This is a genomic window from Candidatus Afararchaeum irisae (assembly GCA_034190545.1).
GTDB lineage: Archaea > Halobacteriota > Halobacteria > Halobacteriales > Afararchaeaceae > Afararchaeum > Afararchaeum irisae.
Genome location: JAXIOF010000027.1, coordinates 1 through 53,808, shown reverse-complemented (window position 1 = coordinate 53,808; position 53,808 = coordinate 1). Strand labels below are relative to the sequence as shown.

The following is a 53,808-nucleotide window of genomic DNA, read 5'->3' as shown; positions in this document are numbered from 1 at the left end:
CAGGGCGCGAAACTCCGCTACGACAACCAGACTGATACCTACTATCTCCACGTCTTCGTCAAGAAGGAACGCGACGAGTCGTCGGGAGAAGCCGAGAACCAATCAACCGTTCTCGGCGTAGACCGGAACGTGGACGGGTATCTCGCAGTCACTAGCACAGGCGCGTTCATCGGGAACGCCGACCTGCTGAATCATAAACGCCGCGAGTACGAACGCCGCCGCGCCCGTCTCCAACAGCAAGGCACACGAAGCGCACACCTCACTATCCAGTCCATCGGTGACACCTTCTCCAACTGGTCAGAGGACTTCTTGCACCAAGCATCGAAGGAACTGGTCAAAGAGGCTGTTTCTCAGAACTGCACGACCATTGTGTTCGAGGACTTAGAGAACATCCGTGAACGCATCTCGAACTCCTCGAAGTTCCAACAGTGGGCGTTCAACGAACTGAAACGCCAGACGACGTACAAAGCCCGTAGCGAAGGAATCGCCGTCGAGTCAGTCCATCCAGCCTACACCAGTCAACGGTGTTCTGAGACGGGGTGTGGCTTCACGCACGAAGACAACCGTGACGGTGACGACTTTGCCTGTCAGAAGTGCGGCAAAGAGCTACATAGCGACTACAACGCGGCGCGAAACATTGCAGACAAATACATCCAGAACCGGCGCAAGTCTGGTTCTGGAGGGGCAACCTATCACCTCGCCCTCAAGTCGGGGACGTTGAACGGGAATGGCGAGTACTCGCCTTCCACGGTCTAGTGGATAGACCGGGAGTTGTGAAATCTCTGATTTCACAATCCACAAGATCGAAGATCTTGTGAAGTTCACCGACAAACCTCGGCGTGAACGCCGAGGTAGGTGATACGCCAGCCATACCGCAATCCTTAAACAGCTAATCGACATACGGATATGTAGCGGGATGGGATAGCCAGGAGATTCCGGCGGGCTCATAACCCGCAGATCGGTAGTTCAAATCTACCTCCCGCTACTTTTCTGAGTGGAGCGAAGAAAATAGCCGACCAAGGACTTGTACCAAGGAATGACTGATGATCGGATATACGAGTAGCTCAAGCCTCGCTCTGGTAGAAGAGGACGACTATCGCTATCCCGATGAAGAAGTCGGAGAGGAACGCGAAAGCACCTATGTTGGGCTCGGGATGGAGTCCGAGAAGTATCTGGATGAGAGGGTTGGAGGTAAACGCATAGAGGAGGAGCGAGATGCTCAGGATTATGAGACTCCTCGTGTACTTATTCGGGAGGTCACGGTAGATTCTGACGTACGACCTCGCGAGAACGAGGAGAAGGAGAAGATTGAACGTGGTTATGAATATCTTAATCTGGACGAGGAGGACTATGAAGTCAGGGACGTATCTCATCTTCTCGTCGGGAGCGAGTATTCCGGGCACGGCGAACCCGATCACGAGAGCCACGGTGACCGAGACTATTACTACCCCAGCAGTCTTGGTAAGAGGGGTGAATGTCCTGCCGCCTCCGGGGTCGCCCGTCTCCTCCGGATCATTGTCATCGTGGTTCTCAGCGTCCGTAGCTTCGTCGTCAGTCATCCTGATCACCTACATCTACATCTACATCTACGTTTTCGAGGTCAGCCTGACGAGCCACCTCGTCGAGTATGTCTAGGTTCTGTCTCATCCTGTCGGTCAGAAAGTACATCTTGCCGTAGTTGCCCCCTTGAGTAGTCAGTATGTCGTTTTCCTCAAGCATCTCAAGATGGTGCTGTACCGTCTTGTAGTCAAGGTCGAGTTCGTTCGACAGCTGGTTGGTGTTCATCGGCTGGTCGTGTAAGGCACGTATGATGCGCAGACGGTTCCTACCTCCCCGCGACCCGCCGATAATCCACCACAACAGCTGGCGCATCCTTTACTACTCGTGTCGGAAGAGACCATATAAATTCCGGTCATTCATAGTTACACAGAAATCAGATCTGGTCGAAAGCACGTATGAACCTGTCAGTGAGTCTGTCGCTCAGAGACGGCGAGACCTCCTCTAGAAGCTCGTGGGTTCTCTCGGGATGTGACAGACTCAGACCGACGCCGCCGCCTATCTCCCTGTTCTTCTCGACTATGTCTCTCTCGACGAGACTGTCGAGGTGCCACTCGAGCGTGCTCCTCGCTATACCGAGTTCGTCTGTTATTTCGACCGGATTCGCGTTGGGCTCCTCCTCGATTATTACGAAGAGTATGTCACGCACCGTCTCACGTCTGAGGAAGGCGAGCGTCTCCCTCTCCCAGCCGTCGTACGTCTCGGGGTAGTAATGCGTGTATCCCCTTATCGAGTCCTCGATAACGTCGTCGTCGTCACGTAGACTTCTGAGATGGTGCTGTACCTGACCCGGAGCGAGGTCAAGAGACCGGACTATCTGGCTGAAGTAGACACCCGGGTTCTCGGCTATGTGGCTCTGTATACTGGAACGTGTCGAGGTCATCGTACGGTACGACGTCTCGGGTATAAAATACTCTTTTCCGAGATACCTACCAACTCGACCCTAAGTTAGACCCAAATTCATACTCAAGGACAGAAATAATTAGAGACTGAATACAGACCTGTCTGAGAAAATTGGATACTGTATCCGAATTAGCATCGGTATCTCTCTTTCAGACCGATTCCGTATTCAGGTTCTTCTGTCCTTGAGTATCAGGTCGAAAAAGATATATCCCTATTCGAGGCTTTCGAGTGCGTCTACGACTACGTCGGTGTACCTAGAAGTGCCGTCGCCGTAGATCTCACGAGCCATCTCTTTCTCTTCTCCGTCGCCCTCTATCCTGTCTAGAGTCCTCTCGGCGGTCTCGCCTATCCATCTGTCACGTGTCACGGCGTCGACGACGTTGATCGACTCGGGGCGTATCGAGGTTATAACGTCCCGAGAACTCTCGTTTTCGTCTGCAGGCGAACCTTCAGATTCACCAGCGTCTGTCTCACTGTCTTCGTCGTCGGGCTCGTAGGTGTTGGGCTTGCCCACGACGGCGACGTACTCGGGAGGCTCTATCTCACGCAGGGCGTCGACTGCCTCGGGCTGGTACTGTCCCGCGTAGACGAGGAAGGTTCCGGTGGGATCGACGACCCTCGCTCTCCAGTACTCCGAGTCCTCTCCTATGTCTTCCTTCTCTGTGAGAGTACCCACGACGAAGACACGGTTCGCCTTCTCGCCCGTCGGAAGCAGGAGGTAGGTCGGCGCACGGTCGTCGTCGCTCTCCTTGAACGTGTGGGAGGCGTCGCCGAACTCACGTGCGAATACGCGGCGTGCGACCTCACGTCTTATCTCTGTCTCACTCATCCGAACCACCTCCTACTGACCGCGCCCTTATAAGGAGTGCGTCGGTATCTGTCTCGTCTTCGAGCTTCTCGGCGTCGTTAGCGAGGAGGTATCTTCCTATCTCGTTTCCGCTGACCCTGAAGTACCGTCCGACGAGCATCTCATGTATGTCGTCGGTCACAACGCTCGTGTCGAGTTTGTCCATCGCCTTCTGTTTCGCCTCTTCCATCGTGATTCCTGTCAGGTCTTCGGTCATCTCTCTGTCGAATATGACGTCGTGAACTTCTTTTCCGTCGTCTATGACTCCCTTGACACGTAGGTCGAACTCACCGTCGACCTCTCCGTGTTCTGCACACCGTCCGTTCTGGAGGACACGCGTACAGCCCTCGACGGGGCATCTCTTTATGAGACCACTTCCCGACTGTATGTCGACGAGAGCACCCTTGACCTCGGTCTCGGCTGTGCCGACCTCTATCTCGTCGTCGATCTCTTCTATCTCTGTCGACGAGTTGAGCTTGACGCTCATACGTCCTTGGTACTCGTCGGTCACGACGTTTTCGAGCCTATATGTCTCGCCCTCGTCTAACTCGGGAAGGTCGCTCTTCGCCCACGCCGTGAACTTGATCGTGCCGGTCTCGTCACCAATCAGACCCACCTGTCCTACCGAGTCGCTCGTGGGTTCCCAGAGGTCGACGACCTCGACCTCGACTGTGATCCAGTCCTCGGGCTCGTCGATCTCTGTTATCCTGGTCACCTCGGCTGTCTGAGACTGGGTCTCCGTCTCTCCGTCGGAGTATCTGCTTATGACGCTCCGACGTGCCTCGTCCTCGGGGACTTGGTACTCGTTTATGAGGCTGTCGAGACTCTCCTCTATCTCGTCAACCGACACGTCTCCTGAAAATCTGTCGTGTAGTTCCTCAGCAATCTGTCTGACTTCCATGGTTTTCTCCAGACCTCCTGATTGTTTTTCGGTTTGGGAGGCAGTCGGTCTAGGATCTCCGACTAAATAAAGTTTCCTAGCCCTGACTACCACGCCTCGTCGTATATCGCCTTCGCGTCGTCCTTGGTGACTTCGACGGGGTTGTGGTTCCACGCCCCCTTGAGCCAGGTCTTCGCCTCCGAGACCATATCGTCTATCTCGTCCTTCGAGACGTCGAAGTCGTCTATCCTCCTGTCGAGACCTATCTCAGCCCTTAGCTCCTCAACCGCTTCGGCTGCCTTGAGGGCGTCCTTCCTTCCGCCGCCGTCGATGTCCTTTCCGAGTATACGTGCTATCTCGGCGTACCTCTGTCTCGTCCTGTCGTCGCCGTTCTCGACGTTGTAACGTATCACCGCGGGAGTGATCGTGGCGAGTGCCTGACCGTGGGCAACATCGGGGTCGTGTCCGCTTATCGAGTGGGCGAGTGCGTGGTTGAGAACAGTGCCGTTCGACGCGAGAGCCTCTCCGGCGAGCGTGTCGGCGAGTGCCATCTCGTCCCTCGCCTCCTCGGTCGGGTTATTTACCGCGGCTACGAGTGAGTTAGCGACCTTCTCCATAGCCTCTATGCTGTACAGGTCGGAGATCGGATGCTCGCCTCCCGCCACGTATCCCTCGCTCGCGTGTGCGAAGACATCGAAGCCACTCGCGGCTGTGACCTCGGGGGGTAGGTGATCCATTATCTCGGGGTCGACTATCGCGTTGTCGGGAGCCATGTCGGTGTGTCCGAAGGCGGGCTTCGCGTTTATCTCGTCGTTGGCAAGGACTGCGCCCGTGTTGACGTGGCTTCCGGTTCCGCTAGTCGTGGTTATAGCCACGAGAGGCAGGTTATACTCTTCTATCCTCGTCTCTCCAGAGACGTACTCCCAGAGATCCTCGTCGGGCGAGTCCCAGTTAGACAGGGCGACGTTGACTCCCTTCGCGGTGTCCATCACGCTTCCGCCTCCGAGTGCGACTATGACGTCTATGTCGTCGTCCCAGACCGACCGAGCACATTTCTCGGCGTCGCGAACCTCGGGATTGGGACGTATGTCGTTGAAACTGTGGACGACCTCTACGCCGTTCTCCTCAAGGCTGTCGTAAAGCTCCTCGAGGAAGCCGAGACGTTCCATAGCCGACTTCCCCGTGACGACGAGTGCCCTCTCGCCGTGTTTCGACGCCAGCTTTCCCGCCCAAGACCTCTCTCCTCTTCCGAAAGACACCTTGACCTTCGGATGTCTGTAGTAGAAGCTCATGATTGTGTGTTAACTTAACCGAGTATAAATCTCCCCATCTCGCCGGCAGAGATAAGGAGTAGAAGGCGTACTAGAGGAGGGATGGAAGACTCTGACCCTGACCCCGACTCTTTTGACCCCTCGTCACCCGAGGAGCGCGAGATAGGAGCCGAGGCAGCCGAGGAGTCCTCCGAGTTCTTCGGACTCATGGGACATTTCTACAGGGGAGAGCTGGGAAGAGCGACTGCTTGGAGATCACGTCTCGACAGGACGACCAACTGGGCTGTCGTCGTGACAGCGACCCTACTGACCTGGGGGTTTTCGAGTCCCGACAACCCGCATTATGTCCTCCTCGGAGGCGTGGTAGCCGTCTTGGTCTTCCTCGTAGTCGAGGCACGCCGTTACAGAACCTACGACGTCTGGCGGTCACGTGTCAGGATGCTTGAGGAGAACGTCTTCGCGAACGCCATAGACCCCGAGGGCGTCGAGAACGAGAGATGGAGAACTCTTCTGAGCGACGACCTGAGGGAGCCCGCGGCGAAGATACCCTTCGTCGAGGCTCTCTCACGGCGTCTCAGACGTGTCTACCTCCCTATTCTAACACTCTTAGTCGGATCGTGGGCTCTCAGGGTCACCGCCTTCACACCAGAGAACGTCTCTGCTTTAGAATCAGCCTCCGTCTCTCGTGTTCCCGGAACAGCCGTAGTCCTCGGAGTCCTCGGTGTCTACTCCGCAGCCGTGGCACTCGCGCTCTGGCCCATGCCCCGACACGCCAAGGGGAAGATACGTGACAGCAGAGATGCCGACGACTGGAGGGACTGACTTGGTTAAAAGGTGATTAAAAGGTGGTTACAAGTGTAGGGAAAAACGTATGGATAGGGGTGACACCGGCTCAGCTTAGGTATGGTGGGGGAAATGGGGGGAACTGACCGGTGCTACTACAGACATAGTAGTACGTGTATAAAGTCTTTTTGGAAGCTACTGCTACTCGGGATCGATCCTCGGTATGAGTAGGTTGTCTATCCTAAGGACACCTACGTCGGAGTCAGAGTCAGAGCCAGAGTCAGATATCTCCCAGCCGTGTGTCTCACAGACCTGTCTCACGACTGCGAGACCCGAACCCCCTGAGCCCGAGCTATAACCCGGCTCCCATGCTCCTGAGGGAATAGAAGACGGGAGTCCCGGGTCACGGATAACGAGGCTGCCGTCGGTTATCTCGACAGAGACGTCGCTTCTGTCTTCCCTGTCGGCGAACCGGAAGACTGAGACGAAGAGATGTTTGAGAAGTCTTCTGTCGGCGAGTATGTCGGTGGCTTCGTCTTCCCTACCTCCGTCGGCTGAGACCTCCGCTTCCGTCTCCGTCGACTCTCCCTTGACCTCGGAGAATCCCTCTTCGAGAGCCTCCACCGGGTCGACCCTTTCGAGGCTAGGCTTCGTATTTATAAGTGAAAGGAACTGTTCTATCTCCCCCGTCAGCCCCCTCATTCTGTTAAATGACTCGTCGAATGTAATGTCCGAATTTGACAATATTAAACACCCTGTTTCCGTAGTATATGGGTGCCTATATATTAATATTTACATAGGGGTTGTTCGGACGTGTATTAAGCCGAATTTATGTGGAAATTCAGAAAATAAGACCGACTTAGCTTCCGCGTTCGACTTCGAAGCCGTCGTCGATCCAGCCGTTTATTCCTCCGTCGAGGTTGACGACCTCGTCGAAGTCTCCGTCGACTAGCTGTCTGCACGCTCTCATGCTTCTCGACCCGCTTCTGCAGTAGACGAGTAGGCTGTCGGCGTCTATCTTGTCTACCATTCCGTCGATTATCTTGACGGGAACCAGACGGTCTGTTCCGGGTATCCTCTTTTCCTCGTGTTCGTCGGGGTTCCTGACGTCGAGCACGAAGTAGTCGTCGGATTCGACGAGTTCCTTAGCCTCGTCGGCTGACGCCTGGGGGATGTCCTGTTGTCTCTGTGTAGCTCCCTCGGTGTCCTCGACACGTTTCATATTACGGATGTAGTACTACACAGATATAAGGGTTACTACATCTGTAGAGTGGTGGTCGAAAATGGTCTCCGTCAGTGGCGGAAACACCTGAATCCTGTGAGAGCCATCGCTATGCCGTGTTCGTCACAAGCCTCTATGACCTCGTCGTCGTTGACCGATCCGCCGGGCTGAATTATGGCTTCGACCCCCGCGTCGGCGGCTTCGTCTATGTTGTCACGGAACGGGAAGAAGGCGTCGCTCGCTAAGACCGATCCCTCGACGGGCTTCTCCGCCTTGTCGCGTGCTATCCTGACCGAGTCGACACGTGACATCTGACCCGCGCCTACGCCTACTGTCTCGCTCACGCCGTCGTGGGTGTCAGCTAGGACTATCGCGTTCGACTTGACGTGTTTGACGACCGTGTATCCGAAGAGCATCGCGTCTATCTCCTCCTCGGTCGGCTCCCTCTGAGTCGGAATCTCAAGGTCTCCCCTCGTTACGACCCTGTCGTCCCTGTCCTGTACGAGGACGCCACCCTCGACCTTCTTTATGTCGAGGTCATCGCGTTCGCCCCCGAGATCGCCGACTTCGAGTATACGCAGACTCTCTTTTGTCCTGAGTTCGTCCAGGGCATCGTCGGTGTACGACGGTGCTACTACGACCTCCTTGAAGGAGTCTGTTACCGCTTCGGCTGTGTCGGCGTCACACTCCCTGTTGAGTGCAACTATTCCGCCGAAGGCACTCATCTCGTCGGTCGCGAGAGCCCTGTCGTACGCCTCCGAGACCGTGTCAGCGACTGCGGTTCCACAAGGGTTGGTATGCTTGACGACGACCGCCGCGGGTCTGTCGAACTCACGTACGAGCGAGAGCGCGGCGTCTGTGTCGTTCATGTTGTTGTACGACATCTCCTTACCGCCGAGCTGTCTTGCGTTTCCGATGCTCGCGCCCTCGAAGCTCTCGTCACGGTAGAAGGCGGCGTCCTGATGGGGATTCTCCCCGTACCTCAGGTCTGACTCCTTCTCCCACGACTTGAGCATCGTGTCTCCGAAGCCCGACTCCGAATCCGACTCGTTGGGACGCACGACCTTTCCGTCCTCGAACTCGACTTCGTCGAAGAGACGTACAGCCCTCGGATACGCACGTCTCTCAGCGTCTTCGAGACGTCTCCTGAGACTCTCGGGGTCGTCGTCGGGACGTACGCGGACAGGCTCCTGTGTCAGAATCTGACCCTCGCCGATCTCGTCGGTCACGAAATGAACCGTGACACCGGTGACCTCGACTCCGGCTTCGAGGGCGTCCTTCCACGGCTGTGTCGTGTTGAAGGCGGGTAGGAGAGAAGGATGTGAGCTGAGTATCTGTCCCTCGTACCTCTGGGTGAAGTAGGGTGAGAGTATCGGCATGTAGCCGCCGAGCGCGATTACGTCGGCGTCCCAGCCGTCGATCACATCGGCTATACGTCTCTCGTGTTCCTCCTTCGAGTCGCCGTCTTTCGGAACCGCCTCTGCCTCTATTCCTCTCTCACGTGCTGTTTCGAGAGCCTCGACTTCGCCGTCACCGACGACCCCCGCGAGCTCTGCGTCGAGAGTCCCTGACTCTATACGGTCAAGTAGGTCGAAGAGGGCGTCGCCTTCGCCTGACGTAAGACCGGCTATAACTGTCATGTTGGTTGTTGCGCCACAGGCTTAATTATACTGTCGCATCGCCTCCGGTAGGCACTCGACGACGTCGGTCGCCACGAGACCGTTTCCCTCGTCTTCGTACGCGAGGTCTCCCGCCCTGCCGTTGACGAAGCCTCCTATTCCCGCGGCGTCTAGGCTGTCTAACTCAGAAAGAAGGAAGCCACATACACCCGCGAGGACGTCTCCGGTACCTCCGACTGTCATCCCCGGGTTTCCTGTACGTGAGACACGTGTGGTCTCACCGTCGGAGACTACGTCGTAACGCCCCTTGAGGAGAACCGTAATACCCTCCTTGTCAGCGAATCTCTCGACGACGTCCTTTCTCTTCTCCCACGAATCCGGTACATCGACCCCGAGTGACGACAGCTCTCCGGCGTGGGGGGTGGCTATGACTTCTTTCCCCGACGTCTCTACTTGACTCAGTGACCGTATAGCGTCGGCGTCGACGACCGCTGACTCTACCTCTCGGAGTATCTCGGCGGCTGCTTCGACAGTCTCGTCGGCGTCACCCAGACCCGGTCCGACTACGACGGTGTCGTGTCCGTCTGCGAGTTGGGAGACGTACTCGACGTTTTCGGGACTCAGCCTCTCGCCGTCTAACTCACGTACTATGAGGTTGGGCGAGTACGACTGTACAGTCTCGGCGACTGACTCGGGAGCCGCGACAGTCACCCAGTCGCAGCCCGCTCTCAGAGCCGCGGTCGCTGTGAGAGTAGGCGCGCCGGTGTAGGGACCTCCTCCGACGACGAGTACTTTTCCGTTGTCACCCTTGTGGCTGTCAGGGTCACGTCCGAGTAACTGGAGGTCTCCTTCTCCGACGAACTCCTCGGCGGCGTCGGGTATGCCTATGTCGACTACGTCGACGTTGGCGTCGATCTCGGTATGTGCGGGCTTGAAGTCGTGGAAGGTAACTACGGTGTCGGCTTCGACCCTCTCGCTCCCCTTTCCCGTGTCGGGGTCGACACCTGTCGGGATATCGACACTCACGATCTCGGAGTCTGAGGAGTTGATAGCCTCGACCGCAGTAGACACGGGTTCACGCAGACCGCCTGAGACACCTGTTCCGAGAACACCGTCGAGAACCACGTCGGCGTCTACATCGGGAACCTGAGACGAGTCTCTGACCTCCTCGACATCCACGCCGCTCCCGACGAGCGCCTCGTAGTTGTCGCGCGCAGTCTCGGTGTGTATACCCGACGACCTACCCAGAAGGTAGACCTTCGGGTCGTACTCCTGTAGGAAACGAGCCGCGACGAATGCGTCGCCTCCGTTGTTTCCTTTTCCTGCGAAGACGGTGATCTCCTTCTCGGGGTTCCCCATCGTGACCCTCTCGACAGCGCGTGCGACTCCGGCTCCGGCGTTCTCCATCAGCTTATCCGCTGAGACGCCGAGGTACTCGGCGTTAGCGTCGACGACTGACATCCTTTCCGAGGTTATCATGTCCAATCCAACCATCTTGACGACGAAAAACCTGTTCCTGTTCCTGTTCGTATTCCTTTCCATCGACAAACCAAAAAGCGATTACACACCGTCGACCTCTTGTACCTATGGCTAACCTCGAGACGGCGAAGACGATAGCCGACTACCAGTTCGGCAGGAAAGCGGGAGACATCCTCTTCTCCGACGACTCCGAGTTCACGACGTCGAAGAGCGGACGTATACGCCAGGTCAAGGAAGGCGGTGAGAGGATAGCGACTCTCAAGAACGACGGAAAGTTCACACTCAGCTTCGAGGGTGCCCAGAGACTCCACGAGGCTTTCGAACCGCCGAAGCTACGTGTCAGATTCGGAGACGAGAGCATTCCGTACCTCGAAGACGGCAGAAACGGATTCGCGAAGTTCGTGACCGACGTCGACGACGAGATAAGGGCGCGCGATGAAGTTCTGGTCACAGGACCCGACGATGAACTCGTGACCACGGGACGCGCCGAGCTCTCGGCGGTCGAGATGCGTGACTTCGACAGCGGTGTCGCTGTTCTGGTTAGGTCTTGACCTCTCATCCGTGGACACTATTAATAAATACACAGTGTAAACTTCTCGTATGGAAACGCGAACGGAGACACTGTCGTCGCTCTTCAAAGACGGTCTCTTCGACATTCCCTCTTATCAGAGAAGCTACTCGTGGGAGAGATCTCAGTTAGAGGATCTGATCGACGACCTGCGTTATCTCCCCGATGACTCCACGCATTTCTTCGGAAATGTCATACTCGACAGACACGACGATCAGTATAAAACTGACAGGGGTCGTCGCCTGAACAGGTACGATGTCGTCGACGGTCAACAACGTCTCACGACGGCACTCATACTTCTCGACGTAGCGACACGGTACGACGATGTAGTCGCAGAGACCGTCGAAAAGGACAGACTCATATTCCCGGTTGACAGACGACCCCGTCTCATGCCACAGGATCAAGATAAGGAGTTCTTCCGTGACAGTCTCTTTGGGAGTTCGAGTTTAGAGCCCGAGACACCGTCACAGAAACGTCTGGAGCGTGCTCGCGATTTCTTCGAGTCGGAGTTCGAGGGTCTTCCGGAGGACGTTACTGTCAAGGATCTTTCGGAGAGGCTAAGGTACGACTGCACCCTCAACGTCGTCGAGATAGACGAAGCCTCAGAAGCCGCGTCTGTCTTCGAGAGCTTAAACGACCGGGGAAAGCCCCTCTCCTCTCTCGACAAGACGAAGAGCTTCCTGATGTATATGGACGACCGTTCGGGAGATGATGGTGGGTTGGAAGAGAGGATAAGACAGAGATTCGGAAGTATCTACCACGAACTCTTCGTACTGACGAATGGACACGACAGAGTCAGCGAGTTTACCGAGGACAGCGTACAGCGTTTCCACTGGGGGATCTACGACGGGTATGATCCCGACGAGTACTTCTCCAGTCTTGACAGTCTCAAGTCACGTCTCAGGGAGAAGTACCGCAGTGGAGAACACGACGCAGTACAGGACGAAATTGACGAGTATACTCGTAACCTGCGTGAAGCGTCTTCCGCATTTGCTTCTCTCTTCCGTCCTTCACAGCGTCCCGGAGGTGTTGAGACCCGGCTCATACTGAAGGACAAAAGAACGTGAATATGAATTTTTCCTATAAGTCGGATACCGGGAATAACACGGGTACGTATCCGACGTTTTCCGAGAAGACTGTATTCAATCTTTATTTATTTTTGTCTTCCAGTATCAGACGTCTTCTCGCGCTCGGTCGGGTCGCTAACGTGCTTCCGGTTCTGATGGCATCCCAGATGAGGTTCGGAGATGATGATCCCGAAAAGATGGCGGAGATCGTTCGAGCGTGTGAAACTCTCGTCTTTCGTATGTACGCTGTCGACGGCAGGCGGTCAGACACAGGACGCGGAAAGCTCGTTAGTCTCGCACACTCGGTCTATTCAGATGACTCGTACCCGTATGAAAATGTGATCGACCGTCTTAGATCCATCACTCGAAGATACGTCGACGACGATAGGTTTGAGCGTCAACTCCGTGATCCCGAGTTCTACGAAACCATGTCTAGCAGGGACATCAAGTATCTCTTCTACCATTACGGACGCAGTCTCGACATAGACTGGGGCGAGAACCCAAAGCGCGATCTCCAGACCATCCTCTCGGCTGACTTTGAGGTCGAACATATTCTCGCCCGCAACCTAAGCCGTGAGGATATACCTGAGAGTCTGAGAGACGACTTCGAGGACAACATACACCGGCTTGGGAATCTCACAGTCGCAAGCAGATACTGGAACAGTTCCTACGGTGACCTGCCCTTCGAGAAGAAAAAGACTTCCTCGGAAGATGGAGAGAAGGCATATGCCTCGTCAACCCTGAGAGTCCAACAGGTACTCACGGAGTACGGTAGCTTCGGACGCGAGGAAATCGAAGAAAGAGAAGACAGAGTAGTAAATTACGCTCTCGAAGAATGGAGTATAGACCCCAAAGGAGGTCTGAGAGACGCAGACGAGGGACGTGAATTACCCGACGGTTTCTTCAAGGATCTATCTGACCTACAGGAAGCCTTCTTACGTGTCCTCCTCGAAGAAGACGGCTGGAGCCTGAATGAGGAGATACGCCAGAGGATAGAGCAAAAACACGGTCTTCGCGTGTCGGATCGAGGACAGGCTCTCGCAGGTATTACATCCGGATTTACACGTAAGTACGGCAACGACTTCACGTGGAGAGAGTTGCTCGATTACCGACATCCTGACGATCAGTTTGAGTTCCGTCTGAGCCCCAACTCGGGATACATAGAAGAGCTAAGAGAGAAACTCCTCTAAAGTTAAACTAATCCTCCAACCAGACCAGAACCCTTATCGGGGAATTTTACGTATAGAGTTGTGATGCGCCGATAGCTCAGTTTGGACAGAGCGGCTGGCTTCGGACCAGCAGGTTCGCGGGTTCAAATCCTGCTCGGCGCGTATTGGAGTTAAAAGAAAGGAGCGGCGAGTCAGTCGAGCTTTGCTCGACCATACTCGGCGCGAACGAGCTTTTAGCGAGTGAGGGGCGACAGATTTGAACCAGGGAGTGTAGTGACCGTGGTTCAAATCCTGCTCGGCGCGTAAGCGAACCAAGTGAGTGAACCCACGATCCCATTTTGACAAATCACCGATACGAGTTCTCCAGAACACCGACTGTCTCTATACTGACGTCGCCGTACTCCATTATGTCGCCGCCGTACTCGGTCTGAAGCTTCTCCACCTCGGATTTTTCGGAGAAGCCTATGAGGTCGCGAGACATCGCTCCCTTGATGTCGGAGCCGACGAGGTAGGTTAGCTCGGTCGCGTCGGCGAAGGTCTCGGGCTCGAAATGTGCGGTAATATACGTGTCGTCGCCCTCTTCGTAGAGTTCGTAGTCGACCGACGAGTAATCCGTCGTGTAGAAAGCCGTCGAGTTCCATCCCCTGTTCTCGTGGTTGTACTCGTACTTGAACGCCTCCCAGTTCGAACAGAAACGAGCGGGGTTGTCCTTCGGCGGTGGACCGTCGGGCTTGTGATCCTTGTAGAATATCTGGGCAATAGGACCGGGATGCATCGGTATCACCATGCCACAGAGCTCGCAGATATGGTCTCTACTTTCGAGTGATATCGGATCGGGAGCCTCTGCGGTGCCGCCTAAGCCGAGACAGCCCGCCGTCGCCGCGGTCGCCGTGGCACCTACGCTCAGGAGAAAACGGCGTCGACTCTGATTCGACGAGGTGAGATCGGAAGTCCTACTGTGACCGTGAACACGGCTGTGGTCATGGTCGCTGTCGTCGCACATTCTTGTTCGAGAGTAGCACTACACGGATAAAAGGCGTCTGGTGTGACCGTCGAAAACGAAAAGCCTACTTCCCCCAGAAAGGATCGATCTGTCTCTTCTCTTCGAGGTACTCGTCGAGTATCTCCTGTTCGGAGTCTTCGAGGGCGTCGTACATCTCCTGTTCGAGAGCCTTCGCGTGTTTCTCGGGAATCTCGGCGTAGAGGACGTCCTCCTCGTCTATCTGTCTTCCAACGGTTGGACCGTCGATAGCCACCGAGACTCTCTCGCCCTCGTCGGCGGAGTCGACGTCGTCACCCTGTCTCTGTATTCCCTTGACGTTTCCGACCCTGTCGCCGTCCTTCGCCACCGGAATATTTTTCTCGAGATGCCCACCGAGTATCTCGACACCCACGACGGCGGGGTCTGACTGTCTGAAGACGTGGTCTGGGAGTATACGGAACTTCGAGGGACGCACGACGGATTCGAGCATCTTCTCGGTACGTTCGGACTCGATCCCCTCGACCCAGTCCTCGTACTCCTCTATGAGACGGTAGATGACCTTCCCCTCGAATATCTTGACGAGCGAGTTCTGAGCGTACTCACGCGCCTCGTCGAGCACGTCTATGTTGAACGCGAGTATAGCCCTGTGCTTCCTCTCGTCTGCGGTCTCAGCGTCTATGACGTCTCTCTTAGTGACAGAGCCCTCGTCTGCCTTGTGTATCTTGATCTCCTCCTCCGAGAGTGCCTTTCCGAGAGCCTCGACAGAGCCGAGAGTGTCGGCTTTGATAGTCACGCCTTCCTTACCCGTCTCGATCTCGGCGGACTCCATCTCCTCACGCACTTCCTCGGCGACCTCGTCGGCTGTCTCGTCGTCTCCCACGACACGTATGGGCGCTCCTGCCATCGCGTCGTCGAGGTCGGGTGCTGCGACCTTTATTCCGTCTGCGGCTGTTACCTGATCGACCTGTTCGAACCCCGCGTCCTCCCTCATCTCGGCGAGTGGCTTCGGACGCAGTAGAGCACGTATCTCCGTCGTGATCGGGTCACGTTTGCCGCCGACGACTATCTCGTCTCCGACGTTCACGACGCCGTCGTAGAGTATTATGTCGACGGTCGTCCCGAAGCCTCTCTCCTCCTTTATCTCGACGACGGTTCCGACTCCGGGACCCTCGGCGTGGAGTTCGAGGTTCTCCTTGAGGTAGGTCTGTGCGAGTCCGACGAGAACCATAAAGAGGTCGCCGATCCCCTCCCCCGTGAGCGCGCTTATGGGTACGATTCCTATGTTGCTCCTGAAGTTGTCTATCCTGTCGTATCTGTCGGCGTGGAATCCCTCCTCGTGGAGGTCGCCTATGATCTCGTAGAGAGCGTTGTCGAGTCTCTGCTGTACCTTCTCCGACTGGTTCTGGTAGGTCTTCTGGAACGGCACGTCCTCCTCCGACTCCCATCCCGGGAGCATGTCTATCTTGTTGGCTGCGAGGACGAACGGAGTCTCGTACTGCGACAGAATCCGTAGGGCTTCGAGTGTCTGAGGCTGGAAGCCGTCGTTTATGTCGACGACTACGATAGCGATGTCCGAGAGAGCACCACCCCTCGAACGCAGTGTCGTGAATGCGTGGTGTCCGGGCGTGTCTATGAAGAGGAGACCCGGAACCTCGAACTCCTCCGAGATGAGCGACGAACAGATTCCCTCTATGACGTCTATCGGAACCGCAGTAGCCCCTATGTGCTGGGTTATAGCACCCGCCTCACCCTCAGCGACAGCAGTCCCTCGTACCTTATCGAGAAGAGTAGTCTTGCCGTGGTCGACGTGACCCAGGACACTCACTATAGGAGTCCTGAGATCCGTACGTCCCTCGGCTTCCGTCTGATCCTGACCCGACATAGTTATTTAAAAGATAGATAGGGCTCGAAGTTAACTCCATCGTTACGTCCATCTGTCGAGAGAGCTCTGTTCGACCGCCGAGGAGATTCTGCCGACTGCGGATCTCACCCTGTCCTCCGAGAAGTCGTGTTCGCCACACAGGAGGTCGACGACCTCTTCCTCGTCGGGCGCGCCCCAGTCTAAGTCTAAGTCGTAGCCACGTTCGACCTCGGGGTCGAGATAGAGATCTTTTATCGGCTTCCAGTCTATCTCGGCGTCGTACTCGTCGAGAGCCTCGTTGATGCTCATTCCCTCGTCACGTATCAGATCGACGGCTGTCTTAGGACCGACTCCGTGTACGCCGTCGTTGTAGTCGGTTCCGACGAGTATGGCGACCTCTATGAGCTCGGAACGTGTCATCCCGAGCGAGTCGAGTGTGTCTTCGAGACTCACTAACTCAGGAGTCAGGTCTCTGTCTCCCTTTCCCCTCACAGCGAGGTTCCTCACGAGTTCGGGAGCACCGAAGAGCACAGCGTCGTAGTCCTGAGATCCGACGTAGTCGAGGTCGCCGTCTACGACCATCGCCGCAGCCTGTGCCTCGCCCTCGCTCGGAGCCTCTACCCAGGGAATATTGAGGGCATCGAGAAGCTTTATGCTAGTCTCGACTTCTTCCTCACGTATACTCGTCGCCTGCTGTGCCCTCCGGAACATCTCCTCTGTGTCTCCCTCCTGCTTCGCCTCCTCGTATGCCTCCTCTGCCTCCTCGCGTCTCTCTTGCCTCTTCTCTACGGTCTCTGACTTTAGCTGAGGCGGTGCACCGTCGAAGACGTAACACGGCTTTATACCTGCCTCGAATAGGTTGGCGTTCCTGTAGAGAAGACCGCTGAGATGTGAAGTCACGCGTCCCTTCGAGTCCTTCAGGGGGGTTCCGTCGCGCTGTCTTATGTTGGCGAGGAAGCTGTATAAGGTGTTGAAGGCGTCCATTCCGACCTTTCCGCTCGCTTCCTCGACCTGTATCTCACGTTTAGAGACGAGACTGCCTATGTCAGCACCCATACGGGCGAGACGTGGATTCCGAGCAAAAGAGTTGCGGTGAGAAAGGGGAAAGGAGAAGAACCATATGTCCGAGACGGTATCTTCCTCTAATGCCACGCCGACATCTACGTCTACGTCTACGAGGAGTCCTTCCTTACGTCTCGATGGGTGCCCTAATGCTCGGCGTCGAAGTACTGTCTCTCGCCCTCGTGCCACGTTTCGACGCAGCCGGAATGCAGGCTACTCAGAACCCGAGTAATCCCATCAACTCGGTAGTCTACATCGCATTCATACTCGTCTTCACCGGAGTCATGCTGGCTGTCATGAAGTACGGCATGGACTGGGTTCTGAGAGGTGTCATCCTACTCAGCGCGGGAAGTCTGTCTTACTACGCCCTCAGCGTCTTACTCCCCCTTCCGTTCGCCCTACTCGGAGGCGCGGGGGTCGCAGTTCTCCTCTATCTCTACCCCGAGTGGTACGTCATAGACTCCGCCGCGGTTCTGATGGGTGGCGCGGGAGGAGGGCTCTTCGGAATCAGCTTCGGAGTACTCCCGTCCCTGGTTCTTCTCGTCCTCCTTGCAGTCTACGACGCGATAGCAGTCTACAGAACGAAACACATGCTCGCGCTCGCCGAGGGTGTCAGCGAGATGCGTCTTCCGATACTCTTCATAGTCCCAACTAAGCCCGGCTACTCTTTCATAGAGGCGTCAAAGCAGGGAGACCCAACGGGAACAGGGACAGGCGGAGACGGAGACGAAGACGACGAGACGAGCCAAGACGACAGGGATGCCTTCTTCATGGGTCTCGGAGACGCCGTCATCCCCTCGGTTCTGATAGCGAGTAGTGCCCATTTCCTCGGCGGCGACCTCGGTCTTCCGATAGCTCTCAACTATCCCGCACTCGGAGGAATCGTGGGATCTTTCGTCGGCTTCGCCGCGCTGATGTACCTCGTCTCGAAGGGGAAGCCCCACGCAGGACTCCCCTTGCTCAACGGAGGGACGATTGCGGGATTCGTCGTCGGAGTCTTGGCTCTCGGTACACCGTTGCCTGAAGCAGTCGGTGTACTCTCCTAACATAATCAAATCTGTGGAGTTCATATCTCCGGACTTATATGTCCCCTCCGCGTAGACAGAACAGAATGGTATCCTTAGCCGTAGGACTCACAGGGACTCTCCTTCCGATAGTCGCGGGAGTCGGAACCGCGGGTCTGAACTGTGTCAGAGGGAACTCGTGTCTCGTACTTTCGTCATTCCTGAAGTCACTCCCCGCCGCAGTCTTCTTCCTAATATGGGGCTCTGTGGGAGGAACCCTGACGCTGTACCTTGGATTCGCCGCAGTCGTCTCAGTCTTCGTAGCGGCGTACGTCGATGCGAACGCCACGAGCCAAGACTGAAGACGGAGTGCTGGGTGAGGGAATCAGTTCTCCCTCAGGCGTTCTATCCTCTCGACCGTGTCGGCGTCGTCGACGGATTTGTCCTCTCTGACACCCAGGAACCTCGGGAACCTCAGAGCGTAGCCGCTCGTGTACTTCGGAGACGTCTGTATCTCCTCGTATCCGACCTCGAAGACGACCTCGGGTCTGAACTCTATCTCCTTTCCGTTCTCGTGGATTATGAGAGGCTCGAACCTCTGTGTGAGACGTCCGAGGTCGGCGTCTGTGAGACCCGTAGCGACCTTGCCGACGGTTCTGAGATCCGATCCGTCCTTAGCGGCGAGTAGATAGCTACCTATCTCGTCGGCTCGTCTCCCCTCACCCCACTCTCCCCCGACGACTATGAGATCGAGAGTCTCGGGCTCTGGCTTTACCTTTATCCAGTCCTTGCCTCTCTTCCCAGGCGAGTAGGTGCTGCCGGGCTTTTTGACCATTATGCCTTCCTGTCCGTCGTCGAGTGCTTTCTTCTCGACACGTCTGACCTCTTCGAGGTCGTCGGTCACCGTGTGGTCGGCGGAGTTGCATGGGACGACTTCGTCGAGGTGGCTGTATCTCTGTCTCAGTGGAAGATCTATTAGCTCACCTTGGTTTTCCCTGTAGAGTATGTCGAAGACGTTGACCTGTAGCTCGACCTCGTCGGTCATCCTGTCTACGTCGTACTTCCTTCTGAACCTCCTCAGAACCTCCTGAAATGCGAGTGGCTCGCCGTCCTCGACTGCGACTACCTCCGAGTCGAGTATTAGACTCTCGTCGACCTGTATGCTTTCTTCGAGTATCTCGACGACATCGGGAAGCGACTCAGTAACGTCCTCCAGTTTACGTGAGAAGAGACTGTAACCGTACTTGTACTCGGCGTCTTTCGTGTCTCTGTTTCTGTGTATCTGGAGTCTTGCGCCGTCGTACTTCGTCTCTACGGCTACCTCACCCGCCTCCTCGATGAGGTCTTCGACGCTCCCCGCCTGTGCGAGCATCGGCTTGACGGGTCTACCCACCTCCATCCTAAGACCCGATAGTTCTCCATCCCTCGCGCGTACTGCGACCTCACCGGCGTCATTAGTGACCATCAGACCTCTCTCGACCTCGTCGACGTCCACATCGAAAGCCTCGGCTACGGCGTCCCTCACGGTACCTTCTGAGACACCGACTCTCATCTCTCCCGCTACGAGACGTGCTATGTACTTCGCCTCCTTCGGGGTCGCGTCGTTGAAGAGGTCGGAAAGTGTACGTACCTTCTTCTTCTGGCTCCCTCCACCCGAGGCTTCGGCGAGGTCACTAAGACGTCTGTGGACGTACTCAAGAGTCAGATCCGTGGTGCCGAGTGTCATCTGTCCGCCGTAGTCGAAGCTCTCGGCTGCGAGACCCACGTCTCCCATATCCTTAACCTTCTCCTCGACCTCATCGGCGGTGACGCCTGTGGCGAGGCTCAGACTGTCGTAGAGGAGCGACCTGCCGACATCGAGCTTGGTGTCGTCCCAAGACGCGAAGACTCTTCCCTGTATGAAACGCGCAGAGATTTCGAGGTCACAGTCGGTCTCAGATTCGTCGAAGAGACGCGCGACCTCGTCTGTCTTGTCGTAGTCGCCCGACAGCTCCTCTACCTTCTCGGCTTTCTCGGCGAACTCTCTGAACTCCATTCTCAGTCTTCGAGTCTGATCTCTACGAGTGACATCTCGTCCGACTCGACGGCTTCCTGAATCATCGGCTCGACGTCGTCCCATCTCTCGGGTCGGTAGGCTTCTATCCCGAAGCTCTCGGCGTACTCGACGAAGTCGGGGTTTCCGATACGTGTCCCGAAGTCCTCGCCCCTGTGTCGGTTCTGTTTCTCGGAGATCAGACCGTAGTCATTGTCGTTGAACAGGAGTACTGTGTACGAACAGCCGAGACGCTGTGCGGTCTCAAGCTCGGCGGAGTTCATGAGGAAGCCTCCGTCTCCCGTCGCGGCGACGACGTTCGATTCGACAGCCAAGTCGGCGGCGATCCCTCCCGGGACGGCTATACCCATGCTCGCGAGACCGTTCGAGATTATACACGTGTTGGGCTCGTAGGTCGGGTAGTTCTGTGCTATCTCCATCTTGTGGCTCCCGACGTCGGAGATCAGAACGTCGTCGTCGTCCATTATCTCTCTGAGTACGGGTAAGACGCCTCTGACCGTCAAGTCGTGCCTCTCGGCGGGCTGTTTCATGACGTCCGACAGAAGGTGGTCGCGCAGGTCGGCGTACCATTGGGTGTCGAACTCGCCGAGGTTCATGTTGAGGAGCTCACGTATAGCCGCCGATATGTCGGAGACTATCTCGACGTCGGGGTTGTAGGCGTCGTATACCTCGGCGGGCTCGTAGTCTATATGTATAATCGAGGTGTCGTCGTCTATCTTCCAGTCTCCCGGGTCGTGTTCGGCTATGTCGAATCCGACCGTGATCAGGACGTCCGACTTGGCTATGGCGTCGGAAGCCTCCTCGTGGTCTCCCGAGTCGAGTGTGAAGAGTGAACACGAGTTTCTGTCTGAGACCGCACCCTTTCCCATGTAGGTCGCAGCGACCGGAATACACGTCGTGTCAACGAGAGTCCTGAGACGTTCGGAGGCGTCGGTTCTGACAGCACCGTTTCCCGCGATTATGAGAGGTCTTTCAGCGTCTTCGAGGAGGTTCTTGGCTCTCTCTACTGAAGCCATGTCGGGATCGGGACGTCTCACACGCTGTCTCGGCTCCATCGGACGCTCCCCGACCTTCTCGTCTGCGACGTCCTCTGGGAACTCTATATGTGTCGCGCCCGGCTTCTCGAACTCGGCGAGCTTGAAAGCCTTCCTCACAGACTCGTTTATGATAGATGGGTCGTTGATCTGTGCGTTCCATTTCGTGACGGGTTCGAACATCTCGACTATGTCGAGTGCCTGGTGGCTCTCCTTGTGGAGACGTTCCCTTCCCGCCTGACTCGTTATAGCAACCGTGGGACTCTTGTCGAGCTGTGCATCGGCGACTCCCGTTATAAGGTTGGTAGCTCCGGGTCCAAGTGTCGATAGACAGACGCCCGCGTCTCCCGTGAGACGTCCGTGTACGTCTGCCATGAACGCAGCACCCTGTTCGTGGCGGACGGGTATGAACTCTATGTCGGAGTCACGTAGAGAGAAGAGTAGATCCTCGGTCTCTTCCCCCGGGAGACCGAAGACGTGTTCTATGCCCTCGACCTCAAGACATTCCACAAGTAGATCTGAAGCCTTCATAGCCGGGTCTATGGCTTCGACATATAAGTCTGTACTGGCTGCCTTTACTTAGTTTAAGACCATCATTATAGATAATAATCCAAGACGCGGTACGTATATGGTTCTCGGATCTCTACATTCAGCCAGTGAACCCGACTCTCAAAGGAGTAGATATCTACTACGAGGGCGACGACGACCCCAAGAAATGTACTGCGAGACGTCTCGAAAAGGAACGACAGGTGACTCTGCACCCTAACTTCGAGGAGACACCGACAGGGACTCTACTCGATCCTTACTCCGAGACAGCCCTATCCCCGACTGACTCAAAACCCGTCGTCGCAGTCGACGCGTCGTGGGAGTCAGCCGAGGAGATATTCGAGAGAAACACGAGACACGAGTCGAGGAGTCTGCCGTTTCTCGTCGCTGCGAACCCCATCAACTACGGCAAGCCGTTCCGTCTCAACACCGCAGAGGCTGTGGCTGCGGCTTTATATATACTCGGCTACGACGACGAGGCACGTCAGATACTCTCGAACTTCTCGTGGGGAGAGACCTTTCTGAGTCTCAACCGTGAGCCTCTCGAAAGATACTCCGACTGTGAAGACAGCTCTGAGGTCGTCGAGGTTCAGGACGAGTACCTTAATGCGAAACGTTAAGGTTAACTTCCGCGCCTCGAAATACGAGGTATGGCTGACTTTCCCGAAGCAGAGAGACGTCTTCTCGACGTCGACATATGCATGAGATGTGACGCTCGCAACCCACAGGGTGCCGAACAGTGCAGAAAGTGTGGCTACAAGAAGCTACGTCCGAAGAACAAGCAGAGAAACACGTCGGCTTAGAGCTCTCCCTTAGTACTCGGAACTCCTTTCTTCCTCTCGTCTATACGTGTAGCCTCGTCTAAGGCGAGCCCGAAAGCCTTGAAGAGTGACTCGGCTATGTGGTGGTCGTTGTCGCCTTCGGCTTCTACGTGGAGTGTCAGATCCGCGTTCGACGCGAGCGACCTGAAGAAATGTGTCACCATCTGAGTAGACATGTCGGCTATCCTCTCGCGGTCGAAGTCGTCGGAGACGTCCTCGGCGAAGTAGGGACGTCCGCTGATGTCGACGACGACAGACGAGACAGCCTCGTCCAAGGGTGCTCTCGCGTCTCCGAACCTTCTGATACCTGTCTTGTCGCCGAGAGCGTTGTCCAAAGCCTCTCCGATACAGATACCTACGTCCTCGACTGTGTGGTGGTCGCCCGTTTCGAGGTCGCCGTCCGCCTCGACCCTGAGGTCGAAGAGACCGTGTTTAGAGAAGCCTTCGAGCATGTGGTCGAAGAACTCCACGCCCGTGTCGATCTCGGAGTCACCGGCTCCGTCGATGTCTATCTTGACCTCGACTGAAGTCTCGCTCGTCTGTCTCTCGAAGCTTCCGGCTCTGGGAGTCTCAGTCTCAGTTTGATTGCTTGGGTTCATACTCTCGCTGCCTCCTTTGCGTCCTGAAGACTCATACGTCGCTCGTAGAGTGCAGTACCTACCACGACTCCGTCGGCACCTGTGTCTCTGAGTGCCTCAATGTCTTCGAGGCTCGAAACCCCTCCACTCGCCACGACGCGTATAGATACCTCCTCGACGATCTGCGACACTGTGGATGTCTCGACGCCATCTAAGAGACCCTCCCTGTCGACGTCGGTATAGAGTATAGACTCGGCGCCGATCTCCTCGAACTTCGACGCGAGTTCGACGGGACTCAGACCCGATCCCTCCTTCCAGCCCTCGACTACGACCTCGTCTCCCTTTGAGTCGAGAGAGACCATCGTATCGCCGTACTCACTGACCTCCTCGACTATCTCGGGGTTCTCGACCGCGGCGGTTCCCATTATGACGCGGTCGGCACCCGCGTCGAAGAACGACCTAGCGTCTTCTACGGATCTTATACCCCCTCCCACCTGTACACCGACCGAGGTCTCGTCTATTATACGCCCGACCTCCTCGGAGTTCTTCCTCTCGCCGTGTATCGCACCGTCGAGATCGACTATGTGGAGCGTCTCGGCTCCGGCGTCGACCCAGGTCTGAGCCGCCTCGACCGGGTCGCCGTAGGTCTTCCCGGTTCCCTCCTCGCCCTGAACAAGCTGGACACAGTCTCCGTCTTTCATGTCTACGGCGGGAATCACTTCCATACCCCGACTACGTCTGGGACTAGTTTAACTGTTTCTTTCGTCTACGACTCCCCCTGTGACATACGGAAATGGGTCGGAACCGGCGAGAACTCCTCTATGTAATCGGTCGCTTTCTCCTCGAACTCGTCGGAGACGTCGTCGAGGGACTCGACTGAGTAGCCGATGTCCACGGTGTTTACAGCCTCGAACCTGCCTTCCTCACCCGTCTCTCTGTCAGTGACCTCTATGACAGCATAGAACGAGTGTTCGTCACCCTCGCCTCTGTCTCCCTTCTCCTCGACCTCCATCGACATCGACTCTCTCAGACGGCGTCTCTCCTCACGTCTTCTCTCCCTTTCGATTCTCCGTCTCGCCCTCTTTATCTCGTCAGGATACTCTTTCTCGAAGGCATCCCAGACCTCGTCGAGGCTGAGAACCTCACCCACCTCGGCGTCTAAGAAGCAGTTGGGAGTGTTACACGGATCGCCGTGACAGCCGACTACCTCACGTATCACCTCTATCCTCTCGTGTTCGTCGTCTGTCTCGGGGACGTCGAGTGGCTCCAGCACCTTCTTCCGAGTCACGACCCCGTCGACTGTGTAGTCGTGTCTGGCGACCTCGAACTGTAGCCCATCTAAGTCTCCGTCTCTGTCTTCCTCGGCTTCGTCACGCAGTGACTCGATATCTTCCCTGAGCTGTGATGCCGTCTTTTCGTCTATCTCGAACCTAACGACATCACTGTGTCCGAGAACTGAGACGGGCTCACGCAGTACCACGTGTCGCCTGTCGAAGTCGAGGCTCGCCCGCTGACCTGAGTCTGCCTTAGTGTCCCATCTGATGTAGGCGGAGCCTCCGAGAAGATGTGGACGGAGACGTACGACTTCTCTCAGACCCAGCTCCGACTTCTTCTCGACCCTGTATTCTGACTCTGACCCTGACCCTGACCCTGACTCTGGTTCTGACATCCCCTCATACTACTCGGTACAGCTTATTAAAACAACGCGGCGCTAGTCCTAAGCGAAGAATAGACCGCCTATTCCCGCCATGTGCCAGAGCGACATGTACGCGGCGTACATCACGAGGAAAAGACCCGCCGCGAGATGCATACTCGGCTTGTCTATCTTGTCGTCTCCTCTGTCCATCTGTATCTGCATCGACCTGTATGTGAATATGCCGCTCACGAAAGCCGATGTCGCGAACATCGTGAATATCCAGCCCGCGTCGGTCGACGGCTGGTTGACTATCAGAAGTACACCTCCCACGACCGTAAGGATGTTGAAGAGTATATGTACGGGCTGGCGCGACACGTCTCCTGAGTCCTCGTACTCGCTCTCTATCCTCTTGTAACTAAAGAGTCCCGTCACCGTCGAGAGAAGAGCCAGAACCAGGAGTGCTATCTTGAGTGTGTTGGCTCCCACCGGAAGCATCTGTGCCTGTGCTACTACAAGTCCCATACTGCGTGATGAGTGTTGACATACTACTTAAATTTGTCTTTCTCCGTGCGTATGCGTATGACAGACGTCACAGATAGTTACTTGAGACTCCGACGGTAACTCTCCTTATGCCACTCAACACAGACCGCCTGAGACCGAGTATCGATATAGATCTGAGGAGGGCTCTCAGGTCGGTAGTCTTAGGCGTCTTAGGAGCTCTACTCTTCGTCGCTCTGGTTCTCTTAGCAGTCGCAGTCTTCGCTTCTGCGGAGCCGTATCTCAGAAGAGCCCTCTCACTCGTCGAGAGTTCGACGGCGTACCGGCAGGCTGTCAGGACGGCTTACTCGTACGTCTGATCTGACGAAGGAGAACACCAGTCACGAACATCCAGACTGATCCGAAGGGAACGACGTACGAGACCGAGTCGGCGAATGCGAGGCTAAAGCGGAAGACAGAGACGCCGCCGAGCACCATGAGTACGCTACCTATCCTGTATCTCCGCCTCGACACCGAGACTGCGGACGCGACTCCGAGGATGAGTGAAACGTGCCAGAAGAGGAATCCTGACGAGAAGCTACCGTGCGTGTACTCGAACGTGTAGCTATATATGTCGGTGAATTTCCGGAAGGAGTTGGTCGAGAAGAACGAGAAGACAACGGCGTAGCCTGTCCCGTACGAGTAGTAGACCCATGGGACTACGAGGGTAGCGTAGGTTAGGACTTTGGCTGTCTTCCTGAGTCGCTTGGCGTCCATAGATTGGCTGTGTTCCGACTTACTATTACTCGTCGTCGGGCTCTATCAGACAGACTGAGGCAACACCGTCGTCTTCCTCAAGACGCATGAGTATGACCCCCTGTGTGTTCCTCCCGACCTCAGATACCTCGTCGGCTGTCGTACGTAAGACCTGTCCGGTCTCCGAGACGGCTACTATCTCCTCGTTGCCTTCTATCTTGAACGACGCTGTTACTCCCTTCTGTCTGTCGGAGTCGGCATCGGCGTCTACGTCTATATCTATGTCTATGAGTCCCTTTCCTCCCCGGCTCTGACACCGGTACTCGGGCTGTGGCGTCCGTTTGGCGTATCCGTCGGTCGTAACCGTGAGTATCTCGTCGTCCCAGTCGGTCTCGGACGTGAAGACGCTGACGACCTCGTCGCCGTCCTGTAGGTCTACAGCCTTAACTCCGCGTGCGTTCCTGCCCATCTCACGAACCTCCTCCTCGTCGAAACAGATCACCATTCCGTCTCTAGTCTCGACGACGATCCTCTCGTCGACGTCGGGGTCAGTCACACAGGTATCGACTACGACGTCGTCTCCTTCGAGGTCGGCGGCTATTATGCCTCCCGTTCGGGGGTTCGAGAAGGCTTCGAGCGACGTCCTCTTTATACGTCCCTCACGAGTGACCGCACACAGACTCGCGTCTCCGTCTTCGAAGCTCTCGACCGACTCAACCGCTGTGACGTTCTCGCCGTCTTCGAGGTCGAGAAGGTTGACTATGCTCCGACCTCTCGCGGTTCGGCTCATCTCGGGTATCTGGTAGGTCTTGAGCCAGTGGACGTTTCCTAAGTCGGTGAAGACGAGGAGGTAGTCGTGTGTGTTCGCGGTGAACGCCTCAACTACCCCGTCGTCTTCCTTGACCTTCGCGCCTATGATACCCTTTCCTCCCCTTCTCTGTGTGTCGAACTCGTCTGGACTCATACGTTTGACGTATCCGTCGCGTGTAAGAACTACGAATACGTCCCTCTCGGGTATGAGATCCTCGTCGGTGACCTCGTCCTTCCCCGTCTCTATACGTGTCTTGCGCTCGTCGGCGTACTCACGCTTAATTTCGAGTAGCTCCTCCTTTATGAGGCTCATAAGCTCCGACTCGTCGGCGAGGACGGCTTCGAGCCTGTCTATGTCGTCCTGTACGCCGGAGTACTCCGACTCTATCTCGTCGGATTCGAGCGACGTCAGGCTTCCTAACTGCATACGTACGACGTGGTCTGCCTGTTCCTCCGAGAAGCCTCTTTCGACGATCTCGTTCTTCGCCTCGTCCCTGTCCTCGGAGTTACGTATAGTCTCGACGATCTCGTCGGCGTTCTCGACCGCTCTGAGACGTCCTTCGAGTATATGCGCGCGGTCTTTCGCCTCCTCCAAGTCGTGTTCAGAACGTCTTCTGACGACCTCCTTCCTGTGATGTATATACTCTTCGAGTGTCTGTTTGAGGTCGAGTACACGTGGCTGTCCGTCGACGAGTGCGAGGTTTATGATGCCGAAGGTGGTTTCGAGACGCGTGTTGTCGAGAAGCTGGTTCTTGACGACCTCGGCGACTGCGTTCCTCTTGAGGTCGACGACTACACGTATACCGTCCCTGTCGGACTCGTCTCTGAGAGCCGAGACTCCCTCTATGCGCCCCTCATCGGCGAGCTCTGCTATCTTCTCGACGAGATCCGACTTGTCGACCTGGTACGGTATCTCGGTGATTACGATACGGCGTTCGTCTTCGTCTATCTCTATCTCGCCGCGGAGACGTACCTTTCCCCTGCCTGTCTTGTACGCCGAACGTATCGGCGACTTGCCGACTATCTTACCCCCTGTCGGGAAGTCGGGACCTCTGACGTGTTCCATCAGATCCTCGACCGACGCCTCGGGATTGTCTATTAGCTCGACGGTCGCGTCGACTATCTCGCCTAAGTTGTGCGGAGGTATGTTGGTCGACATCCCGACTGCGATTCCCGACGAGCCGTTGACGAGTAGGTTGGGGAACGCCGCGGGGAGAACCTCTGGCTCCTCTAATCTGTCGTCGTAGTTCGACTCCCAGTTGACGGTGTCCTTGTCTATGTCGGTCAGAAGCTCCTCGGCTATCGGAGCCATCCTCGCCTCAGTGTAACGCATCGCCGCGGCTGGATCTCCGTCTATAGACCCGAAGTTACCCTGTCCGTCGACGAGAGGGTAACGCATCGAGAAGTCCTGTGCCATTCTCACGAGTGTGTCGTATATCGCCGAGTCGCCGTGGGGATGGAAGTTACCCATAGTCTCTCCGACTACTGAAGACGACTTTCTGTGACCCGAACGGCTCGTGATACCCTCGCCGTGCATCGCATAGAGTATCCTGCGGTGGACGGGCTTGAGACCGTCACGTACGTCGGGTAGAGCACGTCCCGCTATCACCGACATCGCGTAGTCGATGTACGACTGTTCCATCTCCCTCTCAGCGGGAACGTTCTTTATCTCGGACGCGTCTACCTCGGGGTAGTCGTACTCTGTTGGTGCTGTCTCTGACATATGTATCTATATCTATATATCGACCCAGTCGGCGTCGTTCGAGTGGCTCTTTATGAACTCCTTCCGTGGCTCTACTGTGTCTCCCATCAGGACGGAGAAGATGTGGTCGGCGGCACTCGCGTCCTCTATAGTGATCCTCTTGAGAACACGGTTCTCGGGGTTCATAGTCGTCTCCCAGAGCTGTTCTGGTGTCATCTCCCCGAGACCCTTGAACCTCTGAACCTGGTCGGCAGTACCTCCACAGTTCTCCTCGACTATCGTCTCCCGCTCGTCCTCTGTCATCGCGTCGTAGGTCTCGCTTCCGCATCTGATACGGTAGAGAGGCGGCTGTGCGGCATAGACCTGTCCGCGTTCGAGGAGAGGTCTCATGTGGCGGTAGAGGAGCGTCAGGAGGAGCGTTCTTATGTGCGCGCCGTCGACGTCGGCGTCGGTCATCAGAACTACGCTGTCGTACCTCGCTTCATCAACGTCGAACTCGTCGCCTATTCCGGTTCCGAGAGCCTCTATGAGAGACCGTATTTCGTCGTTCTCCAGAATCCTGTCGAGACGGTGTTTCTCGACGTTGAGTATCTTCCCACTCAACGGAAGCACAGCCTGTGTCTCACGTTTTCGAGCTTGCTTCGCGCTCCCTCCCGCCGAGTCTCCCTCGACTATGAAGAGCTCAGAGCCGTCACGTTTCTGACAGTCAGCGAGCTTTCCGGGGAGAGAAGTAGAGACTAAGTTATCCTTAGTGCGTTCGAGGTCACGTGCCTTCTTCGCCGCCTTCCTCGCCCTCGCCGCCTCGACAGCCTTCGATGTTACTGCCTTTGCGGTCGATGGGTTCTCCTCGAAGTAGGTCTTGAGGAAGTCATTGACAGTCCCCTCGACTATCCCCCTGACCTCGGAGTTACCGAGCTTCGTCTTCGTCTGACCCTCGAACTGGGGCTCGGGAACCTTGACGCTCAGAACTGCGGTGAGTCCCTCACGTACGTCCTCGCCCTTGAGGTTCTCGCCGTCGAACTCGCTCAGCATCCCGTTTTCGTCGGCGTAGTCGTTGACGACGCGCGTGAGGGAAGCCTTTAGACCCGAGAGATGTGTACCTCCCTCACGAGTGTTGATGTTGTTAGCAAACGAGTGTATGCTTCCCGAGTACTCCTCAGTAGCCTGGACTGCGAGCTCTATCTTGACTCCGTCGACGTCCTCGTTGAGGTAGATGACGTCGTCGTGAAGCTCCTCCTTCGACTCGTTGAGGTACTCGACGAACTCCCTCAGACCCCCCTCGTAATGGAACTCGTTCTCGTCGCCTGTCTCCTCATCGTGGAGGACTGTCTTGACTCCCTTGTTGAGGAATGCGAGCTCTCTGAGGCGGTTTTCGAGTGTCGAAAACGAGAAGTCGCCTGTCTCAAATATCTCGGTGTCGGGCTTGAAACGTATACGTGTGCCAGTGTCTTCCTCATCGGTCTCCCCTGTCTTTTCGAGGTCGGTCACAGGCACGCCCTTCTCGTACTCCTGTCTGTAGACCTCGCCGTTCCGTCTGACCTCGGCGACCGCCCACTCACTCAGAGCGTTGACGACGCTGACTCCTACACCGTGGAGACCTCCCGAGACCTGGTAAGACTTCGAGTCGAACTTACCCCCCGCGTGGAGGACTGTCATAACGACCTCGACAGCCGACTTGTCGTGTTCGTCGTGTTCGTCGACGGGAATCCCCCTTCCGTTGTCCTCGACAGAGACAGTACCGTCGTCGTGGAGACTGACCCGGATCGTGTCACAGTGTCCAGCGAGAGCCTCGTCTATCGAGTTGTCGACAACCTCGTAGACGAGATGGTGTAGCCCCTTCGAGTCGGTCGAACCGATGTACATCGCCGGACGTTTACGAACCGCTTCGAGCCCCTCAAGTACCTGTATGTTCTGAGCGTCATAGCTTTCCTTTTCTCCCTCTGACATCTATATAGAACCCTCTTTTTTGTTAAGTTGAACAACTGAGTTGTTTTCGCACGAATCCGACGCCGTGTCTCGAATTACTCTAAGCTAAATAGGGCTGTAACCGACTTAAGGATACCGCTTCTTCCAACCCAGAGAGACGGCGATCAGAATATGTGGTGTAGCATGAGGTAGACGACGAAGCCGAAGAGGAAGCTTACCGCCCAGAGTGGAGTGGCTACCCTGCCGACTCTGGGATGTGCTGTCTTCCTTATCTCGGAGACATCGAGCGAGACTCCGATTATTGCGGCGTAGAGGACGAGAGGTATACAGATTATAGCGAGGAGCATATGTATACCGAGGAAAGGCAGGTAGACGTACGAGTATACGAACTCCGAACCGCCGAACTCCGTAGTCCCGAGGTTGGCGAGACGCACGAGGTAGAAGGCGAGGAATACGAAGAAGAGTACCGTCGTGACCATCATGTACCTCGCGTGGTCGGAGACACGTCCGTCCTGGATCGCTCTGTATCCGAGCACTACGGTCACGAGTGCGGTGAGAACGAGTACGGCATTTATGTGGGGTATCGTCGAGAGAAGCCAGTCGGGTGCAGGCGGGACGAGAGGCTCGGGAAGCATACTCCGCGACGACAGCGCGATTAGGGTGACAGCGACCACAGATACGACTAACGAGACTCCCCACACCCGTTTTTCGAGACTCCCGTGCTCCTTAGCAGAAGCCATTGGATTACGCGACTCTGTCGGGGTCTATCTGTCTGAGTGCGTCTCCGAGTGCCTGCCACATGCTGACTATGTCGTCGAACTCGGTCTGGTCGACACGTTCGAGTACGTCGCCGAATCTGACCGACTCTCTGTAGCTCAGCATCAGATCCTCGTCGGCGTGGCTCTCCAAGTCGTCCTTGGTGATCGGGAAGTCTTCTTCGTCGACCCAGTGGGTCACTTTTGCCATTCCGTACGAACGTCCGTCTTCGGGTTCAGTTATAGCCATCTGTTTCACCTGTGGTTATAGTTAGTTTATCGAACACGCGTGACTGTACTCGACCTCCTCGTCCTTCACGCTTGTTATCTCGGGCGACTCCGAACAGACGGGACAGTTGGGATCCTTGTGTATCTCGACTTCTTCGAACGACATGTCGGTCGAGTCGTAGAACATCATACGTCCGTCGAGGCTGTCACCTATGTCGAGGAGATACTTCACAGCCTCTGTCGCCTGTACGACGCCTATGATCCCGGGAAGAACGCCTATGACTCCCGCCTCGGCACAGTTGGGCATCATGCCTGGGGGAGGAGCTTCGGGGAACATGCATCTGTAACACGGTCCCTCGGGGTCGGTAAACGAGGTGACCTGACCCTCGAACTTGAATATAGCACCGTGTGAGAAGGGCTTGTCTGCGAGTGTACACGCGTCGTTGACGAGGTAACGCGTCGCGAAGTTGTCGGTGGCGTCTATGACGAAGTCGAAGCTCTCTATTATGTTGTCTATGTTGTTCTCGTCTATCCTAGTCTCGTACTTCTCGACCTCGACGTCGGGGTTGAGACGTGCGACGAAGTCCTCCGCCGAGTCGACCTTGGGTCTCCCGACGTCGTCGTCTCCGTGTATGACCTGTCTCTGGAGGTTCGACCTCTCGACCTCGTCGTCGTCGACTATACCTATGGTTCCGACGCCGACGGCGGCGAGGTACTGTATAACAGGAGATCCGAGACCTCCCGCGCCAATAACTAGAACGCGAGAGCTGAGAAGCTTAGACTGTCCCTCCGCCCCCACCTGATCGAGTATTATGTGACGTGAGTAACGGTCAATCTGCTCTTGGTTGAGATTAGCTATTCCGTCTGCCATCACTCCCACTTCGTCTTACTGCTTAATTACGGTTTTGATGGACTACCGAAACGACGCTGACCCGGGAGCGGTAGCTTCATTACGTTAGGCGGATACAGTCGAGTAATGAGCGATCTTCTGAAGGAACTCTCAGGCTTCGACGAGTATGTCCCGGGAAAAGGGATAGATGAGGTCGCCTTCGAACACGGTCTGTCGCCCGATGAGATGGCTAAGCTTGCCTCGAACGAGAATCCGCTGGGTCCACCCGACGCCGCGGTCGAGAGGATACGTCGGAACGTCGACGGAGCCAACATCTACCCGACCGCTCTCAACGAGACTCTAAGGCAGAAGGTTGCGGAGTACATCGGTGTCCCCGAAGGGAACGTCGTCTTAGGGGCTGGTGCCGACGGAGTCTTCGACACCGTGGGACGTGCGGTCATAGAGGACGGCGACTCCGTACTCACGCCGTCACCCGGCTTCTCGTACTACGGCATGTCAGCGAGGTATCTCGGGGGCAACGAGTCGAGCTTCTCTCTCTCGAAGGAAGACGGCTTCGAGATGACTCCAGAGGCTGTACTCGATGCTTACTCGGGTGAGAAGATAATATATCTCACGACACCCAACAACCCGACAGGAACCAGCCTCACCAAGGACGGTATAACCGAGATAGCCGACGAGGTGGACGGCTTAGTCTTCGTCGACGAGGCTTACGGTGAGTTCTCCGACCAGCCTTCTTTCGCGCCTGAGGCTGTCGAGAGGGACGACGTAGCAGTCGCACGCACCTTCTCGAAGGCGTTCGGGCTCGCGGGACTCCGTGTCGGATACGGCGTAGTACCCGACTGGCTAGCTGCGGCGTACCGAAAGGTCACGACCCCTTTCTCCGTAGGAACACTCTCGTTACACGGTGCTATAGGTGCCCTCGAAGACGACGGACATCTCGAAGATACAGTCGATCTCGTCGAATGGGGACGCGGCTACCTCTCGTCGGAGATAGAGCTTCCCACCTTCGAGTCGGAAGCCAACTTCGTCCTCGTCGACGTTGAACCGTCGGGTATGTCGGCGTCAGAGGTCGCTGAGGAGCTTGAGAAGAGAGGTATAATCGTGAGAGACACAACGAGCTTCGGACTCCCGGGCTGTATACGTGTCTCGGTGGGAACCGACGACGAGACAAGACGCGCTGTCAGAGAGATAAACGCAGTATGCGCGTAGCCCTCACCGGGACACCCGGAACCGGTAAGACCACGGTTTGTGAGCCACTCGCCGAGAGACTCGGATTAGAAGGCTTGGCTATCACCGACCTCGTCGAGTCGGGATCTGGATTCACCCAGGGATACGACGAAGAGTACGGTGTCCCCGAGGTCGACGTAGAAGCCGTACGCGAAGAGATCGAGTCGGAGGAAGACGTACTCGTAGAAGGACATCTCTCACATCTCGTAGACGTCGACCACACAGTAGTTCTGAGATGCAGACCCGACGTCCTCGAGGAACGTCTCTCGGAGAGGGGATACGACAGAGACAAGCTGGCTGAGAACTCCGAGTCGGAGGCTCTCGACGTCGTTCTCGCAGAGGCAGTCGAGGAACAGGGGGACGAAAACGTCTACGAGATAGATACGACAGACAAGACTGTGGAGGAGACAGTCGAAGAAGCAGCCGAGGCGGTCGAGAAACGTGAGTCTAAGACAGGCGTGGTCGACTGGATAGAGTACGTCCGAACAGACATGAGCCGAGACCGGGAGGAAGAATGACACTCGACAGCCTCAAGCCGCTCGGATACAAGGCTGTGAAACCCGGTGTGAGAGCCGCCCGGGGTCTCGGAATGACGCCCAACCAGGTCTCTGTCGTCTCCCTCGTCGTGGCGGTGGTTTCGGGCGTCTCGTTCTCTCTGGGTAGCTTCTACGGCTACGTCGGTGGCTCCCTCTTCGTCGTACTAAACGGCTTCCTTGACCTTGTCGACGGCGAACTCGCCCGCGAGTCAGGGTCAGAGAGTAAGAAGGGCGACTTCTTAGACCACGTCTTAGACAGGTACTCCGACGCCGTCTTCGTGGTCGGGATCTCAGCGGGCACCGACGAGTGGATGTTTGGACTCTTAGCTCTCACGGGCGTCTTCATGACGTCGTACATGGGAACACAGGCAGACGCAGTCGGCGCGGGAAGGGAGTACGGCGGCGCGCTCGGACGCGCAGACCGTATGGCTCTGATAGTCGCCGGAGGTCTCGCACACGCCGCGTTCGGAGGCGTACTGAGATGGGTTCTGATACTCTTCGCAGTCGTCGGAAACCTGACCGCAGTACAGAGGTTCGTGACTACGTGGCGCGGAATAGACTAACTCGAAGTCTCTCTGTACCTTCTCATGGGGATGTAGAGAGGCAGAATCAGTACGCCCATTACGACGAGATAGACGAAGACGAGGAAGGGCAGAAACCCCCAGATCTCCGAGACGGGAGCCATCCCGCTCAGACGTCCGAGCCACGTCACCATCGCGAGGAGCCAGAGAACCGTGACGAAGACCCCGACACCGACGAAGACTACTCCGTATATCTTGAGGAGAAGAGAGTCACTCACCCGGAAAGCGTACCTGAGTGAGCCGCTTATACTACGTAAACGTAAGTCGGTGTCGGTCTCGTCTGACATCCGTGTGATATGTCCATACTTCGGCGAACGCGGTTAAGTTAGTTTCCATATTCCCCACACATAAGTAAAACGAGTACGAGTCTCCGACATGGAGACGAGTATCGACCGGGTCAAGATACTCTACGTAGTCGGTGTCTTCCTCGGTGTGGCAGCGGCTTTCTACTTCGGATTCCAGCTACTCGAAGACCTATCGCCGACGACGACCTCCGCGGCTCTCGTCTTAGGCTTCGCCGCCTTCTTCCTCGCCGGAGTATACGTCGACGTCGAGACCCTCGACACAGTCTTCTATTCTCTCTCGGCTGGCTCCTACCTCGTCTTCGTCGCCTACACGCTCTCAGTCTTCGACCTCGGTGACGGCGGCGTCTTCGTCCTCCTCGCTGGCTCCTCGGCACTCTTCGTCGTCCTCGGCTACGTCTCAAGCAGAGGATACCTCGATGTCGACCGACGTACAGCCGCGGCGGGGATTGGCGGCGTCTTAGTCGTCGCCTTCGCACTCCTCGGATTCGACGCCACGGGGGCACAGCCGACCTACGAGTACGACTTCGACGACGAAGTCGATGTTCCTGACGGATTCAGACCAACCGACGGAGCCGTAATTGGAACAGTGACGGTCGAGAATCCGTTCGCTCTGTCACGTACCGCCGAAGTACCGTCTGTCGAGGGCTGTGTCTACATCTCCGAGTCGGAGTACAGACCTGCGCCCGTGAGAGACGACGCACCCTTCGACCTCCTCCTCGGTGGGGGCGAGACAAGGAGGTACAACATCACACTCAGACAAGAGGCTTTCCTCGACCGCGAGACGGGTGAGATCGAGGACGTCTTCGCCGACCGTGAGACAGTACCCCTCGAAGTCTCCGAGGACTGTCCCGACGAGGTCGATGAGCCGAAGGTCGTCGTCGTGGTCGAGGGGGGAGACGACACATCGGTTAGATCTGCGACGGAGTAGCCTACCAACTTACTCTAAGACACAGACTCAGAACTGAACCTCTCGTACATACCACACCACTTCGCTCACAAAAGTTCGCCCAGTGGGTTCGCCCGGGATCGAACCGGGGACCTCCGCCTTGTAAGGGCGGTGTCATAACCGACTAGACCACGAACCCTCTAATGGGTATTGGAGGTCTCCTTTGATGTATCTTTAGATTTAACTCGACTCGAAGGGAAGATCCTCGGGGTTCTCGGCGACTACCCACCAGTGGACGTCCTCCCTCGAGTGACGTCTGTCTATGTGACGCTCTAGCTCTGCCTCGTTGTCGAAGTCCTCCCCACATATGTTGCATCGGTGGTGTTCCTTGTCAACTCGTACCATGTTGAACACACGGACTCTTACTGAATCAATCTTCCGGCGAGAGAAGTTCTGCCAAAGAGTTATATATTAGAAGTGCTTACTTGAGGTTAGGTAAGATGAACTCAGACTCAAGAGACTCCTCCGACGACATCAGAGACATAAACGATCTCTTCCGTGAGATAACCGGCGGAGCCGAACCTCGGACTAACGAGAATAGACGAGATGCTGGTGCCGACGCCGAGGACGAGTACGAAGTCCCTCGTACACGTGTCGAGTCCCGCGAGTACGAAGACGAGTTCTTAGTCGTCGCCGAGCTACTCGGATTCGGAAGGGAAGACACGGAGTATGAGATCGACGGCGAGAGACTCAAGGTACGGGCCGAGAACGTCCACGGCTCTTACTCGGAGTCTGTCGGGCTTCCGTCGGGTGTAGACGTCGCAGATCCCGATGAGAGTTACAGTAACGGCGTCTTAGAGATCAGGTTCGAGAAGAAGTGAACCGACTTCTTTTACTTTAGCGGCGACGAAGAGTCGGCATGGTCTCGTACCTCGACTCTCTGATGACTCTTCTCAACTCTTTCCCGTTCTATCCCACGGTGTCGTTCTTAGGTGCTGTGGTGTTAACTCTTACAGACAGATGGAGACACACAGCCTACTTCGTAGTAGCCATGGCTCTCGTAGGTGCTATCGCGGTCAGCCTCAAGACCGCGGTTCACGCACCCCGTCCGTACGTCAGACAGGGTATAGAGGTCGCCGAGAAGAGCCACGTCCCATTCGGTGTCTACGACGACGACTACGCGTCTTTCCCATCAATGCACGCGATGACGGCGTTCGCGCCGGTCGCAGTCTTCCACTCTGCTTACCGGAGCCGTCGTCTCACAGTCACTCTATGTGGCTTTGCTGCCCTCGTAGCCTACTCACGTGTCTACCTCGGTCTACACCACGTGAGCGACGTTGTAGTCGGCGGCGCGCTCGGAATGGGTGTCAGCTTTCTGGTTCTGAGTCTCGGAGATACTCTTCAGTCTCGTCTGGGCTGAGTCCCGCGGCTTCGAGTAGCTTTCTCACCGACTTTTTTACGGTCTCTTCCTCATCGGGACTCGACCAGACGTTTCTCAGGTAGTAGTCTTCGAGGAACTCACGCACGTGTTTCTGTGACACTTCGTCGACCGGCAGGATGTAGTGGTTCTCGAGAAACTCTACGAAGTACTCGGCGTTCGAGACTTCGGTCTCGGTTACTTCCCCCATCTCGCTGAGCTCTTCGATCACGTCCGAGTTGTACGAGTGGACGTCCTCCCAGCTTTCTCCCTTCTCCGACAGAGATATCTCGTGTGCTCTGTCGGTATCTTCTATTCTCTCGACGTCGACCTCACCGTCTACAACCCAGTCATCGGGATAGAGGACGAGAGTCCCGTCGTCTCTGAGACGCGCCACGAAGCCGTTCTCGGCGGCGAGTTCGTCGCGCCTATCCTCGTAGACAGGGCTCGTACTCGTCAGAGACATCTTAGTGAGGCGGACTACTTCGTCGACCCAGTCATCGCGTTCGGTCTCTTCTTCGTCCTCTCCCTCGCTTCTGTCTCTGTCTCTGTCTTTCCCCTTGCGGCTGTGGCTGTCATCGGTCAAGTCTCGAACACCTCATTGGCTATCCTGTCCGCCCTCTCGTTCGTCTCGCGCGGAACATGGCGTATCTCGAACGAGTCGAACGAGTCGGCTAACTCCCTGACCTCATCGTAGAGTGGCTTGAGGTTCTCGGAGTTGCAGTTCCAGTCACCTCTTACCTGTTTGACTATGAGCTGTGAGTCGCCGACAGCCTCGACTTCGTCGAAGCCTCTCCTCTTCGCCTCTCTCAGACCCATCAGGAGAGCGGTGTACTCGGCTTCGTTGTTGGTCGCCTTTCCTATCCTCTCGCCGTTCTCGGTAAGAACGGTGCTGTCTTCCGCCCTTGAGACCACGTATGCCGCCGACGAGGGTCCGGGGTTCCCTTTAGAGGCACCGTCGAAATGCACGACTCCTTTACCACCCGTCTCTCCCTCGTCTTCGAGAACGCCGAGTAAAGACACGTCGCCGTAGACTACCACGCCGTTTTCGTGTGCGGCAACGACGCTCCCGCCGTGTCTCGCCCTCCAGAGTTCGTCTTCCTTCGCGTCCGTGAAGTCGGCTCCCATCTCCTCCATAGTCTCACGTACCTCACCTGGAGGGATTTCGAGTATATGTCCCATTGCCTCAGTATACGCCCTCGTATATAAAGTGAGTTCGGAACCTCTCTCAACCCTGTTGTCCCGTACTTCTTAGACGAGGATAACCTAAGCCTTAAGTAGGTTAATTTATTCTGTATATATGATTTTGTATGGCTAACTCAACAAGGCAGAGGACTCAGGAGAAAGTATCCGAGGAGACTGAGGAGGATCAGATTGAGGGGGAGCAGTGTCCCGAGTGTGGCTCCGACGAACTTACCTCTAACTCAGAACGCGCCGAGGTCGTCTGTAACGACTGTGGTCTCGTCGTCGAGGAGGAGAAGATAGATCCGGGTCCCGAGTGGCGTGCCTTCGATCACAAGGAACGTCAGGAGAAGTCACGTGTCGGAGCACCAACGACGAAGACGATGCACGACAAGGGTCTCACGACGACGATAGACTGGAAGAACAAGGACGCCTACGGTAGGTCTATCTCGTCGGAGAAGAGAAGCCAGATGCACCGTCTGAGGAAATGGCAGGAGCGCATACGTACGAAGGACGCCTCCGAACGTAATCTCCAGTTCGCTCTCTCAGAGGTCGACAGGATGGCGAGTGCTCTCGGAGTCCCGAGGTCGGTGAGGGAGGTCGCCTCTGTCATATACAGACGTGCTCTCAACGAGGATCTCATACGTGGACGTTCGATAGAGGGCGTAGCCACGAGCGCTCTCTACGCGGCGTGCAGAAAGGAAGGCATTCCACGTTCACTCGAAGAGATCTCCCAGGTATCACGTGTGGACAGAAAGGAGATCGGACGTACGTACCGTTATATCTCGCAGGAGCTCGGCTTGGAGATGGAGCCCGTCGACCCGAAGAAGTACGTACCGCGTTTCTGTTCCGAGTTAGAGCTTCCGGAGGAAGTCCAGTCGAGGGCTAACGACATAATAGACACCACCTCGGAGGAAGGTCTCCTGAGCGGAAAGTCGCCCACCGGATTCGCCGCCGCCGCTATATACGCCGCGTCCCTCCTGTGTAACGAGAAGAGGACACAGAGGGAGGTCGCCGAGGTCGCCAATGTCACCGAGGTCACCATACGTAACCGTTACCAAGAACAGATGGAAGTCATGGGTCTCCACGGATAGACTAACGGTAGACATATAGACGAGGACGTCTTTTCTGGTCTTAATGTCGCTCTTCGATCTAGACAGAAGTCTGCGCGTCGTGGTCTTCTTCTCGGGTGGTGCGAGCGGTCTCCGGTATCTCGCGCGACACGATCCCAACTACGGCGACAAGTACGAGGTCGTCGGCGCTTTTACTGACTCCCCCGACGCTCGAGGCGTCGAGTTCGTGCGTGACGAGGGTATTCGTCTAAAGACAAACGACCTCGACGAGTTCTACGCCGAGAGGGACGCCGACACACGTGACCTCGACGTAAGAGAGGAGTACGACAGTCAGACTGCGGATATTATAGACGAGTTCGACGCCGACCTCCTCCTACTCTCGGGGTACATGCGTATACTCACGTCTCCCGTAGTCTCGTCGTACCCTATCATAAACGTCCATCCCGCCGACCTCACTGTTAGAGACGACGGCGAGCGCGTCTACACGGGATTCGACCCCGTCTACGACGCCGTAGTCTCGGGCGAGGAGTACACGCGTTCGTCGGTTCATTTCGTGACACAAGACGTCGACGAGGGTCCTCTTCTCACTCTCTCCAAACGTTTCGAGGTACACAGGGAACTTGTCGACAGCCTCATGGAGAACGCCTCCGACGACGCAGTCCAGAGCTACTGCGAGTCACACCAGGAATGGATGAAATGGGAGGGCGACGGTCCCGCCCTCGCAAAAGCCGTCGAGCTTATCGCCGACGGACGTGTCGAGAGAGACGGCTCAGACGTCTACATCGACGGCGAAATCGGACATTACTCGCTCGACTCTGCCTCTGCCTCGTCCCAGAGCGCGAGGTAATGGTGTATATGGGTCTGTATCAGGTCGGGATTTTCGGTGTATAGACCGAAAGGAAGACCGTCATCGTCGAACGAGATTATGAGCATCTTCTTGTCGTCGATTATGAGGAGATAGTGGTAGTAGAAGTCGGTATGACGTATCTTGCCCCCGACAGCACTTATCTCCGACTTACAGACCTCCTCGAAGGTTCCGAGAGCCATGAGTTCGACTGAGTCGGATAGGACTTCCTGGAGCATCCCCTTACAGTTGAGAGTGAATAGGGGTCTCTCGCCCGCTAGCTTGACCTCGTTCTTAGCAGACTTGAGCATCTCAAGTATCCTGTCCTCTATCGCGTCCTCGCCTTCGACTATACGTACGCCAGATCCCGAAACCGACGGCTGTGTCTCCTTCTCGGGGAACTCGTCGGCTATCTCTTCGACCATCTCGGTGAGCTCCTGTATCCTCGCCTCGTACTCCGCCTCTATCTGACGTATACGGTTGTCGAGACCTGTCTTCACTGGGAGAGGCTCGTACTTCTTCGGGCTCGAAGGCTTGACCTGTATCAGACCTTTTCTTTCGAGAGTTGACAGGACGTCATATATACGCGACTGGGGGACGTCAGAGAGCTTCGACAGGTTTCCGGCGGTCGATATTCCCTCGGAGAGAAGGACGTAGTAGACTCTCGCGCCGTACTTAGTCAGATCGAACTCCTGAAGATCCCCGACGGTGTCCTCATCTATCTGCATAGCACGACGTGTTATAGAGTATCTTAATATCTCTTACGGTTTGGTTAACCCCGGACAAGGTGTACTTGAATCCGTCCTCGATCCGTCTCGTCGACATGCCGGCGTCTTCGGTCATTATCTCTAACTCGTCAGGGGTGTAGAAGACCGAGTCGAATCCCACGAGATGTTCGGCTCGCGTCAGAAATCTGCCTCTGAGGGTCGTGGGATCGAACTCCGATACGACGAAGACTCCTCCCTCACGTAGTACCCTACCGACCTCGTCGAAGACCCCCTTGACGTCGGCGATATGGTGGAGTGCGTCGGCACATACGACTGCGTCGAAGCTACAGTCTTTGAAAGGTAGGAGAGAAGCGTCGCCCTCGACTCCGGGAACTGGTGACTGTCTCACCATGCCGCTCGAAGCGTCGACGACGACCACGTCTCTTCCGACGCCGACGATAGCCCTTCCGACACGTCCCGTGCCTCCCGCGAGGTCGAGTACCCTCTCGACTCCCCTCTCTGCCTCGTCGATTCCTCTCTCCAACGTATCCGTGTCCGCAGATGGAACTAAGACGTCGTAGAAACGCGAGAAGAAGTCGAAATGGCGCACATCGCCTATCTCTCTCCCGTCATCAGAAGTAGGCATTTAGTTTAGTTTAATTCAAAGCTGAGGGGATGAGAAAGACCCGTATATTAAGCCGACTGCTCTTCCTCGGCGTAGACTTCCTCGGGGGTCGCTTCGACGCTACTCTTCATGATCTCGGCGCGTCTGAGGGGATATATCTTCTTACACTCGTTGTAGACCGCCGAACTGAGACGTCCCGTGACCATCGCGTCTATGAACTCGTCGAAGGTGTGGTTCTCACCGCTCTCGACGACTATCTCCCTCATGTCGCTACGTATAGCCTTCTCCTGTGACTCGTCGGCGTCCATCGCAGTGAAGGCAACGGGCTGGACACGTACACGGTAGTCGTCCTCTGTACGTATGACTATGTTGTCCTGTATCTTCGAGGAGCCGCGGCGGACGAGCGACCTCACGTAGTCACGCGTGAGCTCGTGTCCTATGAAGCTCGTGTAAGCCGAGTCTCCGCCTATGTCGGTTATCTGGAACTTGAGCTTCGTGTTGTTCTCCGACATGTCGTCGGTGAGCTCTCCCTTGGTCGTCTCGACCTTACGTCCCATTATCTTCTCGGGCTCGTCGGCGGGAGTCTCGCCGAGCTTCTCCCTGTCGAACTCCTCGGAGGCAAGTACGTCGTACCATTTCTTGCCCCTTCCTGACTTAGAGACCTGTCTGCTTGACATCTTTACTCGAAACTCGGGACGCACACATATAAATCCTCGAATTATATCCGGCGGGAGACTCAGTCGTTGTCGTTGTCACTGTCGATTTCGATGTCGCTGTTGTCACCGTCACAGTCACCTCTCGTGTCTGTGTCTTCGTCTCGGTCGACTATCTCCGCTGCAACCTCAATGTTTCTGACGTAGTCGTCGGCGGTCGAGAGAAGAGAGCCTAAGCTGTCGCGTTCTATACGTGTGACGATCTTCGAGCCGTTGACCTCGGTCTCCATCTCGTCTGTGTTGTCGGGGGACACCGAGAGAGCGACCTTCTCGGGGCTGTCGTGGTATGTCTCGAACTCGACCTTGGATTTCACTCTACCGCCTCCTTTACACAGTCTATGAACTCATCTTTCGTCTCGCTCGGCACTACGCTCCCTCCTCTCTCGGGATGTCCTCCGCCCTCGCCGCCGACTCTTGACGCACAGTCTCTGAGTGTCCTGCCTGCGTCGACCTCCGACCCCGACCTAAGGCTCATCTCGCCGTCGGGGTTGACGACGACAACTACTTCGGAGTCGGAGATCCATCTGTAGAAGACGTCGGCGACCGATCCCGTGTCGAATCCGCCCGAGATTCTGACGGTGCACAGTCCCGAGCCGTCTTCTTCCTCGACATCGGCGTTTTCGACCTCATCTATGAGACTCGACTCGAATGAGCGGTAGAGCTTACGTGCCTTCTTCACGTCACCCGTCGCGTCTCCGAGACACAGAGAGAGACCCAAGCCGGGGTTCCCCGTCTTGCCACACGCCTCTACGTACGCCGCGAAGGTGTGGGCGTCCTCGACAGTCGAACCCACGAGACGGTACCTCTCTCCGACTGTCTCGGCTGCTGTTTCGGGGTTCGACGCCTCTCTGAGAGCTAAGAGGAAGACCGCAGTCGAGAAACGTCGTGACTCCTCGTCGTCCATATCCGCGACAGATATAGGAAGACCCAGCTCTTCGACGAAGCCACGTGCCGCCTCGATGTCGCCCGTGTACTCGGTGTAGGGATCTGTCGAGTAAGCTAGTGCCACGTCGGCTCTCTCCCCAACGAGGCGCGCTCCGACTGTCTCGTCTATGACACCCGACTCGACGCCGTCGTCTATTACTTCCTCGACTAGATCCGATCCCGAGTCCAAGACGTCGTCGCCTATAGCACCGAGGAGAGCCGTGTCGGCTGTCTTAGCTCCCGACCCCGACACCTTCGCAACGATATGTGCGCCACAGCTCGAACTCGCCTCGTCGTCGGTGTCCCCCTCGTCTCTCGGTGTGACTAAGACTCCTCCGAACCCACCGCGTCCCTCCGAGGGATGGTGGTCGACCACGACGGTGTTGGGGGGGAGACGGTCGAGATAGCTCGCTCCGAGGTCACACGCTACAGTCGTGACGTCTTTTGAGACGTGGGAACCGACCCTACCAGGGTCGTCGACACATCTGAAGTGGTACCTCGTCTCCCAGCGCGAGAGTAGATCACAGACGATACCCGCCGTCGAGAGACCGTCGGCGTCGTTGTGGGAGACGACCTCGACGAACTCCTCGCGCCGAAGCAGGTCGGCTGCCTTACGTGCGTTCTCTCGGAGAAGCGAAGGAGACACGGCTATCCTATAACAGAAGAGAACCGGAGCTACTCTTCTCCGACTATCTCACGAGCCTTCTCGGGACTGTACTTGAAGTCCTCGGGGATCTTGTCGCCCTGGTAGTAGTCGATGAGCCTGTGTATCTTGCTCTCGACGTTCTGGAGTGCCCTCTTGTTCGAGGCGTCGTTGGGGTTGCCGTCGAGCTGGTCACGCACTCCGACAGCCTTAGCCATCAGGTTGGTGAGATCCTCGGGGTACTCGGGGTCGGCGTCGTTCTCCTCCATTATCTCGGAGATCTTCTTACCCGTGACGAGCTTGACGTCGGTGACTGGCTTGCCCTTGACGCCCTCGTCCCTGAGACGGACTCCTATCTCGGCGCTCGAAAGACCCTGTTCGGCGAGCTCTACAACGCGTTCCTCGACTGCGTCGGCGTCCTGAGCACTCCACTCAGGAGCCTCGTCGACTACGGGTTTGTCGGAAGAGCTCTGTCCTCTCTTCCTCGTGTGCATTCTAGCCATGTTTCAAGAGAGCCGTTCTCGGGCTTTAAGCTTGGCGGTACCAGTCAGCGAGCCTCTCGAACGCCCTCCTGCGGTGGGAGACCTCGTTCTTCTCCTCGGACGACATCTCGGCGAATGTCTTGGCGTCGTGTTCGAATATGGGGTCGAATCCGAAGCCGCCGTCCCCGCGTTTCTCGTGAGTTATACGTCCCTCGACACGTCCCTCGAAGGTACGTACTTCGTCGCCGTCGGTGTAGGCGACCACACATCTAAAACTCGCCGACCTGTCTTCTGCTGACTCCACCGCCTTCAGGACTCCGTCGTTCCCGAGTGTCGAGTAGACGTACGACGAGTACGGTCCGGGGAAGCCTCCGAGACCTTCTACGAAGAGACCCGAGTCGTCGACGAAGACCTCCTCCCCGAACTCGTCATAACACTCCTTGACCCCTCTCACAGCGATCTCCTCTAGGGAGTCCGACTGTATCTCGGCGTAGTCGTACTCTACCCTGTCGACTTCGACTTCATCGCCGAGTATCTCCTGTGCCTCTCTCGCCTTTCCCTCGTTGCCGGTTACGAAGAGCATACTACATTCGAACTGTCCCGCTACAGATATAACTCCCGCGACATTAGATTCCTACGTGACAAAGACGGAAGAGGAAATCGCAGAGGAAAGAATACATCGGCTCTTCTCTCTCGCCGACGAGATATACCACTCCGACTGCGATGAGGCGAGCGAGTACGCCGACAAGTACGTTGAGAGGGCGCGTGAGATAGGCATGAGATGTCGTGTCTCGCTTCCACGGAGACTCAAGAGACGTGTCTGTCCCGGCTGCGGAAGCTTCCTCGTCTACGGCGACAACTCACGTGTCCGTGTCGACGACGGACGCGTGGCTGTGACGTGTCAGACCTGCTGTGAGACGACGAGGTATCCCTACGGAGACGGAGAGGACAGATAGCAACACGGTTTTAACTATATGGACGTATCTAAACCCAATGGACTCGTCTGAGTCTGAGGTTCTGGAGGCTCTCGGGAACAAGTACAACCCCGAGATTCTCGACTCGGCGCGGAGACCCAAGTCCGCCCAGGAGCTCAGCGACGAACTCGACATACCCATAGCCACGTGTTACCGCAGGATAGAGGAGCTTCAGGACACAGGTCTCCTCGAACTCGAAGACAGGGTTCTCTCCGACGAGGGAAGACGTACTAAGGTCTACAGGACACAGGTCAACGAGATACGTATACTCTTCGAGGGGAACGGAACACCCACGATAGAGATGGACGAGATAACCGACGCAGAGGAGAAACTGGTCGATATCTGGGACGACCTCAAACGTCAGTGACGCTACCCCGAGTTATCTCATCTGATAACCGGGAGGTCAGATTTATAACTATCGACAGGGTTTTCTTGCGTAGAAGACACGTATAATATGAGCTTAAAGATGCAGACACTGGAGATGCTCTACACTGTCTTCAGCCTCACCGTCGCAGCCGCGGGTATGTCGCTCGTAGCCGTCTCAGTGCGGGCTTACATCAGGACACAGAGGACTGACATGGTATACCTCTCGGTCGGCTTCGTACTCATCGTGGCTGCCTCGATCGGAACGGCTGTGAGTGCTTTTCTCGTCGACTTCTCACGCACACAGTCGCTTCTAACAGTCAACAACCTGATTACGACGGTCGGATTCCTCTTCGTGATGTACAGCTTAGTCCCCGACAGCTGACACCTAACACTTAACACCTAAGAGTCGTCACGTAGGTCGGCGACTCTCTGCTCCAGACGTTTTATACGTCTCCTCATGAAGAGGGTGTAGATGAATATGCCTATGAAGATTAGGCTGTATCCGACTAGTAGAAGTGGCTCCATACTTTATCTACCTCGTGTCTGATCTTACCTTCTTCGTTTCTCTTTCGAGTATGACCCTGTCCTCAAGCTCATGTATGTCTATACGTACCGTCATGAGGTAGGCATACAGGAGACTCACCGCGACGAGCGAGACCATGAGTGTCGTCGGGTCTATGTTGGCACTCACATCGGGGTTACCGAGAGTCTTCTCGTGGAATGTTGGAGTCCACAGCGAAGTCGATATGTACGATATCGGGACGGTCACGAAGCCGACTATGCCGTAGACCGCGGCGTACTTCCCGTCGCCTCCCCTCCTCTTCTCGCTCGCGGAGTAGACTATGAGGTATCCCGCGTATATGAACCAGACTATCAGGAAGGTCACTAGACGTACGTCGCTCCACTCCCACCACGAGTTCCAGATTATACGTCCCCAGATGCTTCCCGTGATAAGTGTCAGAGTAGCGAACATGAAGCCTATCTCCCCCGCCGAGTGGGCTAGGTTGTTCCAGAAACGCCCGCCGTAACGCAGGTAGAGCACGCTTCCCACGAATGTCACTGAGAGGGCGACTGCGGCTGTCCACGCCATCGCTATGTGCCAGTAAGCGATTAGATTTACCTGGTGTTCTATGCCGTACATAGTCTTCGAAGCGTAGCCGAAGACGAGGCCCAGCGACACTACTCCAGTGACGAGAGCACCCCACTTGACCACCCGGCTCCACATCACGACTCTCGTGAGTCTTACGAGACGGCTGAGTATGTATGACGACGATACCATTCTCCTAACTGTCGTATCTAATATAACTACTTAAGGACTCCGAAGAGTCCTCACATGACTGACATTACCAGTCTGTCGACCTCAAAGAGTATCCCGACTCCCGTAGCGATAAGTAGGTAGCCTGCCGCCTGACGTATCTTCTCGGTCGTTCCCATGTCGAGTTTCTCCATGAGAGCCTTGCCTCCGGTCTTGCCTCCGTAGGCTATCCCCAGAAGCGGTACTGAGAAGCCGACGCCGTATACGAAGAGGAGCGATCCGCTAGTTACGACGTCGCCTGTCGTGCCGACGTAGGCGAGTACGGCTCCTAAGACGGGTCCGACACACGGGAGCCAGATAGCTCCCAGTAGGAGACCGAGGAAGAATGCCGACGCGAGAGGATGCTCGTCGGAGTCGAAAGAGTCGACCGCACGTGACGCCGAAGACGAGACACGTGACGAGTACTTCGAGTAGACCGCATAGAAGTCGTCGTCCGCCATCACGGCTCCGAACGCGATTATGAGAACCATCGACGGGAGACGTAGAGCCTCGGGACTCAGAGAGCCGAGAGTTCCGCTCGCTACGCCGAGTGCCGTGAAAGTGATCACGCTCCCTGAGACTATGAAGACGGGACGGAGACGGTGTCCCACGCTTCCCGAGAGGAGCGGGGGTATCATCGGTATACAGCATGGTGTCAGAACCGTGAGTAGACCCGCGACGAACGCCGCAGTGATACCCGGAAGAGTAGTCGAGACAGCCATCGGAGGCTCTACGCGTCTTAAACACTTATACTATCCGACAGACGACAGAGACACACTTATGTGTGGATCGCCGGAAGTAACACTACATAGATGTCTCTGATAGAGATCGACAGGGTGACGAAGAGGTACGGGAGGTTCGAGGCTGTCCATAAGGTCGATCTCGGGATAGACGAGGGGGAGTCGGTGGGTCTCTTCGGTCCCAACGGTGCGGGAAAGACGAGCCTTCTACGTATGGTAGCTACGCTCTCAGTGCCGACAGACGGGAGCGTCTACATAGACGGCGAAGAGGTCAGGGGTGACAAGCCCGAAATACGTAGCAGGCTCGGAGTCGTATCCCACGACTCGATGCTCTACGACGGATTCACGGCGCGCGAGAACCTGCGTCTCCACGCACGTCTCCACGGCGTCGACCCCAGCGAGGTTCGACGGAGGCTCAAAGACGTGGGTCTGTCGTCGAGAGGGGGCGACGTAGTCTCGGGCTTCTCCCACGGTATGAGAAAACGACTCTCGCTCGCGCGTGCTCTTCTCCACAACCCCGAGATACTCCTATTAGACGAGCCCTACGCCGGACTCGACCAGAGGTCTTCGGAGACCCTGAGGGGAATACTCGACGACTTCACCGACAGAACAGTGGTTATGACGACACACAGCTTAGAGGAGGGCTACAACCACTGTGACAGGCTCGTCTTCCTCGATCAGGGCAGGGTGAAACGTGACGTCGACAGGTCGGAGTTTGACAGCTTAGACGAACTCGAGTCGATCTACCATTCGTCAGTCGGAATACAGAAGGGGGGTCTGGAGTGACCGCGAGAGAGTTCTTGGGGGTTGTCTACGAGGTAGCACGCAAGGACGTTCTCTTGGAGTCACGAACTAAGAGTACGATAAACTCGTCTGTCGTCTTCGCGTCGCTGATAGTCGTCGTCTTCTCTTTCGCCTTCGTGAGACGTTTCGAGAACCTCGGGGGCGTCGGAAGAGGCGCGCTCTGGATCGCATTCGTCTTCTCGGGAACCGTCGGAATGACGCGCTCGGCGTCAGTCGAGGAGTCCGACTCGGCGATAGAGGGTCTAATGCTCGTCCCCGTAGACAGATCGGCAATCTACGTCGGTAAGGTTCTGAGTACATCGCTCTTCGTGACAGTAGTCGGAAGCCTCTCGCTCGTACTCGTGACTATATTCCTCGACTACCCCATAGGGATCGCCGAGTCACCTCTCGTCATCGGGGTCGTAGTCGTCGCGTCTCTCGGCTTCTCGTCGGTAGGTGTCCTGATGTCGATACTCAGCTCGAAGTCGAACCTGAGTGAGACGGTTCTTCCGATACTTCTGATACCTCTGATGATACCCGTACTCCTGTCGGGAATAGAGCTCACAAGGGTAGTCACAGAAGGTGGAAGCTACGCCGGATGGCTAAGAACCCTTCTCGTCTACGACGGAATAGTCTTCCTAGCGGGCTTGATGACCTTCGGCTACGTCTTAGAAGAGTAGAAGAGTGAGGAAAAGCCCGATTCGACTCTATTCCATCAGTCTAGTCCAGTTGTAGCTGTCAGTCGTCGGTAGCACGTGCCTTCTTGTCCCCGCTCGGGGTCTTGTCTTTCCTCCTTCTAAACGCCGGAATCAAGCCGTGTCTCGGATCAAAGACTAGAACGAGCGACATCCCTAAGACGAGGAGACCCACGCCGAACCAGACCTGGTTCGTCAGGGGGATAGTCTTTATAGTAATCGAGGCAGTTCCGCTGTCTATCGATCCTATGACGTATATGTCCTTCATGAGACCGCGGTCTATCAGGACATTGTTAGTGGTCATCCTCGTCCGCGTGAATGTACTCTGACTCACTTCTCCGGCTGCGACGTATTTGCCGTTTTCATAGACCTCTATGTTGAGGACGTTCGATCTCACGCGCGGCTCTGCGACACCCTCAGGAGGATTCGCCATAGTTCCATAGCTGTCGGCACTCGTGAATACGACCGCCTCGACTTGAGGCAGTATGTTTCTCAGAATTCTACCCCGGGCTACGGCGTTGTCGCCTTTCTGTATGACTCCCTGCGACCTCATCGCGACCCAGACATTGGTGTCACCGAGACGCCCCATCGAGAGGTTGCCTGTCTCTCTAACTTCCGTGATAGTGCCGCCCACCGTAGTGACATTCGATCTGAGGCTCGGAACCTCACTCGGGGAGGTCACCGACTCCTCGACCGACGGCGTCCGTGTCTCCTCGTATCCGAGGACGTTTATTGAGTAGTCAGAGTCGGGGACATTGTACATCTCGGCGTCGTCAATGTTGTTTACTCCGTCGACTATCACCGACGACTGTACTGTGAAGAGGTATGTGAATGACACCGAGACAAAGAGGACTGCGACTCCGACGTGTATCACCGTAATACCCGTCTCCTTGAGCTTACGGTTACGTCCCGCCGAAGTCGAGATTCTACTCAAGAGACGTTTTACAACTGAGAACGAGAGATAGACTGCGGGAGGAACAGCAGAGAGGACGCTGACGTTTCCTATACTCCGGTAGACTATCTGGTCGTTGACGGTCGTCTCGGCTAGGTGCCACTGACTCGAAGGTGAAATCAACGCCGCAACTACCGTCGCAGTTGAGAAGAGTCCGAGCCCCATCAGGCTCTTCTTCTTGCCCTCGACATCGTAGTCCATGTAGAATCCCGCTAACAGAACCGTTATTACGATGAGTGGGTAGCTCCAGAGGTTGTAGTACTTACTGTCGACGCTGACCTCGATTCCCGTCGCCATGTCTCTCAGAACCGGGAACGAGAGCCCCCAGAACGAGACGAAAGTCAGGAGTCCGAATAGGAGGACGCCGAGATGGATGATGTTCGACCGTGTAATCCACTCATCCGGAGTCTCGTCTGAGTCCGACTCGTCCTTCTTGAGGAACCAGTAACCCGTAGGAAGCACGAAGCCAAGTAGAGTCGTGGCTCCCATGAGTATCAGAACCGACATACCAATACCACCCGTCGCGAACGAGTGGACACTCCTGAAGACACCGCTTCTGACGACTGTCGTCGTATAGACCGTGAGAGCGAATACTACAGATATCGACGCAGGAGCGAGTATGCTGTACTCCCTGTTTCCACGGTAGTTAGTCACCGAGTGTATCGTCGCCGTGAGGAAGAGCCATGGCACGAGTATCGCGGTCTCGACGGGATCCCATGCCCAGAATCCACCCCATCCGAGGACGCGGTACGACCAGATACCGCCGAGAGTTATTGCGACTGTGAGAAAGAGCCACGATACTCGCAGCCATCTCATGACACTCCCTATCCAGTCGTCGAATATGCCGCCGTCACCGCGCACCTTTGAGATGAAATGTGCCGTTCCTATTCCGAACGGGACTATGAGAAGAGAGTAAGATGTGAACATCAGGGGAGGATGTATAGCTATGAAAGGATCTATGAGGAGAGGATTTAGACCGCTTCCGTCGGGCGGTACGAAACCCTGGGGTGCATCAGGGAACTCCTGATATATCGACTTGAAAGGGCTCTGTGTGAGTAACATTCCGGCGAAGTACGCCACGACCCCAACAGATATAGACTGTACGAGCTTGTTGTGTTTGCCTTTAATCCCTTTCGTGACCATAGCCCAGGCTGAGACGACTGAGGCTATCGCTCCCCAGAGGAGTATCGAACCTTCGTTCGCGGCGTATACTCCTGTGACCTTATATAAAAGACCTAGGTAGTCAGCGGAGTTCTCCCAGACATAGAGGTTGGTATAGTCGCCTGTCACGAACTGGTATGTCAGGTAGACGAGTGCCGAGACGAGACCGAACGAAGTTACGGGTATGAGCACCGAGACGACCTTCGTGAATCTCTCTGTCTCCTTAGCGTAGTCGTAGAGAAGCAGTAGAGTCGAGACTATCCCGGCTACGGCTGAGAGTCCTATGAGTATATTTCCAGCTTTCATCTTATCTTAGACCTCCCTCTTAGCGTTTTTGAGTATCCTAAGGAATGTCTCCTTCTTGGCGTATCCGTTGATTTCAGTCACAGTCTCACCGTCGGGCGTGAGTATGACGTGCTGTGGCGGGTAATTGGCGTCGTACTCACGTTTGAGACGTTCCGTGACCTCGTCGTTCCTATCCATGTTGACCCCCACTAAGACGTAGTCCTCGAGCTGGTTCCTCACATCTTCGTCGGTATACACCTTCTGGTCGTAGTCCTCGCAGTAGGTACACCAAGTAGCCCAGAAGTAGAGAAGCATGGGCTTGTTCTTCTCCTGTGCTATCTGTTTCGCCTCGGTGTAGTTAGAGTGCCACGCTGTACCCCCGTGGTACGAGTAGGTCTGGTCGCTCGTTACAGGCGCGGCGTTCATCGAGTAGTAGGCAACTGAGATGCCTAGAACGAGGACTGCAACCGTTAGAACCTTCTTGGGCTTCATTACTTGGATTGGTTAGTCCCTCGTGACCCTTAAGCTTACATATTAGGAAGTCGACGTTTCGGATTATACTACTACTCGTCGAGATCGAGTCCAACGACCTCACGCGATAGGACGTCTGCGTATCCCGAGAAAGACATCTTGAGAGACGGCACCCCGAAGAAGGCGAGCGTCTGGAGTCCGAGCATAGGACGGTCGACATCGCTTCCGAGGCTCTCTATCGCGTCATCGACCTCTCCGTAAAGTCTCGCGGTCTCCTCAACCCTCATGTCAGAACAGACCCCTCCCAGCTTAGCCGGAAGCTCCGCGATCACGTCGCCGTCACGTACGACTGCCCAGCCTCCGTTGATCTCGTTTATTCTCTCGACCGCCCTCACGGTCTCGTCGTCGTCGGCTCCTACGGCGAGGACGCCCGGCGTCTCCCACGTGAGTGTGGTCGCGACCGCCCCCTTTTCTATCCCGAATCCCGTGACAAACCCCGTGAATCCGGTGCCGTCGGAGTCGGGATGTCTGTCTAAGAGGGATATCTTGAGAACGTCGTTCTCGGGATCGGAGAGTAACTCGCCGTCCTCCTCGCGCGGCTCGACAGCCGTCTCTCCCGACAGGAGACCTCCCGAGTACTCTATTCCACGTACCTCCCCGTCGACAGCGACATCCGAGTCGACCCTCAGGTCGTCTACGTCGGTCGTGACGTCTATGTAGTCGTAGAAGCGGTCGGGGTAGTCGTGTCCTTCCCAGTCTTCGTCTCTGTCTTCGTCTCCGTCTTCTGGGGACGGAGCCTTCCCTGACTCGGAGTCGTAGACTACCTCGCCCTCGTAGAGAACCGTCGATACTTCGACCTCCTCAAGACTGTTGAGAACCGCGATATTCGCAGTCTTTCCGGGGGTCAGACTTCCGACGTCTTCGAGACCGTAGTAACGCGCTGGGACGTAGGTCGCCATACTTACCGCGTCTATGGGATCGACCCCTTCTTCTATCGCCTTCCTCACGACGACGTCCATGTAGCCCTCCTCGACTAGCTCCCGAGGCCACATCCCGTCGGTCGAGAGCGATATCTCGGGGCTGAAGCCGACCTCGTCGTATGCGTCCCCGACGGCGCGGATGTCGTCACGTATAGATCCGTACCGTCCGACTGCGTGGACGCCGTTCTCGACACGTTCGAGGAGTCCGTCTCCCGAGATAGCCTCGTGGTCGTCGTCTATGACCGACGCGAACGCCTCGTAGTTCTCGTCGGAACAGCCGGCTCCGTGTCCTGTGACGCGTTTTCGTTCTTCTTTCGCGGCTTCGTAGAGGATCTCGGCGGGCGTCTCACGTCCGACTAAACGTATCCAAGACGTCTCTCCGACACCCACGACACGCGGATGTGAGAGAAGATCGACGAGCCTCTCAGCCTCGTCGTCGTCGGCACGCCGCGGCTCGAATGCGTCGAAGAGAGGCTGTGGCGGCACAGTCGCGTAGACGTCGAACTCTATTCCTGA

The 53,808-nt window shown here is 56.1% G+C and carries 65 protein-coding genes and 3 tRNA genes; 25 read left to right on the top strand and 43 right to left on the bottom strand.

The features are described from left to right. Both SV253_03925 and SV253_03920 read left to right on the top strand, forming a co-directional pair. Positions 1-756 (top strand): transposase (locus SV253_03925; protein ID MDY6775212.1); only part of this gene is annotated, 756 nt, incomplete at its 5' end. A gap of 154 nt (positions 757-910) precedes the next feature. Continuing rightward, a tRNA-Met gene (locus SV253_03920) sits at positions 911-985 on the top strand. A gap of 79 nt (positions 986-1,064) precedes the next feature. On the opposite strand, the gene SV253_03915 is transcribed toward SV253_03920, so the two are convergent. From SV253_03915 to SV253_03890, 6 genes are all read right to left on the bottom strand, one after another. Next, the gene (locus tag SV253_03915; protein ID MDY6775211.1) at positions 1,065-1,559 is read right to left on the bottom strand and encodes a hypothetical protein; all 495 of its coding nucleotides are present in this window, start codon (positions 1,557-1,559) and stop codon (positions 1,065-1,067) included. Then, positions 1,552-1,872 (bottom strand): winged helix-turn-helix domain-containing protein, encoded by a 321-nt coding sequence (locus tag SV253_03910; protein MDY6775210.1) that lies wholly within the window; start codon positions 1,870-1,872, stop codon positions 1,552-1,554. Before SV253_03910 ends, SV253_03915 begins: the two co-directional genes overlap by 8 nt. A gap of 61 nt (positions 1,873-1,933) precedes the next feature. Continuing rightward, positions 1,934-2,440 (bottom strand): ArsR family transcriptional regulator, encoded by a 507-nt coding sequence (locus SV253_03905; protein ID MDY6775209.1) that lies wholly within the window; start codon positions 2,438-2,440, stop codon positions 1,934-1,936. Positions 2,441-2,671: 231 nt separating this feature from the next. Then, positions 2,672-3,289 (bottom strand): DNA-binding protein, encoded by a 618-nt coding sequence (locus SV253_03900; GenBank protein ID MDY6775208.1) that lies wholly within the window; start codon positions 3,287-3,289, stop codon positions 2,672-2,674. Then, positions 3,282-4,208, bottom strand: coding sequence for a replication factor A (locus SV253_03895; protein MDY6775207.1), 927 nt, complete (start codon positions 4,206-4,208; stop codon positions 3,282-3,284). The genes SV253_03900 and SV253_03895 overlap by 8 nt, the downstream gene beginning before the upstream one ends. Positions 4,209-4,294: 86 nt before the next feature. After that, positions 4,295-5,479 carry an iron-containing alcohol dehydrogenase gene (locus SV253_03890; GenBank protein MDY6775206.1) on the bottom strand — a complete coding sequence of 395 codons (1,185 nt, stop codon included), beginning with the start codon at positions 5,477-5,479 and terminating at the stop codon, positions 4,295-4,297. Between the two features lie 81 nt (positions 5,480-5,560). On the opposite strand from SV253_03890, the gene SV253_03885 reads away from it, so the two are divergent. Continuing rightward, positions 5,561-6,280 carry a DUF2270 domain-containing protein gene (locus SV253_03885; protein MDY6775205.1) on the top strand — a complete coding sequence of 240 codons (720 nt, stop codon included), beginning with the start codon at positions 5,561-5,563 and terminating at the stop codon, positions 6,278-6,280. 162 nt (positions 6,281-6,442) lie between these two features. Here the strand turns inward: SV253_03885 and SV253_03880 are convergent, their stop codons facing one another. The 4 genes from SV253_03880 to SV253_03865 form a co-directional block, all read right to left on the bottom strand. Beyond that, complete coding sequence (locus SV253_03880) at positions 6,443-6,943, bottom strand: hypothetical protein (GenBank protein MDY6775204.1); 501 nt, start codon at positions 6,941-6,943, stop codon at positions 6,443-6,445. A 157-nt stretch (positions 6,944-7,100) separates the two neighbouring features. Beyond that, a complete protein-coding gene (locus tag SV253_03875; GenBank protein ID MDY6775203.1) occupies positions 7,101-7,463 on the bottom strand; it encodes a rhodanese-like domain-containing protein in 363 nt (120 codons plus the stop codon). 71 nt (positions 7,464-7,534) lie between these two features. Then, positions 7,535-9,103, bottom strand: a complete 1,569-nt coding sequence (gene purH / locus SV253_03870; GenBank protein MDY6775202.1) for a bifunctional phosphoribosylaminoimidazolecarboxamide formyltransferase/IMP cyclohydrolase — start codon at positions 9,101-9,103, stop codon at positions 7,535-7,537. Positions 9,104-9,124: 21 nt separating this feature from the next. Further along, on the bottom strand, positions 9,125-10,561 hold the full coding sequence (locus tag SV253_03865) for an NAD(P)H-hydrate dehydratase (protein MDY6775201.1): 1,437 nt from the start codon (positions 10,559-10,561) through the stop codon (positions 9,125-9,127). Between the two features lie 107 nt (positions 10,562-10,668). Here SV253_03865 and SV253_03860 point away from each other — a divergent pair, with 107 nt between their 5' ends. The 4 genes from SV253_03860 (at position 10,669) to SV253_03845 (ending at position 13,527) form a co-directional block, all read left to right on the top strand. After that, complete coding sequence (locus tag SV253_03860) at positions 10,669-11,112, top strand: PUA domain-containing protein (protein MDY6775200.1); 444 nt, start codon at positions 10,669-10,671, stop codon at positions 11,110-11,112. A gap of 49 nt (positions 11,113-11,161) precedes the next feature. Then, positions 11,162-12,196 carry a DUF262 domain-containing protein gene (locus tag SV253_03855; protein ID MDY6775199.1) on the top strand — a complete coding sequence of 345 codons (1,035 nt, stop codon included), beginning with the start codon at positions 11,162-11,164 and terminating at the stop codon, positions 12,194-12,196. Between the two features lie 92 nt (positions 12,197-12,288). Then, positions 12,289-13,386, top strand: coding sequence for an HNH endonuclease family protein (locus SV253_03850; GenBank protein MDY6775198.1), 1,098 nt, complete (start codon positions 12,289-12,291; stop codon positions 13,384-13,386). A 65-nt stretch (positions 13,387-13,451) separates the two neighbouring features. After that, positions 13,452-13,527: transfer RNA gene (locus tag SV253_03845), tRNA-Arg, on the top strand. A 184-nt stretch (positions 13,528-13,711) separates the two neighbouring features. Here the strand turns inward: SV253_03845 and SV253_03840 are convergent. The 3 genes from SV253_03840 to fen form a co-directional block, all read right to left on the bottom strand. Beyond that, entirely contained in the window at positions 13,712-14,368 is a 657-nt protein-coding gene (locus tag SV253_03840) for a nitrous oxide reductase accessory protein NosL (protein MDY6775197.1), read from the bottom strand. A 64-nt stretch (positions 14,369-14,432) separates the two neighbouring features. Then, a complete protein-coding gene (gene infB / locus SV253_03835) occupies positions 14,433-16,229 on the bottom strand; it encodes a translation initiation factor IF-2 (protein MDY6775196.1) in 1,797 nt (598 codons plus the stop codon). A 42-nt stretch (positions 16,230-16,271) separates the two neighbouring features. Further along, a complete protein-coding gene (gene fen / locus SV253_03830) occupies positions 16,272-17,264 on the bottom strand; it encodes a flap endonuclease-1 (GenBank protein MDY6775195.1) in 993 nt (330 codons plus the stop codon). A 143-nt stretch (positions 17,265-17,407) separates the two neighbouring features. On the opposite strand from fen, the gene SV253_03825 reads away from it, so the two are divergent. Then, positions 17,408-18,316 (top strand): presenilin family intramembrane aspartyl protease PSH, encoded by a 909-nt coding sequence (locus tag SV253_03825; protein MDY6775194.1) that lies wholly within the window; start codon positions 17,408-17,410, stop codon positions 18,314-18,316. A 65-nt stretch (positions 18,317-18,381) separates the two neighbouring features. Further along, on the top strand, positions 18,382-18,636 hold the full coding sequence (locus SV253_03820; GenBank protein ID MDY6775193.1) for a hypothetical protein: 255 nt from the start codon (positions 18,382-18,384) through the stop codon (positions 18,634-18,636). 23 nt (positions 18,637-18,659) lie between these two features. On the opposite strand, the gene SV253_03815 is transcribed toward SV253_03820, so the two are convergent. Both SV253_03815 and SV253_03810 read right to left on the bottom strand, forming a co-directional pair. Further along, entirely contained in the window at positions 18,660-20,309 is a 1,650-nt protein-coding gene (locus SV253_03815; GenBank protein MDY6775192.1) for an ATP-dependent DNA ligase, read from the bottom strand. Between the two features lie 2 nt (positions 20,310-20,311). Further along, positions 20,312-21,892, bottom strand: a complete 1,581-nt coding sequence (locus SV253_03810) for an acetolactate synthase large subunit (GenBank protein MDY6775191.1) — start codon at positions 21,890-21,892, stop codon at positions 20,312-20,314. 125 nt (positions 21,893-22,017) lie between these two features. Here SV253_03810 and SV253_03805 point away from each other — a divergent pair, with 125 nt between their 5' ends. Together SV253_03805 and SV253_03800 are read left to right on the top strand one after the other, a co-directional pair. Next, a complete protein-coding gene (locus SV253_03805; protein ID MDY6775190.1) occupies positions 22,018-22,527 on the top strand; it encodes a DUF367 family protein in 510 nt (169 codons plus the stop codon). Positions 22,528-22,557: 30 nt separating this feature from the next. Then, positions 22,558-22,710 (top strand): 50S ribosomal protein L40e, encoded by a 153-nt coding sequence (locus SV253_03800; GenBank protein MDY6775189.1) that lies wholly within the window; start codon positions 22,558-22,560, stop codon positions 22,708-22,710. On the opposite strand, the gene hisB is transcribed toward SV253_03800, so the two are convergent. The 4 genes from hisB to SV253_03780 are packed head-to-tail and all read right to left on the bottom strand — an operon-like array spanning position 22,707 to position 25,464. Then, positions 22,707-23,327, bottom strand: coding sequence for an imidazoleglycerol-phosphate dehydratase HisB (hisB, locus tag SV253_03795; protein ID MDY6775188.1), 621 nt, complete (start codon positions 23,325-23,327; stop codon positions 22,707-22,709). The two genes, SV253_03800 and hisB, sit on opposite strands and share 4 nt — an antisense overlap. Then, positions 23,324-24,031 (bottom strand): 1-(5-phosphoribosyl)-5-[(5-phosphoribosylamino)methylideneamino]imidazole-4-carboxamide isomerase, encoded by a 708-nt coding sequence (gene hisA / locus SV253_03790; GenBank protein MDY6775187.1) that lies wholly within the window; start codon positions 24,029-24,031, stop codon positions 23,324-23,326. Before hisA ends, hisB begins: the two co-directional genes overlap by 4 nt. A 41-nt stretch (positions 24,032-24,072) precedes the next feature. Then, positions 24,073-24,975, bottom strand: coding sequence for a hypothetical protein (locus SV253_03785; protein MDY6775186.1), 903 nt, complete (start codon positions 24,973-24,975; stop codon positions 24,073-24,075). Positions 24,976-25,023: 48 nt separating this feature from the next. Next, on the bottom strand, positions 25,024-25,464 hold the full coding sequence (locus SV253_03780; GenBank protein ID MDY6775185.1) for a hypothetical protein: 441 nt from the start codon (positions 25,462-25,464) through the stop codon (positions 25,024-25,026). 107 nt (positions 25,465-25,571) lie between these two features. Between SV253_03780 and SV253_03775 the strand changes: the two genes are divergently transcribed. Further along, entirely contained in the window at positions 25,572-25,799 is a 228-nt protein-coding gene (locus SV253_03775; GenBank protein MDY6775184.1) for a hypothetical protein, read from the top strand. On the opposite strand, the gene SV253_03770 is transcribed toward SV253_03775, so the two are convergent. The 6 genes from SV253_03770 to moeB all read right to left on the bottom strand — a co-directional run bounded on the left by SV253_03770 (position 25,774) and on the right by moeB (position 32,467). Then, the gene (locus SV253_03770) at positions 25,774-26,196 is read right to left on the bottom strand and encodes a hypothetical protein (GenBank protein MDY6775183.1); all 423 of its coding nucleotides are present in this window, start codon (positions 26,194-26,196) and stop codon (positions 25,774-25,776) included. The two genes, SV253_03775 and SV253_03770, sit on opposite strands and share 26 nt — an antisense overlap. A gap of 25 nt (positions 26,197-26,221) precedes the next feature. Beyond that, positions 26,222-28,708, bottom strand: a complete 2,487-nt coding sequence (gene gyrA, locus SV253_03765; protein MDY6775182.1) for a DNA gyrase subunit A — start codon at positions 28,706-28,708, stop codon at positions 26,222-26,224. Positions 28,709-28,720: 12 nt separating this feature from the next. Beyond that, a complete protein-coding gene (gene gyrB, locus SV253_03760) occupies positions 28,721-30,634 on the bottom strand; it encodes a DNA topoisomerase (ATP-hydrolyzing) subunit B (protein ID MDY6775181.1) in 1,914 nt (637 codons plus the stop codon). A gap of 143 nt (positions 30,635-30,777) precedes the next feature. Further along, on the bottom strand, positions 30,778-31,353 hold the full coding sequence (locus tag SV253_03755; protein MDY6775180.1) for a DUF420 domain-containing protein: 576 nt from the start codon (positions 31,351-31,353) through the stop codon (positions 30,778-30,780). Between the two features lie 4 nt (positions 31,354-31,357). Then, positions 31,358-31,618: a DUF5785 family protein gene (locus SV253_03750; protein ID MDY6775179.1), complete on the bottom strand. Its 261-nt coding sequence runs from the start codon at positions 31,616-31,618 to the stop codon at positions 31,358-31,360. A 21-nt stretch (positions 31,619-31,639) separates the two neighbouring features. After that, the gene (gene moeB / locus SV253_03745) at positions 31,640-32,467 is read right to left on the bottom strand and encodes a molybdopterin-synthase adenylyltransferase MoeB (protein MDY6775178.1); all 828 of its coding nucleotides are present in this window, start codon (positions 32,465-32,467) and stop codon (positions 31,640-31,642) included. A 105-nt stretch (positions 32,468-32,572) separates the two neighbouring features. Here moeB and hisC point away from each other — a divergent pair, with 105 nt between their 5' ends. From hisC to SV253_03730, 3 genes are read left to right on the top strand one after another with little or no spacing between them, the layout of a single operon-like run. Further along, positions 32,573-33,655 (top strand): histidinol-phosphate transaminase, encoded by a 1,083-nt coding sequence (hisC, locus tag SV253_03740; GenBank protein MDY6775177.1) that lies wholly within the window; start codon positions 32,573-32,575, stop codon positions 33,653-33,655. After that, entirely contained in the window at positions 33,646-34,191 is a 546-nt protein-coding gene (locus SV253_03735) for an AAA family ATPase (protein MDY6775176.1), read from the top strand. Before hisC ends, SV253_03735 begins: the two co-directional genes overlap by 10 nt. Beyond that, positions 34,188-34,772, top strand: coding sequence for a CDP-alcohol phosphatidyltransferase family protein (locus SV253_03730; GenBank protein MDY6775175.1), 585 nt, complete (start codon positions 34,188-34,190; stop codon positions 34,770-34,772). The genes SV253_03735 and SV253_03730 overlap by 4 nt, the downstream gene beginning before the upstream one ends. Here the strand turns inward: SV253_03730 and SV253_03725 are convergent. Then, a complete protein-coding gene (locus SV253_03725; protein ID MDY6775174.1) occupies positions 34,769-35,077 on the bottom strand; it encodes a hypothetical protein in 309 nt (102 codons plus the stop codon). The genes SV253_03730 and SV253_03725 overlap by 4 nt on opposite strands. An 88-nt stretch (positions 35,078-35,165) precedes the next feature. On the opposite strand from SV253_03725, the gene SV253_03720 reads away from it, so the two are divergent. Further along, positions 35,166-36,023 (top strand): hypothetical protein, encoded by an 858-nt coding sequence (locus tag SV253_03720; GenBank protein MDY6775173.1) that lies wholly within the window; start codon positions 35,166-35,168, stop codon positions 36,021-36,023. 83 nt (positions 36,024-36,106) lie between these two features. Here the strand turns inward: SV253_03720 and SV253_03715 are convergent. Together SV253_03715 and SV253_03710 are read right to left on the bottom strand one after the other, a co-directional pair. Further along, positions 36,107-36,180: transfer RNA gene (locus tag SV253_03715), tRNA-Val, on the bottom strand. Between the two features lie 41 nt (positions 36,181-36,221). After that, positions 36,222-36,386 carry a hypothetical protein gene (locus tag SV253_03710; GenBank protein MDY6775172.1) on the bottom strand — a complete coding sequence of 55 codons (165 nt, stop codon included), beginning with the start codon at positions 36,384-36,386 and terminating at the stop codon, positions 36,222-36,224. A gap of 95 nt (positions 36,387-36,481) precedes the next feature. Between SV253_03710 and SV253_03705 the strand changes: the two genes are divergently transcribed. Both SV253_03705 and SV253_03700 read left to right on the top strand, forming a co-directional pair. Next, a complete protein-coding gene (locus SV253_03705) occupies positions 36,482-36,862 on the top strand; it encodes an Hsp20/alpha crystallin family protein (protein MDY6775171.1) in 381 nt (126 codons plus the stop codon). Between the two features lie 38 nt (positions 36,863-36,900). Continuing rightward, the gene (locus tag SV253_03700) at positions 36,901-37,401 is read left to right on the top strand and encodes a phosphatase PAP2 family protein (GenBank protein ID MDY6775170.1); all 501 of its coding nucleotides are present in this window, start codon (positions 36,901-36,903) and stop codon (positions 37,399-37,401) included. Here SV253_03700 and SV253_03695 read toward each other — a convergent pair. Together SV253_03695 and SV253_03690 are read right to left on the bottom strand one after the other, a co-directional pair. Then, positions 37,349-37,984, bottom strand: a complete 636-nt coding sequence (locus SV253_03695; protein MDY6775169.1) for a rnhA operon protein — start codon at positions 37,982-37,984, stop codon at positions 37,349-37,351. The genes SV253_03700 and SV253_03695 overlap by 53 nt on opposite strands. After that, positions 37,981-38,580, bottom strand: a complete 600-nt coding sequence (locus SV253_03690; GenBank protein ID MDY6775168.1) for a ribonuclease HI family protein — start codon at positions 38,578-38,580, stop codon at positions 37,981-37,983. The genes SV253_03695 and SV253_03690 overlap by 4 nt, the downstream gene beginning before the upstream one ends. A 128-nt stretch (positions 38,581-38,708) precedes the next feature. Between SV253_03690 and SV253_03685 the strand changes: the two genes are divergently transcribed. Continuing rightward, a complete protein-coding gene (locus SV253_03685) occupies positions 38,709-39,674 on the top strand; it encodes a transcription initiation factor IIB (protein MDY6775167.1) in 966 nt (321 codons plus the stop codon). 43 nt (positions 39,675-39,717) lie between these two features. Continuing rightward, positions 39,718-40,500, top strand: a complete 783-nt coding sequence (locus tag SV253_03680) for a formyltransferase family protein (GenBank protein MDY6775166.1) — start codon at positions 39,718-39,720, stop codon at positions 40,498-40,500. On the opposite strand, the gene SV253_03675 is transcribed toward SV253_03680, so the two are convergent. The 7 genes from SV253_03675 to SV253_03645 are packed head-to-tail and all read right to left on the bottom strand — an operon-like array spanning position 40,455 to position 45,174. Beyond that, a complete protein-coding gene (locus SV253_03675; protein MDY6775165.1) occupies positions 40,455-41,225 on the bottom strand; it encodes a helix-turn-helix domain-containing protein in 771 nt (256 codons plus the stop codon). The two genes, SV253_03680 and SV253_03675, sit on opposite strands and share 46 nt — an antisense overlap. Further along, a complete protein-coding gene (locus SV253_03670; GenBank protein MDY6775164.1) occupies positions 41,212-41,850 on the bottom strand; it encodes a methyltransferase domain-containing protein in 639 nt (212 codons plus the stop codon). The genes SV253_03675 and SV253_03670 overlap by 14 nt, the downstream gene beginning before the upstream one ends. Positions 41,851-41,897: 47 nt before the next feature. After that, complete coding sequence (locus SV253_03665) at positions 41,898-42,506, bottom strand: 30S ribosomal protein S3ae (GenBank protein ID MDY6775163.1); 609 nt, start codon at positions 42,504-42,506, stop codon at positions 41,898-41,900. A 59-nt stretch (positions 42,507-42,565) separates the two neighbouring features. Beyond that, positions 42,566-42,856: a KEOPS complex subunit Pcc1 gene (locus SV253_03660; GenBank protein ID MDY6775162.1), complete on the bottom strand. Its 291-nt coding sequence runs from the start codon at positions 42,854-42,856 to the stop codon at positions 42,566-42,568. After that, positions 42,853-44,112 carry a DHHA1 domain-containing protein gene (locus SV253_03655; protein MDY6775161.1) on the bottom strand — a complete coding sequence of 420 codons (1,260 nt, stop codon included), beginning with the start codon at positions 44,110-44,112 and terminating at the stop codon, positions 42,853-42,855. The genes SV253_03660 and SV253_03655 overlap by 4 nt, the downstream gene beginning before the upstream one ends. 29 nt (positions 44,113-44,141) lie before the next feature. Beyond that, complete coding sequence (locus tag SV253_03650; protein MDY6775160.1) at positions 44,142-44,612, bottom strand: 30S ribosomal protein S15; 471 nt, start codon at positions 44,610-44,612, stop codon at positions 44,142-44,144. 25 nt (positions 44,613-44,637) lie between these two features. Beyond that, positions 44,638-45,174 carry an XTP/dITP diphosphatase gene (locus tag SV253_03645; protein ID MDY6775159.1) on the bottom strand — a complete coding sequence of 179 codons (537 nt, stop codon included), beginning with the start codon at positions 45,172-45,174 and terminating at the stop codon, positions 44,638-44,640. 55 nt (positions 45,175-45,229) lie between these two features. On the opposite strand from SV253_03645, the gene SV253_03640 reads away from it, so the two are divergent. The 3 genes from SV253_03640 to SV253_03630 all read left to right on the top strand — a co-directional run bounded on the left by SV253_03640 (position 45,230) and on the right by SV253_03630 (position 46,313). Then, positions 45,230-45,547 carry a ribonuclease P protein component 4 gene (locus SV253_03640; GenBank protein MDY6775158.1) on the top strand — a complete coding sequence of 106 codons (318 nt, stop codon included), beginning with the start codon at positions 45,230-45,232 and terminating at the stop codon, positions 45,545-45,547. 37 nt (positions 45,548-45,584) lie between these two features. Continuing rightward, positions 45,585-45,932 carry a helix-turn-helix domain-containing protein gene (locus SV253_03635; GenBank protein MDY6775157.1) on the top strand — a complete coding sequence of 116 codons (348 nt, stop codon included), beginning with the start codon at positions 45,585-45,587 and terminating at the stop codon, positions 45,930-45,932. A gap of 87 nt (positions 45,933-46,019) precedes the next feature. Continuing rightward, on the top strand, positions 46,020-46,313 hold the full coding sequence (locus SV253_03630; protein ID MDY6775156.1) for a hypothetical protein: 294 nt from the start codon (positions 46,020-46,022) through the stop codon (positions 46,311-46,313). A 17-nt stretch (positions 46,314-46,330) separates the two neighbouring features. Here the strand turns inward: SV253_03630 and SV253_03625 are convergent, their stop codons facing one another. The 3 genes from SV253_03625 to SV253_03615 form a co-directional block, all read right to left on the bottom strand. Continuing rightward, positions 46,331-46,456 (bottom strand): CcmD family protein, encoded by a 126-nt coding sequence (locus SV253_03625; protein ID MDY6775155.1) that lies wholly within the window; start codon positions 46,454-46,456, stop codon positions 46,331-46,333. A 7-nt stretch (positions 46,457-46,463) separates the two neighbouring features. Next, positions 46,464-47,156 (bottom strand): cytochrome c biogenesis protein CcsA, encoded by a 693-nt coding sequence (gene ccsA / locus SV253_03620; protein ID MDY6775154.1) that lies wholly within the window; start codon positions 47,154-47,156, stop codon positions 46,464-46,466. A 104-nt stretch (positions 47,157-47,260) separates the two neighbouring features. After that, the gene (locus tag SV253_03615; GenBank protein MDY6775153.1) at positions 47,261-47,947 is read right to left on the bottom strand and encodes a cytochrome c biogenesis CcdA family protein; all 687 of its coding nucleotides are present in this window, start codon (positions 47,945-47,947) and stop codon (positions 47,261-47,263) included. 90 nt (positions 47,948-48,037) lie between these two features. Here SV253_03615 and SV253_03610 point away from each other — a divergent pair, with 90 nt between their 5' ends. Both SV253_03610 and SV253_03605 read left to right on the top strand, forming a co-directional pair. After that, positions 48,038-48,751: an ABC transporter ATP-binding protein gene (locus SV253_03610; protein MDY6775152.1), complete on the top strand. Its 714-nt coding sequence runs from the start codon at positions 48,038-48,040 to the stop codon at positions 48,749-48,751. Next, positions 48,748-49,428 (top strand): heme exporter protein CcmB, encoded by a 681-nt coding sequence (locus SV253_03605; GenBank protein MDY6775151.1) that lies wholly within the window; start codon positions 48,748-48,750, stop codon positions 49,426-49,428. The genes SV253_03610 and SV253_03605 overlap by 4 nt, the downstream gene beginning before the upstream one ends. A 58-nt stretch (positions 49,429-49,486) precedes the next feature. On the opposite strand, the gene ccsA (SV253_03600) is transcribed toward SV253_03605, so the two are convergent. The 3 genes from ccsA (SV253_03600) to SV253_03590 all read right to left on the bottom strand — a co-directional run. After that, positions 49,487-51,862: a cytochrome c biogenesis protein CcsA gene (gene ccsA, locus SV253_03600; protein MDY6775150.1), complete on the bottom strand. Its 2,376-nt coding sequence runs from the start codon at positions 51,860-51,862 to the stop codon at positions 49,487-49,489. Positions 51,863-51,868: 6 nt separating this feature from the next. Continuing rightward, positions 51,869-52,333, bottom strand: coding sequence for a thioredoxin family protein (locus SV253_03595; protein MDY6775149.1), 465 nt, complete (start codon positions 52,331-52,333; stop codon positions 51,869-51,871). A gap of 71 nt (positions 52,334-52,404) precedes the next feature. Then, positions 52,405-53,808: adenine deaminase C-terminal domain-containing protein (locus tag SV253_03590; protein ID MDY6775148.1), on the bottom strand; the 1,404-nt coding region annotated here is incomplete at its 5' end.

Excerpts from the sequence above, each read along its gene's own strand:
- SV253_03915 (MDY6775211.1), bottom strand. The coding sequence starts at position 1,559 with ATGACTGACGACGAAGCTACGGACGCTGAGAACCACGATGACAATGAT.
- SV253_03910 (MDY6775210.1), bottom strand. The coding sequence starts at position 1,872 with ATGCGCCAGCTGTTGTGGTGGATTATCGGCGGGTCGCGGGGAGGTAGG.
- SV253_03905 (MDY6775209.1), bottom strand. The coding sequence starts at position 2,440 with ATGACCTCGACACGTTCCAGTATACAGAGCCACATAGCCGAGAACCCG.
- SV253_03900 (MDY6775208.1), bottom strand. The coding sequence starts at position 3,289 with ATGAGTGAGACAGAGATAAGACGTGAGGTCGCACGCCGCGTATTCGCA.
- SV253_03895 (MDY6775207.1), bottom strand. The coding sequence starts at position 4,208 with ATGGAAGTCAGACAGATTGCTGAGGAACTACACGACAGATTTTCAGGA.
- SV253_03890 (MDY6775206.1), bottom strand. The coding sequence starts at position 5,479 with ATGAGCTTCTACTACAGACATCCGAAGGTCAAGGTGTCTTTCGGAAGA.
- SV253_03885 (MDY6775205.1), top strand. The coding sequence starts at position 5,561 with ATGGAAGACTCTGACCCTGACCCCGACTCTTTTGACCCCTCGTCACCC.
- SV253_03880 (MDY6775204.1), bottom strand. The coding sequence starts at position 6,943 with ATGAGGGGGCTGACGGGGGAGATAGAACAGTTCCTTTCACTTATAAAT.
- SV253_03875 (MDY6775203.1), bottom strand. The coding sequence starts at position 7,463 with ATGAAACGTGTCGAGGACACCGAGGGAGCTACACAGAGACAACAGGAC.
- purH (MDY6775202.1), bottom strand. The coding sequence starts at position 9,103 with ATGACAGTTATAGCCGGTCTTACGTCAGGCGAAGGCGACGCCCTCTTC.
- SV253_03865 (MDY6775201.1), bottom strand. The coding sequence starts at position 10,561 with ATGATAACCTCGGAAAGGATGTCAGTCGTCGACGCTAACGCCGAGTAC.
- SV253_03860 (MDY6775200.1), top strand. The coding sequence starts at position 10,669 with ATGGCTAACCTCGAGACGGCGAAGACGATAGCCGACTACCAGTTCGGC.
- SV253_03855 (MDY6775199.1), top strand. The coding sequence starts at position 11,162 with ATGGAAACGCGAACGGAGACACTGTCGTCGCTCTTCAAAGACGGTCTC.
- SV253_03840 (MDY6775197.1), bottom strand. The coding sequence starts at position 14,368 with ATGTGCGACGACAGCGACCATGACCACAGCCGTGTTCACGGTCACAGT.
- infB (MDY6775196.1), bottom strand. The coding sequence starts at position 16,229 with ATGTCGGGTCAGGATCAGACGGAAGCCGAGGGACGTACGGATCTCAGG.
- fen (MDY6775195.1), bottom strand. The coding sequence starts at position 17,264 with ATGGGTGCTGACATAGGCAGTCTCGTCTCTAAACGTGAGATACAGGTC.
- SV253_03825 (MDY6775194.1), top strand. The coding sequence starts at position 17,408 with ATGGGTGCCCTAATGCTCGGCGTCGAAGTACTGTCTCTCGCCCTCGTG.
- SV253_03820 (MDY6775193.1), top strand. The coding sequence starts at position 18,382 with ATGGTATCCTTAGCCGTAGGACTCACAGGGACTCTCCTTCCGATAGTC.
- SV253_03815 (MDY6775192.1), bottom strand. The coding sequence starts at position 20,309 with ATGGAGTTCAGAGAGTTCGCCGAGAAAGCCGAGAAGGTAGAGGAGCTG.
- SV253_03810 (MDY6775191.1), bottom strand. The coding sequence starts at position 21,892 with ATGAAGGCTTCAGATCTACTTGTGGAATGTCTTGAGGTCGAGGGCATA.
- SV253_03800 (MDY6775189.1), top strand. The coding sequence starts at position 22,558 with ATGGCTGACTTTCCCGAAGCAGAGAGACGTCTTCTCGACGTCGACATA.
- hisB (MDY6775188.1), bottom strand. The coding sequence starts at position 23,327 with ATGAACCCAAGCAATCAAACTGAGACTGAGACTCCCAGAGCCGGAAGC.
- hisA (MDY6775187.1), bottom strand. The coding sequence starts at position 24,031 with ATGGAAGTGATTCCCGCCGTAGACATGAAAGACGGAGACTGTGTCCAG.
- SV253_03785 (MDY6775186.1), bottom strand. The coding sequence starts at position 24,975 with ATGTCAGAACCAGAGTCAGGGTCAGGGTCAGGGTCAGAGTCAGAATAC.
- SV253_03780 (MDY6775185.1), bottom strand. The coding sequence starts at position 25,464 with ATGGGACTTGTAGTAGCACAGGCACAGATGCTTCCGGTGGGAGCCAAC.
- SV253_03775 (MDY6775184.1), top strand. The coding sequence starts at position 25,572 with ATGCCACTCAACACAGACCGCCTGAGACCGAGTATCGATATAGATCTG.
- SV253_03770 (MDY6775183.1), bottom strand. The coding sequence starts at position 26,196 with ATGGACGCCAAGCGACTCAGGAAGACAGCCAAAGTCCTAACCTACGCT.
- gyrA (MDY6775182.1), bottom strand. The coding sequence starts at position 28,708 with ATGTCAGAGACAGCACCAACAGAGTACGACTACCCCGAGGTAGACGCG.
- gyrB (MDY6775181.1), bottom strand. The coding sequence starts at position 30,634 with ATGTCAGAGGGAGAAAAGGAAAGCTATGACGCTCAGAACATACAGGTA.
- SV253_03755 (MDY6775180.1), bottom strand. The coding sequence starts at position 31,353 with ATGGCTTCTGCTAAGGAGCACGGGAGTCTCGAAAAACGGGTGTGGGGA.
- SV253_03750 (MDY6775179.1), bottom strand. The coding sequence starts at position 31,618 with ATGGCTATAACTGAACCCGAAGACGGACGTTCGTACGGAATGGCAAAA.
- moeB (MDY6775178.1), bottom strand. The coding sequence starts at position 32,467 with ATGGCAGACGGAATAGCTAATCTCAACCAAGAGCAGATTGACCGTTAC.
- hisC (MDY6775177.1), top strand. The coding sequence starts at position 32,573 with ATGAGCGATCTTCTGAAGGAACTCTCAGGCTTCGACGAGTATGTCCCG.
- SV253_03735 (MDY6775176.1), top strand. The coding sequence starts at position 33,646 with ATGCGCGTAGCCCTCACCGGGACACCCGGAACCGGTAAGACCACGGTT.
- SV253_03730 (MDY6775175.1), top strand. The coding sequence starts at position 34,188 with ATGACACTCGACAGCCTCAAGCCGCTCGGATACAAGGCTGTGAAACCC.
- SV253_03725 (MDY6775174.1), bottom strand. The coding sequence starts at position 35,077 with ATGTCAGACGAGACCGACACCGACTTACGTTTACGTAGTATAAGCGGC.
- SV253_03720 (MDY6775173.1), top strand. The coding sequence starts at position 35,166 with ATGGAGACGAGTATCGACCGGGTCAAGATACTCTACGTAGTCGGTGTC.
- SV253_03710 (MDY6775172.1), bottom strand. The coding sequence starts at position 36,386 with ATGGTACGAGTTGACAAGGAACACCACCGATGCAACATATGTGGGGAG.
- SV253_03705 (MDY6775171.1), top strand. The coding sequence starts at position 36,482 with ATGAACTCAGACTCAAGAGACTCCTCCGACGACATCAGAGACATAAAC.
- SV253_03700 (MDY6775170.1), top strand. The coding sequence starts at position 36,901 with ATGGTCTCGTACCTCGACTCTCTGATGACTCTTCTCAACTCTTTCCCG.
- SV253_03690 (MDY6775168.1), bottom strand. The coding sequence starts at position 38,580 with ATGGGACATATACTCGAAATCCCTCCAGGTGAGGTACGTGAGACTATG.
- SV253_03685 (MDY6775167.1), top strand. The coding sequence starts at position 38,709 with ATGGCTAACTCAACAAGGCAGAGGACTCAGGAGAAAGTATCCGAGGAG.
- SV253_03680 (MDY6775166.1), top strand. The coding sequence starts at position 39,718 with ATGTCGCTCTTCGATCTAGACAGAAGTCTGCGCGTCGTGGTCTTCTTC.
- SV253_03675 (MDY6775165.1), bottom strand. The coding sequence starts at position 41,225 with ATGCAGATAGATGAGGACACCGTCGGGGATCTTCAGGAGTTCGATCTG.
- SV253_03670 (MDY6775164.1), bottom strand. The coding sequence starts at position 41,850 with ATGCCTACTTCTGATGACGGGAGAGAGATAGGCGATGTGCGCCATTTC.
- SV253_03665 (MDY6775163.1), bottom strand. The coding sequence starts at position 42,506 with ATGTCAAGCAGACAGGTCTCTAAGTCAGGAAGGGGCAAGAAATGGTAC.
- SV253_03650 (MDY6775160.1), bottom strand. The coding sequence starts at position 44,612 with ATGGCTAGAATGCACACGAGGAAGAGAGGACAGAGCTCTTCCGACAAA.
- SV253_03645 (MDY6775159.1), bottom strand. The coding sequence starts at position 45,174 with ATGCTCTTCGTAACCGGCAACGAGGGAAAGGCGAGAGAGGCACAGGAG.
- SV253_03635 (MDY6775157.1), top strand. The coding sequence starts at position 45,585 with ATGGACTCGTCTGAGTCTGAGGTTCTGGAGGCTCTCGGGAACAAGTAC.
- SV253_03630 (MDY6775156.1), top strand. The coding sequence starts at position 46,020 with ATGAGCTTAAAGATGCAGACACTGGAGATGCTCTACACTGTCTTCAGC.
- SV253_03625 (MDY6775155.1), bottom strand. The coding sequence starts at position 46,456 with ATGGAGCCACTTCTACTAGTCGGATACAGCCTAATCTTCATAGGCATA.
- ccsA (MDY6775154.1), bottom strand. The coding sequence starts at position 47,156 with ATGTGGAGCCGGGTGGTCAAGTGGGGTGCTCTCGTCACTGGAGTAGTG.
- SV253_03615 (MDY6775153.1), bottom strand. The coding sequence starts at position 47,947 with ATGGCTGTCTCGACTACTCTTCCGGGTATCACTGCGGCGTTCGTCGCG.
- SV253_03610 (MDY6775152.1), top strand. The coding sequence starts at position 48,038 with ATGTCTCTGATAGAGATCGACAGGGTGACGAAGAGGTACGGGAGGTTC.
- ccsA (MDY6775150.1), bottom strand. The coding sequence starts at position 51,862 with ATGAAAGCTGGAAATATACTCATAGGACTCTCAGCCGTAGCCGGGATA.
- SV253_03595 (MDY6775149.1), bottom strand. The coding sequence starts at position 52,333 with ATGAAGCCCAAGAAGGTTCTAACGGTTGCAGTCCTCGTTCTAGGCATC.